Consider the following 57,671-nt stretch of genomic DNA (forward strand, 5'->3'; position numbering starts at 1 on the left):
TAGCGAAAGTCGTTTATATTCAACCGCATCGCTCTTTCTCAAAGCAGCAGCTTCATTTAATGAGAGATCATTTGGAATATAACCATTCAATGGATCATGTGCCGAAGTTTGGTCGGTAAGCATATCAGGGATGATATTATCTTTCAATAGTTTTTCGAGCAAATCACCGGCATCGCTTACTAATCCCACCGAAAGCGGCTCCTTTTTGGCGATGGCTTCTTTTACCCAGGCGATAGCTTCATGATACGAATCCGTCATCCTGTCGATATATTTCGTATCAACCCGCTTTTGGATCCGTGACGCATCCACATCGGCACCTAAAAACACGGCGCCTGCCATGGTTGCCGCCAATGGCTGAGCACCACCCATTCCTCCTAAACCGGCGCTTACAATGAGTTTCCCGGCCAGGTCACCATTGAAACGTTGGTTGCCGCATTCTACAAAAGTTTCATATGTTCCTTGCAAAATGCCCTGCGTACCTATATAGATCCAGCTGCCGGCGGTCATCTGCCCGTACATCATCAGCCCTTTTTCGCGCAGTTCATTAAAATGCTCCCAATTGGCCCATGCAGGCACCAGGTTACTGTTGGCTATCAAAACCCTTGGCGCTTCGGGGTGGCTGCGGATAATCCCAACCGGCTTGCCCGACTGGATCAGCAGCGAGTGATATTCGTCAAGTTCCAGCAGCAATTCAATAATTTTACGAAGTACATCAGGATTGCGGGCGGCCTGGCCAATGCCGCCATAAACAACCAATTCATCAGGATTTTCGGCTACCTGGCCGTCAAGGTTGTTAAGCAGCATCCTGAGCGGGGCCTCGGTTTGCCAGCTTTTAGCATGAAGCTGCATCCCACGCGGCGCTTTATACACCGGGTGGTTAGCGTAGGTTTTAATAAATTCCGAACTCGTCATGACTTAAATCAATTTGGTGAGCAATAGCGGCTTCGCCTGCGGTTTTCAGCAGGGAGCCATCTGTAATCAGTTTATGGAGGCTGTTAATATCATCGGCAAAAACACGGTCGTCCTGTATAAAAGCTACATGCTGCCTTACCAATTGATGGCAGGCTTCAATAACAGGGGTCGATTTTAACGGCCTGCGGAAATCCATGGCCTGGGCGGCATAAAGCAGCTCAATAGCCTGAATGTATTCAATGTTATCTATTACCTGATGCAGCTTACGCCCGCTGATGGAACCCATGGATACATGATCTTCCTGTCCTAAGGAGGTAGGCACGCTATCGGCACTGGCGGGGAAACACAAGGTTTTATTTTCGGTAACGAGGGCAGCAGTAGTATACTGTGGGATCATTAAGCCCGAATTAAGCCCGGCATCATGCGTAAGCAGTTTGGGCAAACCGTAACGGCCTTCGCTCATCAGGTAGCAACGCCTGTCGGCAATGTTACCAATTTCGGCCGCTGCTGTGGTTGCATAATCAAGCGGCAAAGCAAGGGGCTGCCCATGGAAATTGCCCCCGCTAATCGTATCATCGGCGTTAAAAATAACCGGGTTATCGGTAACCGAATTGAGCTCTATTTCGGTAAGTTCTTTCAAATGCAGCCATGCATTACGTGATGCACCGTGCACCTGCGGCATACAGCGCAACGAATATGGGTCCTGCACCCTGTCACAATTAATATGCGATGAATTGATCTCCGATCCGTCAAGTAAAGTAAACAGGCGGTGAGCTACCATCCTCGTCCCTTTAAAGGGACGAATATTATGCAGCCGCTCATCAAAAGGGCGGATAGAACCCATTAATCCCTCTAATGACATAGCACCAATCAGATCCGCACGGTTCAGGGCGTCATCCAGTCGCTGCACAGCTTTAACTGCAAAAGCCAGGATAAACTGCGTGCCGTTGATCAGGGCGAGGCCTTCTTTGGGGCCAAGTGATAAAGGTTGTAAACCATGCTTATTTAATAACTTCGAAGCAGGTTGTCGCTCTCCATTTTCAAACACCTCTCCCAAACCAATTAATGGTAAAAACAGGTGAGACAAAGGAGCCAGGTCGCCAGAAGCACCGACAGAGCCTTTTTCCGGAACCACCGGGATGATATCATTGTCAATATGCCAGATAATCCGCTCGAGCGTAGTAAGCGCAATGCCTGAATAGCCCTGCGCCAAAGCCTGCACTTTGGTAATCATCATGAGTTTGGCAATTTCCTGCGGGATAGGCGTGCCCACACCTACGCTATGACTTTTAAGGATATTGCTTTGCAGCAAACTGGTATCCTCCTCCGAGATCCGGGTATCGCACAGTGGGCCAAAACCGGTATTGATCCCATAAACCGGATGGTGGCTATGCACAATCTTTTCTACCTCACGCCATGAAGATTTAATCATGTCGGCGGCTTCTTTGTTAATGATACCCCTGGTTTTGCCTGCTGCTATGTCAAGACAAATACCTATTGTAAGATGGTCGGTGCCGTAATTAAATATATTAGTCATTGCCGGCTGGTTTTAAATTGGTATTCAGTTTTTCAACAATATTATCGGCCAACTTAGTTTGCCTGAAAGTATTTTCAAGCGCGCTTATGGCCGGCAGTAATTGTTTTGCAGTTTCGTCTTTAGCAACGAGTTCGGCCATCGATAGACTGATAGCATCCCACACCGGTACTACCTGCTTTAGTAGTTCACGACCGTCGGCAGTAAGTGTAACCAGCTGCCGTCTGCCATCGTCGGTACAGGTATCGGTGCTTACCAGTCCCCGCTTTTTCAAATTAGTGATCAGCTGACTGGCAGCCGGATGTGATATCTCTATTTGTTCGCTTAATTCTTTGATAGATAAAGCATCATTCTTTGATAGTAAATAAAACACGGGAAACCAGCTGGCATCAAAATCGATACCTGCAGTTTGATAAGCACGATTAATTTCGGCCAAAAAAGCTTCGCTCAACCGCCTCAAACGGCTACCCAAAACCAAATGACCGAGACTTTGATATAAATTCATGATGCAATTTATATAAGTGCTTATATAATTGCAAATTTATTTTGGAGTCGTTTAAATATTATGTTTTTGAATGTAGAGACGCATCACATGCGTCTACCCTTGCAAATCCCCGGAGTTACTACCTTACAAAGCACCTTGTCCTAAAGGAGACGCCTGTGATGTGTCTCTACATACCTCTCAAATAAAATTTAAACAGCCTCATAATAACCGAAAGAAAAAACGTCCATAACAAAAAAGCTCCCGGCGGTTATCCGGGAGCTTCATTTATTACTTAGTGATCAGGTTGTATAACTCATCGAGCTTAGGGGTAAGCACGATCTCTATTCGCCTGTTCTTTGCGCGGGCTTCATCAGTACCAGAGGCATCTATCGGCTGGAACTCGCTCTTACCTGTCGCAGTAAGCCTGTGCGGGTCAACACCTTCAGTTTCGGTGAGGTAGCGGGTTACCGAGGTAGCACGTAGAACGCTTAAATCCCAGTTATCCTTGATCTGGCCAAGGTTCTTTACCTTCTTATCATCTGTATGGCCTTCAACCGCCATATTGATATCTGCTTCCTTGTTAACTACTACGGCAAGCTGTTTCAATGCCGCCTTACCCTTCTCGTCAATAATAATACTGCCCGAAGGGAACAATAACTTATCAGCTAATGATACATAAACCTTGCCATTTCTGATATCTACCGTTAAACCGCTTTGTTGAAAGCCTAATAATGCTTTTTGCAATTTATCTTTCAATGCGTTGGTAGCCTCATCACGTTTCTTTAAAATATCTTCTACTTCCTTTAAACGAGCTTCACGTTTTTTCAAATCAGCGGCCAGTCTTGAGGTTTGGGCGGCCAATTCGTTAGCTTTTGATGATGTTGCATCCAGGTTGCTGTTTAATACACTGTTGTTTTTGCGCAGATCGGCAAGCTGGTTGTGCAGGCGGGCTGTATCTGCCTGCAGCTGTGCAAGCTCTCCTTCAAGGTTTGTTGTGCGGTTAGCTAAAGAGTCACGTTCAGCAACAAGGGTTTTGTATGCTTTTGGAGACATTACCTTGCACGAGTACATTGTGAAACATACAGCAGCGGCTAAAAATGCATATCTAATTTTCATAGTTATTAAGGGGTTTATATCGAATTAAGAAAGGGCGTTCTTCAAAAATACATTAAGCGGGTGGATCATAGCGCACACATCAGTAACCAGCTTTTCAGCACCAGCCGTTGTAAGTTCTCTATCTTCCAGCTTATGCCAGGCCACAAAGCTTTTAAGCTTCAGCAGGTCGATATTTTCATTGTCGGGTTCATATCCTTTGGGTACCGACTTAAGTTGCTCCTGCTTCCTGAAATCGCCGAACAGCTTAACAAACGCCTTATCATCGATGATCTTTTTCAGATCGGCAGCATTGTAATCAATTTCCTGGCGAATGGCTTTCAGATGCGGTGCTTCCGGCATCCAATATCCGCCGCCGATAAATGAATTACCTGGCTGGATATGCAGGTAATACTCAACACCGCCGCCTTTTAAGCCCGAGGTTGGCAAGCTTACCCCAAAGTTATTTTTATAAGGCGCTTTATTTTTACTGAAGCGTATATCGCGGTAAATACGCATCACACATTTTTTGGCATCGAGGTTCTCGTCCATCCCTGCTTCAATTTTACGAACACTGCCGAGCACTGTGGTTGTAAAATCAATTACATTTTCGCGGGCCTTATCGTAGCGCTCTTTATTGGCGGCAAACCATTCGCGGTTATTATTTTCGGCGAGATCTTTCAAAAACTCAATACTTTCCTGGTATATCATCGGTATCTAAATAGCTTTGGTAATGTATCTTGGGTGATAGCCAATACAACAAAAACACACGCGAATATCTGAAATTTACAGGAGCAAGTGCAAAGCAGCCAAAAATTATGGCACCAAGATATAACCATGGCGAATCCTGGTTATGAGTAATCAAATAAGTAAGCCACGCAATCCCGAGGGCCTCGCCAACATTCAGTGCGTAACTAACGTACATGGCGGCATAAAAATAACCCGGCTCTATCTCAAAAAAGAGGTTACAATGCGGGCAGTTAAGATTTATTTTATTGGAGAAACTGTAAGGGCTACCCTTAAACATATCGCCGCGCCTGCAGCGCGGACATTTACATTTAAGCATAGCCCATGACTTTGGTGTTTGAGACACGGTAGTATCTTATAAGGTTACAAAAGCGGCTATTAAATAACCGCAGCTGCTTATTAATTCAAATTAAGTTTTTCGCCGCGCATTTCAAGCTTTACATCCTTACGGCGGTATTTTTTATACCAGATGTAACCACCTAATGCTACAGCAAGATACGGCGCGCCCAATAAAAACAAGATGCCGTTATTTAAACCCCTCGTTTTTGAGCTGCCACTTTGGGCATTGGTTTCAACTGTGGCGGCACATTGCGCGCACTGAGCTTTTACGGGTTCACGAGCAATCAGCATAAGGCCAAGGGCCAGTACAAAAAGGATAACTTTAAAACCTTGTTTCATAAATACAAATTTAACCAATTATAAATTAAAAATGATAAAATGGGCGGATCATTAAATAAACCACCACACCGCTTGCGGTAACGTAAAGCCAGATCGGGAATGCCCAGCGCACCAGTTTGCGGTGCTTTTCAACCTGCATTTGCAGGCCACGGTAAAAGCTCAATAATATCAACGGCAAAACAGCGGCCGCGAGTATAATATGAGGAGTTAAAATGGCCAAATATATTGTCCGTAAAGAACCGGCAGATGCTCTTTCCGCTTCTGACAATTGTCCGTCGCCGTTAAGATCGCCGTAAATGATCTCGTTACGCATCAGGTAATGAAACAGGATATACGATACAAGGAATAACGACGATAAACAGAACGTAACAATGTTAAGTCGTTTATGTAGTGTTATATTTCCTTGTTTAATTTGATATAACGACAAAAGAAGCAATAAGGTACAAGTGCCGTTAAGTACAGCATTAAGCATCGGCAGGTAGGGTGTAAAAGCGGGAGCTACAGCCGGACCCGGTATCAGGTGCCTGTTTAACAAAACAACTACTGCAATTACAAATATGGTAACACCCGCAACAAAGCGGATTATAAATTTATCACTCATGGCAAATTAATATAACGGCTTATCAACTTTACGAAGCTCTTCGGCTATCAACACTTTTATCTCATCGTTAAGGCGGTTTACCTCTGGTGTTACCGCTGCTTTGTAATATCCACGAATCCGGTGTTCCTGATCAACCAGTACAAAATCATCGCTGTAAACAAAGTCGTTACCGGCTTTTGCAGCATTTACATAGAGGCCATTACGGGCAAAATTGTAAACAGATGAAGTATCACCACCGCACATCAGCCAGCGGTTTGATTCGGGCTTAAATGTTTGCAGGTATTTGTTTAATACTTCCTGAGTATCATGTTCCGGATCAACTGTGATGGTTAAAAAGTAAACCATCTTGTTTTTGTAATACGTACCCACCAGCCAGCTCATGTTTTTGTTGATGGTTTGACAAACCGTAGGGCAGTTAGCGTAAAAGAAATTAACTACAAAAATCTTTCCTTTCAGTGTGTTCAGTGTAACCGGCTTTCCTTCCTGATCGGTAAGTTTAAAATCAGGAATGGTGTGGTAAATGGTATCAGGAATGTACTTGCCGTGAAATTTATGACCTGTTTTGGCAACCACCTTTGGCCCAAAAACAGCGAGGGGCTTATACCTGTTTTTACCTTTAGCGGTAAGTAAATAATATAAAAATCCCGGTACCGCTAATATGAGTACCAGGATCAGGATCTTTTTTAATATAGAAGCCTTGTTCATTACCTCAGGTCAACCCAGTGGTGGCTTTCGTTTGTAAGTACCAGGATTAAACCGATTATAAATATTACCGGAATTGCTATTGACAATATGAGACCCATTTTCTCAAACTTCAAGTGCATGAAATATGCAACTATATAAAATGCTTTAAGCAAGGTTAAAACGATATATACAGGATTGGCATACTGTATCGGAAGAATTCCTTTAGGCACACATACAAGCGCGATAAAGAATTCGATACAGGTAATAACAGTTAAGATACCTGCAACCTGCCATATCCGCTTTCTGCTCATGGTTTCATGATCACCATCGTGATGAATTTCGTGCGATTCTGCTGACATATGATAAATATTTTTAAACTAAGTAAAAGAATGTAAATACGAATACCCAAACAAGGTCTACAAAGTGCCAGTACAAACCAACCTTTTCAACCATTAAATAACTGCCTCGTTTTTCGTATGTGCCCATTAACACGTTTACTGTAATAATAATGTTGATAATAACACCTGTAAATACGTGGAAACCGTGGAAACCTGTGATGGTAAAGAACAAGTTAGCAAACTCCTGCGAAGTCATATGTTGCACAGCTTCGGTGCCGCCGGTAAATAACTTTTTAAGTTCTTCGGCAGGCGGAACACTTCCCCACCAGAAACCTTCATGGTGTAAATGTCCCCATTCCAAAGCCTGGCAACCAAGGAACATGAAACCGCCTATCACTGTAGCTATCATCCAACCTACTACCTCTTTTTTAGCATTACGATGGCCCGCCTCTACAGCCAATACCATAGTAACAGAACTTGCAATGAGGATGAAGGTCATTAAACCCACAAACACCAATGGTGCACCGTGATCAACTAATCCGGGTACTGATTGAAAAACCTTATCCGCACCTGGCCATACGCTTGCGCTGAAACGCAATGAACCGTAAGCTATCAATAACGATGAAAAGGTAAATGCATCCGAAAGGAGGAAAAACCACATCATTATTTTTCCGTACTCCACGTTGAACGGGGATCTTCCTCCCGACCAGGGCGAAGTTTTTACTTCGTCAATTTGTGAAACTGTTGTACTCATCTGTACTAATCTATGGGTGTATTAATTATGATTCAAAAGTAAAAAAACATAGAGATAAATCCATATAATATCGAGAAAATGCCAGAAAATGGAAGTTAATTCCATCTTAAACATATTCTTTACCTGGGGGATATTACGGTATGTACCTATAAGTGTATTTATTAGCAATAACAGCGCCGCAAAAATGTGTACCAAATGCGCGCCAACAAAAACATAAACAAAGGAGCGTGAAGCATTAGGATCAACAAAATAGATCTGCATTTTGAAGGTTAACACATAGCAGGCATAGATCTGTAAGGCAAAAAAAGCCAGCCCTAAGCCCAATGTGATCCATAAATACAGCTTCTGTTTGTCAAACTGCAACGCCTTGGCAGCCTTTGACGCTAAAAACAACGAGCCGCTGCTTAACACTATAACAATAGTGCTATACAAAAACGACTGCGGCATGATCACATTTAAACCGTGCCCGCTGCCTCCCGAATAAACGATAAAGCCGCTGGTAAAAGCTGCAAAAAGCATAAATGATGTGAATATGAAGATCCACATATTAAACTTTTTGGCACCAAGGTTCAGCCTGTCGTTATCTTGTTCCATCCTTGCCATCATCTCACTTAACTATAAAATCTACTAAAAACATTATCTGAACTACCGGCAGGTAAAAAAACGAGCCGAACATTAATTTACGAGCCTCGGGTATTTGCCGGGTACGTAACAGCATAAATGACTGATATAAAAATATTAAGCTGCATATCAGCGATACACCGCCTACCCAGTAACCACCATAACCGTAAAAGATTGGCAATAAACTTACGGGTACTAAAACGATGGCAAATATAAACGTAATTACCGCACTTGTTAAATCTCTTTTACCTGACGGCAACAAGCGAAAACCTGCGAGCTTGTAATCATCATCCAAAACCCAGGCAATAGCCCAGAAATGAACAAACTGCCAGATAAACTGGATAGAGAATAAGATTAAAGCTATTTCGTCTATCCTACCGTGAACCTGCGCAGCTACATAGCCTATAAGCGGCGGCAATGCTCCGGGGATAGCGCCAACAAAAACTGCTGCAATACCCGATTTGCGTTTCAAAGGCGTATACGCAAATGCATACAATAAAATCGAAAATACAGATAGTAAGCCGGTTAACAGGTTTAAGCTGCCTAACAAGTAAGTGCCGGCCATGCCCATGCCTAAACCTAATACTAATGCCTGCCCCGTGGTCATTTTGCCTGAAGGGATTGGCCTGTCCATAGTACGCTTCATCAGCCTATCCAAATCTTTTTCGATGATTTCGTTAAAGGCATTGGCTGCCGATGTAACCAGGAAACCACCTATAATAAGCTTTACCCAATCAATCCAAACAATATGGCCATTTGCGCGACATCCGATTAAAAATGATATCGACGCCGAAAATACCACCAAGGTAGTAAGTCTTGTTTTGATCAATTTTGAAAAATCAGCCCATTTCATCTGCTTACCTCCCTACCCTTAACACCCTGAAATAAATTCAAAAGCAAATAAAACTGTGCCCCAAATATTAAACTCGCCAATACAATATGTGCAGCCTGGGCAACAGGCGGCAATGCGAGATATGATAACAAGATCCCGGTAACTATCTGCAACGTGATCATTAAAAATGTAAAACTCATCAGCTGCTGCTGAATAGAATGCCTGTTAAAGCCTTTACGGATCAAAGCAAACAAAGCAACGTTCAATATCAACACCAAAATGGCTATATCCCTGTGATGTTGAAATATCTCGCCGGCATTAGTGATCCAATCTTTACGGTAACCTCCCTGAAAATGATTGGCAACCGCATCTATTTTCTCACGTACCTCGGTTCCGAAAGCAATTTGCAGAATACTTACAAACAGTGCAGCAAGCGTTATAACGTAAACCAAAGGTGACGACCCTGAAGTACTTTTACCCGAAATCCGCGCTACATGATAAGTGTAAATACAAATAGCTAAGATAGCCAGCGCTAAAAGCATGTGTACGGTAACAATCCAGGCAATCAAATTGGTAGATACCACGATTGAGCCTAACCACGCCTGAAACCCCACAAGCACCAGATTAAAAATACTCAGGATGGCTATCCTCTTATCCGTTTTCCAGTAGCTGAATGAAAAAACAACCGAAAGCAAAAGAAAAAAGCCAGATAAAGCACCAATAAGGCGGTTGATATACTCAGTCCATGTTTTGCCTGCATTAAACTCCTCAGGCACAAGGATAGAACGATCTTCGCGGATTCGTTTTGCCAGATCACTGTAACCAAATACATCAAGTGTTTTTGCAAAACGCTGGTTCTTTTCAACCCGTTTGGCTACGTATTTCTGTTTATAATCTTTAGGCAGATCACTAATATCAGTAGGCGGAATATACCTTCCGAAGCATTTTGGCCAGTCTGGACATCCCATGCCTGAACCTGAGCTACGCACAACACCACCGGCAAGAATCAAAACAAAGAGCAGAACAATGGTTGTAATATTGATCTTTTGAAACCTATTTTTTCCGGCTGTGCTCATCTAAATAGTTCTAAAAATTTAGGGTACCTTGTTAAGTCGGAAGTTCTAAGTTTTAAGTTCAAAGCTGCTTAACTTAGGACTCAAAACTTCCGACTTAAGACTTAACCGGTACCCTAAAAGATCAGATAAGTATTAATTTATTTTACTTGTTCGTTTGCTTTCAGCGTACTTGTAAACTTATTAAGTTCTTCCAAACCTGCAGGATTATCTTCAAAATCGTGCGGAAGGTTTGAGCTCATAGTTTGCGAGTAAGGAACAGTTTGAGGGATATAATCCTCTTCTGCACCTGGTTTGCTGTAATCATATGGCCAACGATAAACGGTTGGAATTTCGCCCGGCCAGTTGCCGTGTAAGTGCTCAACAGGAGTAGTCCATTCAAGTGTATTTGACTCCCATGGGTTTTGAGTTGCTTTTTGTCCTTTGAAGATAGATACAAAGAAGTTATAAAGGAAACCAAATTGGGTAAGTGCGGCGATAATAGCAGCCCAGGTTACAAATGTATTGATGGTTAACCATTTTTGCATTGAAGCAAATTCGGTGAAGGCATAATACCTACGTGGCACACCGTCAAGACCCATAAAGTGCATTGGGAAGAATACCAGGTAAGCACAGATAAATGTCAACCAGAAGTGCAGGTAGCCTAATTTCTCGTCCATCATACGGCCGAACATTTTAGGGAACCAATGGTAAACACCCGCAAGCATACCAAATATAGCAGCCGAACCCATTACCAGGTGGAAGTGGGCAACCACAAAGTAAGTATCATGTAAGTTGATATCCAAAGTAGCGTTACCCAGGAAGATACCCGTTAAACCACCAGAGATGAAGAACGACACCATACCGATAGCGAACAACATAGCAGGCGTAAACCTGATGTTACCGCGCCAAAGTGTAGCTAACCAGTTGAATGTTTTTACTGCTGATGGAACCGCAATGATCAAAGTAGTGATCATGAACACACCACCCAGGAATGGATTCATACCTGTAACAAACATGTGGTGGCCCCATACGATAAACGATAATACCGTGATACCGATTAGAGAGTAAACCATCGCGTGGTAACCAAAGATTGGTTTACGTGAGTTTACCGACATTACCTCAGATGAGATACCCATCGCAGGCATAATAACGATATATACTTCCGGGTGACCAAGGAACCAGAACAAGTGCTGGAACAGGATCGGGCTACCACCTTCAAATGGTTGCTGTACGCCGTTTAATACGATATCAGATAAATAGAAGCTTGTACCAACACTGCGGTCAAATATCAACAATACTACACCAGCAACTAAAACCGGGAATGCAAGGATACCTAATATAGCAGTAAGGAATAAAGCCCAGATAGTTAATGGCATTTTCCAAAGGTCCATGCCTTTTGTACGCATGTTTAATACAGTACTTACGTAGTTGATACCACCCATTAATGATGATGCAACGAACAGTACCATACTGATCAGCCAAAGGGTCATACCCTCGCCTGAACCCGGCATTGCTTTTGGCAATGCAGATAATGGCGGATAGATTGTCCAGCCACCGCTGGCAGGGCCTTTTTGTACAAAGAAAGATGACAACATGATAACGCTGGCTAAAAAGAAGAACCAGTATGAAAGCATGTTCATGAAAGGCGAAGCCATATCACGTGCACCTACCTGCAATGGAATTAATAAGTTGGCAAAAGTACCGCTCAACCCGGCAGTTAGTACGAAGAATACCATGATAGTACCGTGTATGGTAACCAAAGCAAGGTAAAAATCGGGACTGATACGACCGTTAGGTGCAAAACGACCCAACAAAGTTGTTAACAGCGGGAATGTTTTATCAGGGTAAGCAAGCTGGATCCTAAACAGGATTGACAAAATCATTGCGATAACCGCCATCGTAATACCTGTAATCAGGAATTGCTTGGCAATCATCTTGTGGTCCATGCTAAATACATATTTAGACAGGAATGATTGGTCATGATGGTGTTCGTGACCGTGTTCGTCGTGGTGGGCTCCTGCGTGGTCGTGAACTGCTAATGTTGACATATCTCTATTTCTTATCTTTATTAATTATTTAACGCTAACCTATTTGTTGAAGCACCGCTTTGCTCGTTGTTTGCTGCCGCAAAATGAAGCTCTTTTCTTAAAGCATCATTGAGGTAAGGCTTTTGCCTTGACAGCCATGACTGATATTCGGCTTCAGAAACAACACGTACAACTTTTTGCATGTTGTAATGGCTCCCACCGCATATTTTGTTGCAGTAAAGGGTATATTCAAATTTAGGGTCGTCTAATTTGGTACGCATTTCTGCGGTAGTAATAGTCGGGGTAAATTTAAAGAAGGTTGGTAAACCAGGTACCGCGTTCAACTGAACCCTGAAGTGGGGCATATAAACGCTATGGATCACGTCCTGTGCAAGGATATTCAGCCTGATTGATTTGTTAACCGGCAGATACATAGTATCAACCTTCAAGTCATCAAAACTGCTTTTCTTTTTAAAGTTAACACCTAACAAGTTAGCGCCTGTAACCAAACGGAAATCTTTGGGGCCTAATACACCATCTTTACCAGGGTAACGCAATTCCCAGGCAAACTGGTGACCGGTTACATCGATATTGATATCATCTTTAAGATTTTCGCTGTTCATGATCTTCTGCCAGGTAAAAAAACCAAACACAACCAGGATAGTCAGAACGATGGCTGGTGCAATTGTCCAAACTTTCTCAATGGTATTATTGTGAGGCAGGAAGTGTGCACGACGTTTATCGGAATGACGGTATTGGAACAGGAATGTAAACAGCAGGATCTGGGTAACAAAAAATACTATCATTGTTAAAACAGTAGTGACTGTAAACATCTCATCTATTTTAACGCCATGAGCCGAAGCGGCTTCAGGTAATGTCATACTGCCCTGTTCGGTAAATGACCAGTAAGCACCGTATAAACCTACAAAAAGGAAAACAATACAAATTACAGCCATCACGGTATTCCACTTAATGCCTTTTTTGCCCTGCATCTTTAAAGTAAGATCGTAGATCTTGAGGATTTTACCAACAATGGCAACGCCTAAGCAGATCAGGAAAAATATAAGCACATAATACGCAATCCCGGTCCAGTCAACCTTAGGAGCCTCTTCCTGGCCCGGAGCAGCACCTGCCGCAGTTTGTGCCATCAGCAGGTTTGTGCCCAGGAGCATAAACGCAGCGAAGAACGATAGTAGTTTTTTAGAATTTATTAGTTTTCTGAATCCCATTTTAGTAAGCTGTTTGGTATTCTGTATATGGTGCAAATGTAATAATTATTATATGTGATGATGAAGGCTTTCCTGTAAGAACGGGTGTTTTTTAGGAACTAACGATTTGAACTTGGTTAAAGCTGTCATCGCAGTGAAGGTAAATAAACCTCCGAAACCTAAGAACACGCCTATCTCAATCGGGCCAATCTCAGTTAACCACGATGAAGTTGGGCCAACTGTACCAGGCATGATCATCATAAAGTAATCTAACCAGTGACCAACAATCAGGATAATACACATAATCTCAACAGTACGATAGATACGTTTAGAGTCACGTGACATCAACACTAATAAAGGAGTAAGGAAATTTACTACGATGTTGATCCAGAACCAAGGTTTAAACTCAGGCTCCCAGCGTTTAAAGAAGTAAACTGTTTCCTCAGGCATGTTAGCATAGTAAATCAACAAGAACTGAGCAAACCATACGTAAGTCCAGAAGATAGAGAAACCGAAGATAAACTTGGTTAAGCTATGCATATGATCTTCTGAAACCCATTCAAAGTAACCAATACGTTTTAACCTGATTAATGTAAGTGTAATAACAGATAAACCGCTAACCCACATTGCTGCGAAGTTATACCAACCAAACATAGTTGAGAACCATTCTGCTTCTAATGACATGATGGTATCGAAAGCGTATATTGGTGTAGTAAAACCAAAGATCACCAGGAATAAGCATGACATGTTAAAGCTCTTTTTGTAGTAGAACATGCCGCCCAAATCATCTTCCGCTTCTGAATATTTAGCCAATAAACGACCAAATATGCAATATGAACCAAGGAAGCAAATTAAACGGATTATAAATCCAACTTTATTCATGTAACCGGCTTTACCAGCTATAATGGCGTTGTAATTTTCGTTATGAGGATCAGTAACACCGGCAGCAGCCCAAATTTTGTACAGGTAAGGAGCTACAACCTGCTTACCTTCTTCGTTGGTTACTGTATGTGTTAATGAAAACCCTGCGATAACTACCACAATAAGAGTAATTGCTGCTATCGGCAAAACTTTACCAAAAGCTTGTGGAATCCTGATCATTGATGCAGACCAACCAGCTTGTGCTGCATATTGCACGGCGCAAAAGAAAATACCGCACATACAAACCGCTGCAAAGTAATAGGTCATTAGCAACAGGTTGGCAAAGGTACGCTCAGCATAGCCAAGCGCAAAGCCACCAAGTATGGCAACCAAACCAATCACGATGCATATTAAGCTCCATGTTTTGGCTTTGCCGACAAATTCGTATTGCCCGTCAAAATTATTATGAGTCTTCATTAATATCTTTTTCTTATAAGGTTTGTAAATGGTGAACATACATGATCACTTTCCAGCGTTCTTCGGGAGCAAGCTGAGAAGCGTATGAACCCATAGCATTTACACCGTAAGTAATGGTATGATAAATTTTACCGTCTGTAAGGTCTTTCATGTTACCACCGCGTGATGACTGGCCTTTTGAATATGATGGAGGGGCCGGATAACCGTGCTGTACCACTAAACCGTCACCCTGACCGTTAACACCATGGCAAGGTGAGCAAAAGTGCTCAAACAAAATCTTACCTTCGGCGTAATTAGCCTGAGTTTGTGCCAGTACAGATTTAACCTCAACACTGGCTAATTCATAACCTTCTTTGGTATTTGGATAATCAAATTTGGTAAAGCCAACCGGGATAGTTCCGGCAGGTGGTAACTGAGCGGTTTTACCATCTTTAAAATTATTATTTTTCTGATCCGGATCGTATGCCAAATGCTCGTACATATTAGGTGCATACTCCCAGCCGGTACTCCTTTTATCCTTGCACGATGTAAAAACTATCGAAGCAGCGATAATAGTAACAATTGTTCCTAATATTTTAATTTTATTCATAGCTAACATATTTTCTGTCGTTATGCTTAACTTCTGTAGCGCCCGCTTCTTTTAGTAAATTAGTTATATCATCGTGAGAAATGTTTCCTTTAGCATTGATCGCTATTACAAACTTATCATCAGTTGCACGTAGGTCCATTACCCTTGGCGCACGGCCCGGGAAAAGGTGACTTGCGAAGAAGAAAGTAAAGGTCATACCAAATGAGGTCCATAATACCGTCCACTCAAATGTAACCGGGATAAAATCCGGGATAGCAAAGAAGTTTTTACCACCGATATTGATAGGCCAATCATGAACAAGCATATAATAAACCATGCTGAACATAATGGTACCGCCCAAACAACCGAACATAAATGCTGCATAACCTAAACGCGAATCCTTAATGTTCAATTTAGCCTCAATACCGTGGATAGGCATAGGCGTATAAACGTCATAAATAGGTACGCTGTTCTTTTGCAGCTTATCAATCCCATGCATCATTTCATCGGGATCATCAAAAACGCCTAATATATATTTAGTGCTACTCATTAGTATTATGCTTTTAAGTATTCAGACTGTTCAACACTATCAAATTTCTCCAGCGAAGCGATGTAAAATTCTGCTTCGGCCGGTACAACATGGCCTTCGTCCATAAGTTTCTTCTTAGCCTGCTCGCTTGAGCTTTTCAACAGTAATTTCACCTCGGCCATAGCCACAGAAGGTAATACCCTGATGAACAACAGGAACATGGTAAAGAATACACCAATTGAACCGATGAACACGCTCACGTCAACCCAGGTTGGATAGAACATAGCCCAGCTTGATGGTATAAAGTCGCGGTGCAGTGAGGTAACGATAATTACGAAACGCTCAAACCACATACCGATGTTAACCACGATTGATAATACCCATGATAGCGGAATATTGGTACGGATCTTTTTGAACCAGAACAGCTGCGGGGTAATTACGTTACAGGTCATCATGCTCCAGTAAGCCCACCAGTACGGACCGGCGATACGGTTTGCGAAAGCATATTGCTCATACTCGTTTTGAGAGTAGAAAGCGATGAACAACTCTGTTAAGTAAGCCACACCTACTATCGAACCGGTTAACATGATGATCTTGTTCATTGATTCGATGTGGAACATGGTGATGTAGTTTTCCAGACCTAAAACCTTACGTGCAATAAGCAACAGGGTTTGTACCATGGCAAAACCCGAGAAGATCGCCCCCGCAACGAAGTATGGAGGGAAGATGGTAGTGTGCCATCCCGGTTCCAATGAAGTTGCAAAGTCCATTGATACGATGGTGTGTACCGAAAGTACCAGTGGGGTTGAAACACCTGCCAGGATCAACGATACTGTTTCAAAACGCTGCCAGGTTTTTACTGACCCTGTCCAGCCGAATGAAAGTACCGAATAGATACGGCGGCGTAAGCCTTGAGCACGGTCACGGATGGTAGCGATATCAGGCAATAAACCTGTGTACCAAAATACCAATGAAACCGAGAAGTATGTTGAGATCGCAAATACGTCCCAGATAAGCGGTGAGTTCCAGTTTACCCATAACGAGCCGTATTGGTTTGGCAACGGTAATGAATAAACAGCCATCCACGGGCGGCCCATGTGAGCGGCGATATAGGTAGCCGCACAAATTACCGCGAAGATTGTCATCGCTTCGGCCGAGCGGTTGATAGAGTTACGCCAGTTTTGACGGAACAGTAACAATACCGCCGAGATAAGCGTACCGGCGTGACCGATACCTACCCACCATACGAAACCGGTAATGTCCCAGGCCCATCCTACTGTTTTGTTCAGGCCCCATTCGCCCAAACCGAACCAGAAGGTCCAGCTGATTGCGAAAACCCAAAGCGAGGCGCCAAGCGAGGCTACACTAAAGCCGATCCACCAGGCTTTACCCGGCATATTTTCTACAGGGCGTAATACATCATTCGTAATTTTTGCATACGTGATGTCCTTACCCGTAATTAACGGTTCCCTTATTATTGATTCACTATGAGATGCCATATATCTTAATCTCTGTATATAAAAATTTATGCCTGAGCTTCAGTTTCTATTATATTTCTAACTTTTGTCTGGTAACCAATACCTGGCTGTACGTTAAGTTCTTCAAGCACGTAGTAAGTTCTTTCGCTTGCAAGTGCTTTTGAAACTTCAGAGTTAGGATCATTCCTGTTACCGAATACGATAGCGTTGGCAGAACATGTTTGCTGACAAGCCATTTTGATTTCGCCATCTTTAAGCGGGCGTTTTTCAATTTTAGCTTTCAGTTTACCAGCCTGGATACGTTGGATACACATTGAGCATTTTTCCATAACACCACGGAAACGTGTAACCACATCCGGGTTAAGTACTAATTGTGTATGCTCACCTTGCAGGTAGTTATCAAAACGTGCATCGTTCCAGTAGTTGAACCAGTTAAAGCGACGTACTTTGAACGGACAGTTGTTAGCGCAATAACGTGTACCTACGCAACGGTTGTAAGCCATGTGGTTTAAACCTTCAGACGAGTGAACGGTAGCTAATACCGGGCACACAGTTTCGCAAGGTGCGTGGTCACAGTGCTGACAAAGCATTGGCTGGTGAACAACCGATACATTGTCAAAGTTCTCAAGCTTATCAATTTCCTTTTCTTTGGTAACTGCTTCTTCGCTGTTGCCATGGTCATTGTAGCTATAGTAGCGGTCGATACGAATCCAGTGCATTTCACGACGACGTGAAACCTCATCTTTACCTACAACCGGGATGTTATTTTCTGCAGAACATGCAACCACACAAGCACCGCAACCGGTACAAGCGTTAAGGTCGATAGCCATTACCCAGTCATAAACAGGGCGATCATGGTTATCCCAAAGCGATTCGGCGTTGTAATCTTTACGACCGTGCTCATTACCGCTTCCTGCAGCAGGGTTCTTTTTGTATTCAACAAAAGTAGCCTCGCGGATCACGCTCCTGCCCTCGTACGAGTGGTGGGTTTGTGTTTGTGCAAGCGGCGATTTGTAACCAGCCGATTTAAATGACGCTACAGCAGCAGTTTGGAAAGTACCATTACTTAAGCTAAAGAATGGGAAAGCATTTTTACCAACGTTGTTACCTACCGGACCAGCATTTGTACGGCCATAGCCTACAGCAACAGATAAAGTTCCCTGAGTTTGACCAGGCTGGGCTAATACCGGTAACTCAACTGAATAACCGTTAGCTTCAATTTTGATCACATCACCTTCTTCCAGTTTCAATTTCTTCATATCAGAAATTGACATGGCAGCAAAGTTATCCCAGGTAACTTTTGAAACCGGATCAGGAAGTTCCTGCAACCATGGGTTGTTGGCACGTTTACCATCACCTATAGCCTGGCTTACATAAAGCTGTAATTCAAATTTGTCACCATCAGCGGCAACAGCTTTGCTTTGGGTTAATATTTTTTGGGTTACACCGGCAAGGTCAAGGCTAAAGCTGTAAGCGCCTGCGGTTACTGGAGCAGCTATAATCATACCTGTTTGCAACAGGGTTTCCCATCCTTTTTGACCAGACAAGCCTCCTTTTGCCAACAAACCCGAATCCCAGGTTTTGCGCACGTAAGTGTAGTAATCTTTTATAGGGTTTTCCATCCAAACCAGTAAACTGTGCTCTGCCTGACGGGTGTTGTAAACCGGGTTAATTGTTGGCTGAACTACTGTGTAGTAACCTTCAACAGCGTTAGCATCGCCCCATGTCTCTAAATAATGGTGGTTTGGAGCGTTAACGGTAGCTAATAAAGCTGTCTCGTCGTCATGATCAGCAAATGATACTGTTAAACGAACGTTTTTCAACGCTGCTTTAAACTCATCATTTTTGTAGTAATCATAAGCAGGGTTAGCATTCAAAAATAATACTGCACCAACATCACCACGTTTTACTTCGCTTACAAATTCAACAAATGCAGCATCGTTACCAGCGTATTGTTTTGATGGGTTATCCAAATCAATAGTAGTACCGTAGCTACCTAACAATGAGTTGATAGCGTTTACCAATACTTGTGTAGCAACATCGTTTGAACCTGAAACAACCAACGCTTTTCCTTTAGCGGCTACTAATTCTTTAGCGGCTAACTGGATAGCGGTATCAACCTTTTTGTTGCCGGTTGCTTTTGAACCAGGTAAAGTAGTACCAGAGATTGCATTGTAAAGATTTATTAATGCAACGCCAATTTCAGATGGTTTGGTAGTGATACGGGCATCGGCGTTAGTACCGGTCATGCTCATACCAGTTTCAAACTGAATGTGACGAGACATTTTTTTGTTGGCCAGCGATTTGCTGTTACGGTTTGAAACGTACTGGCGGGTAAATTCTTCGCCAGAGATCCATGTACCTAAGAAATCAGCACCAAAGCTTACAATTACATCGGCTTTATCAAAATTGTAGTGAGGCAATACTGCTTTACCAAAACTGTTTTGATTAGCCTGAATGATACCGGTGTAGGAAACCGCATCATAATTGATATGTTTTGTAGTAGGGTATTTAGCGATGAACTCGGCAATAACTGCTAAGGTTGAAGGGCTGTATACAGTTGAAGTAACCAAACGGATACCTTTGCCTGATGCAGCAACAGCTGCAAGCTCTTTCATTACATAAGCATCAACCTCTGCCCAACCTGCTTCGACACCTTTTAACTTAGGGTCTTTTAAACGGTTAACATCATACAGGTCAAGTACTGAAGCCTGGGCCTGAGCGCTTAAACCACCTTTTGAAAACACGTCGTTAGGGTTACCTTCTACTTTGATAGGGCGACCTTCTCGGGTTTTAACCAAAATAGCCTGACCTTCGTAGCTTGAAGAGTAATAGTTAGCCACACCCGGGGTAACCTCTTCAGGTTTGATCAGGTACGGAATTGATTTATGCACCGGCACTTTCTGACAAGCTGCCAATGTAACCGCACCAACACCAAAGCCAAGCGCTTTTAAAAAGTCGCGGCGGGGAGTTTTAGCTGATAAACCAGATCCGCTAAGCACTTCCTCGATAGGAATTGGCTCTGCAAATTCGTTCTTATTTTTCTCAACAAATTCTGGTGTTCTGTTTAGTTCTTCTAAACCTTTCCAGTATTTTTTATTGCTGTCCATTTAAGCTGTATAAACTGTAATGCTAAATTCTTTTTATTAATAGTGACACTTACCGCACTCGATACCACCCAATACGGCGGCTGTAACTTTCTCACCTTTCTTGATCTTATCGTGTGCAGCCAGGATGCTGTCATAGTAAGCATTGCCTTTACCGTTAACTTCGGTACGTTTGTGGCATTGGATACACCATTTCATGGTAAGCGGAGAGTATTGGTAAACCTCTTTCATTTCCTGTACCGGGCCGTGGCACTGCTGACATTTAATACCGCCAACTTTTACGTGTTGTGAGTGATTAAAGTAAGCCAGGTCGGGCAGGTTGTGGATACGTACCCACTGAATTGGTTTAGCCGCGGTGCTGTCATACTTCTGTGTTTTTGGATCGTAACCCAAAGCGTCATAAATCTTGTGAATCTCTTCCGATTCGGTTTTAACAACCTTGTGGCAGTTCATACACACGTTTAATGAAGGGATAGAAGCATTTTTTGACTTGTATGCACCTGAGTGACAGTACTGGCAATCAATTTTCATGATACCGGCGTGTAACTCGTGCGAATATTTAATAGGTTGCACCGGCTGGTAACCCTGGTGAACGTTGGTGTTCCATAAAGTAACCCAACCCCAGCTGCACATTGCAACAGTACCGGCAACCAATATAAAGAATACCAGTTTTTTGTTTTTAAGGATCTTAGTGATAAATTCCTTTTTAGCATCAACCGCTACAGCACCTTCCGGAGTAACAACCTCGTCCTCAATAATAAGATCTTTGTTTTTAAGCAAAATGCGCTCTAAAGAACCTACTACCCTGTTTAATACCAGGATAACAATGAAGGCGATAACGATTATACCGATCAAACCGTAAACAACCATATCGCTCGGACCGCTTTCAACTTTTGTGCCCGGAGCAGCAGCACCTGCAGCCGGCGCAACTTTCATATCTTTCCATGTAGTACGTACATAGGTTAAGATATTGCCTACATCGGCATCGCTAAGGTCAGCGAATACGGTCATGCCCGACTGGTTATACTCATTATAAATTTTGAGTGCCTTAGGGTTTTTAGCAGCAATCAGCGCCTGGTTATTCTGAATCCACTGGATAAGATATTTATCGTCGGTTTCTTGAGTAAGCTGCGGGCCTAATGCCGGACCAATTAAACGGGTGTCGATTTTGTGACAGGTAGTACATTTTGATTTGAAAATGGCCTCGCCTTTAGCAGCGTCAGTTTGCGCGTACGCAGTTGATAAACTCCAAAAAGCAAACCCGGCAATCAGTAAAACCGACCTTGAGAATTGTTTAAGAATCAATGAGAAACTTCTCATACAGTGTATTTATGCTAAATAATTTTTATATTAATGATTGAAACTGTTGTAAGATGTATGTTTCATCGGATAATTACAGGCACAAAAGTATAATTTTATACACTATCGGTGACACATAAATGACACCAACCTATAATTTATAATCGTTCTAAATAGACAAAAAACTGCGTTTAAACGCTGCTAAATGCATATTAATGTCATTTGACATTTTTGGGGAATAATTATTATCCAACTTTAATTATAAAATTTTATCTATTGTTTTAATAACCAGGCAAAAATAAGCGGCGCAACAATGGTTGCGTCACTTTCTACTATAAACTTCGGTGTATGAATATCGAGCTTGCCCCAGGTAATTTTCTCGTTTGGCACAGCGCCCGAATACGAACCGTATGAAGTGGTCGAGTCAGAAATCTGGCAGAAGTAGCTCCAGAATGGTACGTCATGCATTTCCATATCCTGGTAAAGCATCGGCACAACACATATCGGGAAGTCGCCGGCTATACCACCGCCTATCTGGAAAAAGCCGATGCCTTTGCCAGATGAATTTTTAGTATACCAGTCGGCCAGCCATGCCATGTATTCGATACCGCTTTTCATAGTTGAAGCTTTAAGCTCACCTTTAATTACGTATGAAGCAAAGATGTTGCCCATGGTTGAGTCTTCCCAGCCTGGTACTACGATAGGCAGGTTCTTTTCGGCAGCAGCCAGCATCCATGAGTTTTTAGGATCAATTTCATAGTATTGCTCCAGCTCGCCACTCAATAATATTTTGTACATGTACTCATGCGGAAAATAGCGCTCACCGCTGTCATCAGCATCTTTCCAGATTTTGTGGATATGTTTTTGCAAACGGCGGAAAGCTTCTTCTTCCGGGATGCAGGTATCAGTAACACGGTTATAGTGATTTTCGAGCAGGTCCCACTCTTCCTGGGGGCTCAGGTCACGGTAGTTAGGCACCCTTTTGTAGTGTGAGTGTGCCACAAGGTTCATGATATCCTCTTCAAGGTTAGCGCCGGTACATGATATAATAGCAATTTTATCCTGGCGGATCATTTCGGCCAGTGAAATACCCAGCTCGGCTGTACTCATGGCACCGGCCAAGGTTACCATCATTTTACCGCCTTCTTCAAGGTGTGTTTCATAGCCTTTAGCTGCATCCATTAATGCCGCGGCGTTAAAGTGCAGATAATTTCTTTCAATAAACTGCGAAATAGGTCCTCTTGTAGTGCTCATAATATTTCAATAAAATTTCAGCCGCAAAAGTAGACATTTTAGTTAAATTGAATTTTAAATGAACCTTTATCTTTTTATAACCATTTCATACCTAAAATTAGCATCCTGTCCCCTACCCCCTCAGCGTATTGTCATCCTAATTTTAAAAATGCCCGTTCGCCGAACCTTATAAAACAAAATGGGTTATATTAGCCACGACAAACATCCATGAAAAAACTTGTTACCTTAATACTGGTCTGCGCTTTTTCAACCAGTGCCTTTTCACAAATCTCCCGCATTGTAAAGCGAATGTATTTTGATAAAGATACCACCCGCAAAAGTAGTTTTGTTATTTTGCCTGTATTAAGCTCTGCCCCGGAAACCGGCCTTGAAGTTGGCGGCGCCGGTTTACTATCTTTTTATACCGATACGTCCAAGTTTAATACGCGCGTGTCTAACGTTTTTGGTTATGCTTCTATAACTACCAAAGGCCAAAGCCATTTAAGCCTTACCACCAGTTATTGGACTCCCGGAAACAATTTCCATCTTACCGCAGGCATCAGCTACATTAATTTCCCTTTTGACTTTTACGGTATTGGCAACAATACTTTAAAGGCTAACTCTGATAGGCTTGGTCAAAAACGTTTCAAGGTAAATTTTACTGCCGAAAAAAAGATCTCCAATAACCTGTACGCCGGCATAATCGGTGGTGCCTGGGATTACAAATTCAGAGACGATGATAAAACAGGCATATTTTACACCGATCCGCGCGTGGAAAACCGCGGCGGCGGACCAAGTGTCTATTTAGGTCCTACCATTGTATTCGATAACCGGAACAATAATACTTATACCACCAAAGGACTCATCGTAAACACTTATTTCCAGGCTATACATGGTATGTTTGGTAATAACGATTACAAAGGAGGCTTCTTCAACATCGAATATTCCCAGTTTTTTTTATTGGCGCCTAAATGGGTGCTTGGCCTTGATGTACAGGAGCAAAGCCTTACCGGCAGTACTTCCCCATTTTATTTATTGCCCGACCTGGGAAGCGATGAGTTGATGCGGGGATATTACAATGGCCGTTTCCGCGATCGTAACATGCTTGCCGGCCAGGCCGAACTACGTTACCGTCTAAGCGACCGCATTGGATTTGCCGGTTTTGTTGGCGGAGGCGAAGTTTTTAAAAGCAGCTTTAGCACATCCGAACTGAAACCCAACTATGGCGGCGGCATCCGTTACTTTTTCGATGTGGAAAAAGGGCTTGCCGTACGTGTTGATTATGGTGTCGGTCAGAAGATTCCTAACGAGAAAAGATTAACCGGTTTTTATATTGCATTGGGACAGTCGTTTTGATCTTTAAGTTCATAGTTGATGGTTCATAGCAAATTATCGTAAATGGATTGAGTAGTTTAATACAACCACACTTCGGCCATGAACTATGATCTATTAACCATGAACTAACCAACGGTTAATACCTCACCTTAAAATCTTCTTTACTCATTCCTGGCTTAAAAAATATCAGGCCGATATAAAAGAGATCAATAGTTACCCTAACCTGCTGGTTTAGTTTAAGCTGCTCCCATGATTGCCTGGTGGATGCATTGCGATAGATGTTTGTAAATATGATAACGCTGTCATCATGGATAGACGGAATAATCTTTTCAAGATAACTGACAGGCCTTTGTTTTAAGGCATCTGCCAGTATCATGTCAACCTGGCGAATGCCTGATGTTGTTGATGAAACACTTTGAACCTCGGGGTTAGATTGTTTAATAACAAATTCGGCAATGTAATCCTCCGCATCAGCTAACAATATCGTTTGGGGCTTAAAGTAAACACAAAACCTATAAAGCAGACGGTAAAATTTTAACGGCAGTGTATTTATCACACCCTTGTCAGAATGTTGTTTTTGGGCGATTTTTTTAATATCGCGGTACACTTTTTGGCCTCGATAATCGTAGATAACCGTATCAATCAGCTTGTAAACAAATGGAGAGTGTATGCCGTGCCTGTTGTTAGCCCTAAAACGGTGCCGCAGGTAATTAAGCCCATACCTTATATTATACATTGCTGTAAAAATAGAAAAGGTTTAGTATTTTAGCATTACAGCGTATGATAAATCCAACTGAAGTAAATTCATTGATCCGCCTGCTGGATGATCCGGACAGCGAGATCTTTGAGCATGTGTATAACAAATTGTTTTCATATGGAGCAGAGGCTATTACTTATCTCGAGTCGGCCTTTGAACAGGCTTTTGACCCTATTCAACAAGAACGCATTGCCAACCTGGTACATGAAATTCAGTTCAGTAATCTTAAAAATGATTTAAAACTCTGGAACCAAAGCGGCGCATTCGACTTGTTACAGGGCATCCTCATCATTAACCGATACCAATATCCCGACCTCGATGAGCAAAAGGTAATTAACCAGATAGAAGCTATTAAACGAGATATCTGGATCCAGATGATGAACGAGGCCAGCCCGAAAGAGCAGATCAAGCTCATTAACCATGTGTTTTACAATATCTACGGTTTCAGCGGCAATACAGCCAATCACCTCGATCCGCAAAACAGCTATCTGAGCCAGGTATTGGAAACTAAAAAAGGCAACCAGATCTCATTGGCGATTATCTACTCTATCATTGCACAAAAGCTGGATATCCCTGTTTACGGCGTAAATCTTCCCCAGCATTTTATCCTCGCCTATCTTGACGAGAGTATGCAAAGCGAGTTTGAAAGCGGGATCCTGTTTTATATCAACGCCTTTAATAAAGGCTTCCTGTTTGGCAGGCGCGATGTAGATATGTTCCTGAAACAACTTAACCTCAAATTTGACAAACAGTTTTACGAGCCATGCTCTAATACAGATATTATTAAGCGTGTGCTTCGCAACCTCATCAGTGCCTACGAAAATCTGGGTTCGGCCGAAAAGGTTAGGGAGTTGAATGAGCTGCTAAATATCATGGAAGCCCCCCCCGCCCCCTAAAGGGGGTGCTTTTGATTTGCAGGATTTCATCTTTTCACCTGCTATTTGTTCCCCCTTTAGGGGGTTAGGGGGCCCTTCATCACACCGATACTGTGTTTCATCCCATTTATTTATTCAGTAGTATTGTGCATTATACCTTGCGGGCATAATTCAAAATACGATGAACGATCTCCTGAAAAAAAACCTTAGCCTTGGAAAAATTGAATTTTGGGCCGCAAGCACCATTTACGCTTTTGCTGTTATGCTGCTATTGGCTAAAGTAGCCAACAGTGCCGACAACGAAATATGGACCCCATACAGGTATATGTTTAATAACTATCACCTGCATTACTCCTACTCTAAATATTATTTCTTCCCACAGGTGTTCAGGTATACCGGCTATTACGGAGCTTTTTTACTCTGGAACTTTGTGATTATACCCGCACTTGCCGGGAAAAAACAGGTGGTGTGGAATATCATTTTAGGGTTAGCATTGCTTATCATCCTCTGGGGATTGTTTGGCATTACCGATACCTGGTTAAAAGGATACCTGTTTTACCACAGATCAGCCGATTATGTATACAACATCGTTTTCAAAACAAATGTATTGTATGCGCTATGGGTAATGATGATGCTTACTTTTTACAGCATGATCAAATATTCGGCAAGCTTCCTGTTGGGAAATGTCGACAAGATCCAGGCAAAATACCGGGTGCTTACTCATGATTGCATCATTGCTATCGTTGTTTTGATGATCATTGTGTTTTTAATGGCACTTGTTGACGGCCCAATAGAGTTGATCACCACTTGCGTAATTATAGGTCCAACAGCCATTGGTATTTATGCCTTATCATTTTATAGCTTAATACCTCAAACACTTGCCAAAAACCGCGGCATTTTTAATTACCTGCTTAAAGTTGCCGGTATTATGATAATTATCGGAATTCCGATAGGTTTTATAACCGCACTTATTTTTGACCAAAAGGATCCTGTATTCATTATTTTTGGTTTTAATTGCGGGATACAAATCCTGATTACGGCCCCTTTTGCCTGGATAGTTTACAAACGCAAACTGGCGGGTAATCAGGAGATCACCTACCTAAAAACTGCCCTGGGCCGCTCTACTGCCGATCTGGATTTTCTTCGCTCACAAATTAACCCGCATTTCCTGTTTAACGCATTAAATACACTTTACGGAACAGCTTTACAGGAAGATGCCGAACGTACCGCCGAAGGTGTGCAACGCCTGGGCGATATGATGCGTTTTATGCTACAAGAAAACATGCAGGAAAAAATACTGCTGGTACGCGAGATCGATTATCTTAATAACTATATCGCCCTGCAAAAATTGCGCACTCAAACCTCGCCGGACATCAGCATCGTGCTGCAAATTGAAGAGCATGTTAATGCCCTGCAGATAGCCCCAATGTTACTGATCCCTTTTATTGAGAACGCATTTAAACACGGCATCAGCCTGCGCGAGCCGTCACACATCAACATCAGCCTGCAAACCAAAGAAAACACACTTTACTTTGATGTGCATAACAGTATCCATCCTAAAGTGGTTAACGACACCGAAAGATACAACAATGGCATCGGCCTCGAGAACGTTAAACAGCGACTGGCACTTTTATACCCTAACAAACACGAATTGGTGATCCGCGAAAGTGCGAAAGATTTTTTCATACATTTAACCATACAATTGCAATAAGCTTTGATTACTGCCATAGCCATTGATGACGAACCTATAGCACTTGATGTGATCCGCTCGCATGCTGCAAAAGTGCCTTTTGTTGACCTCAAAGCCGAATTTACCGATGCTTTTAAAGCAATGGACTATCTGCAGCGCGAACCTGTGGACCTATTGTTTCTGGATATTAAGATGCCCGATATTTCGGGCATCGATCTGTTAACATGTCTCAATAAAAAACCGCTGGTAATATTTACCACCGCCTACACCGAACACGCTGTTACCAGCTTTGAACTGGACGCGGTAGACTATTTATTGAAACCCTTTGCGCTTACCCGGTTCATAAAAGCCTGCAACAAAGCTTATGAACTTTACAGTTTTAGGAACACTGCCGAGGTTAAGGATTACATATTCCTGAAAACCGGCTATGAGCAGGTGCGCGTTAACTTCGATGACATTTATCATTTAGAAGCCACAGGTAATTATGTAAATTTTATATTAAAGGATAGCAAAGTGCTTACCCGCATGACCATCACTGAAGTTGAGGCGCTACTGCCAGCTGAGAAGTTTATCAGGATCCATCGGTCGTTTATTGTCGCTGTAAATAAAATTGATAAGATAGAACGCCATCAGGTAACAGTAAATGGATTTTTGCTGCCTGTAGGCGGTGCTTATGTGCCGAATTTGGGAATGATTAAATAATCCTTTACAGATCGTTTATACGCTGGCATAATCATTATCTTTAGCTTATGCAGCAACGCGAACTTATCATCAGCAATTATGTAAAGGCCTATAACAACTTTGATGTTGAAGACATGCTTAAAAACCTCGCACCATCCGTTAAATTTCAAAACATATCAAACGGTGATGTGGATATGGAGCTTGATGGTATAGCAGCATTCAGGAGCCAGACCGAACAGGCAACCGAGCTTTTTGAACGCCGCGAGCAAATTATCCGGTCATTTAAACACACCGGCAACAAAACCGAAATAGCTATTGACTATAACGCAATTTTAGCTGCCGACCTGCCAAATGGATTAAAGAAAGGTGATGAGTTAAATCTGAAAGGGCATTCAATTTTCACTTTTGACGGAGATAAAATTGTTGGGATAATGGATATTAGTTGACAAAACTCATGCTAAGTTTGAAAGTCCGGCGGACATGAAGATGTGACTACAAAAGAAGCCTGTCAGTTTGAGCCTGTCGAAGACTTGAGCGCAGAGGCTCTACCCACTATGCTTCGACGGGCTACCCATGACAAGATAAAAAATGTGGTTTTTCGCAGCAGATCAGCTTCGGGTGAAAACGAGCAGAACGATGCTGGGCGGTGCGGCTGCAGGGGCATGGCAAGTTTTTGCAGAAGCGGAGGCATTGCGTGCGAATCGGGGCAAAATAGTTGCAGCCCGTGGTTCTGTTCGTTTTGCAGGGTGAAGGCCGCACCGATGGCTATGGGGCCAGGTTGTGCGCAAAGAAGCCTCTCTGCTGCAAGCCTTTTTGGTTACTTTTGTGGCGACAAAAGTAACTGGCCCCGCGCGGCCAAGAGCGCGACGATGTAAGTCAAATACTAATGAAGCCCGTTAGCAGCCTGTCGGGGGTTGCTTCATTCCTTATAGCAATGACGTGACGCAGATGTCATTTTACCTTCAGAGGCCACCGGATTTAAATCACTCAGGATGACACCCATTTTTAAACATCAACGTTTTACTCTACCACCAACTTCTTTAACGTAATTCCAATAGTAGCTGTTTTCCTTTTAGCCGACGCCCCGTAGCTGAATGCTATCTTATACATTTTTTTTGATTTGATCCAGTTGACGAACTTAGGATCACATACCGGGTTCAGTTTGTAAACGTATTGTTGGGGTTGAGGCTTAACTTCAGATACTGCTATGTAGATAGAACTGGGCGTTTTACAATCTGCCGGAGCATCAACATCTCCCTGCTGATCGGCTACAAGGTACACCGCAATATTCAGCGTTTTATGATCGGTATACACATAGCGCTTTTGCAGATTGTTTAAAACGTAAGTAAGGTCCTGATTAGATACGCTTTTATATTTGATTGATTGGGCGATAACATCAAAGCAGGCACCGGCAACAAACACCCCTGCTAACAGTATTCTTTTCAACATAAAATCATCATTAAGGTCGAACTTCAAGCTTTCAAAAAAAGACTGTTTACCTCAACAATAAAATTAGCCTACTGTTTTACAGAAGAAGAAATTAGTTGTCCCGGATCACTTCCCGCTCAAAAAGCCATTCTCCTCCAGCCACGCGGCACCCCATTCGAACCATTTGCCTTTATTTTTAGAGTTATACATTCCAAAGCCATGGCCACCTTCCTGGAACAGGTGCAGCTCTGCCTTTACTTTATTTTTTAAAAGTGCATCGTAAAACAACAGGCTGTTTTGCACAGGCACTACGTTATCATCCTCAGCATGCACTAAAAATGTTGGCGGGGTATTGGCAGTAACCTGTTTTTCGTTCGAATACAGATCCAACTGCTCTGTCGATGGGCTCTTACCTATCAGGTTTTCCCTTGAACCAACATGGGCATATTCACCAAAAGAAATTACAGGATAGATCAGCATCATAAAATCAGGGCGTACGCTGATGTTTTCTTTATCTTCAATAACCGGTTTATCAAAATGCGTACCTTCTGTTGAAACCAGGTGCCCGCCTGCCGAAAAACCGATAATTCCTATCTTTGAAGGGTTAATATTCCAATCGGCAGCATTTTTGCGTACGGTATATATGGCCATTTGTGCATCCTGTAACGGACCGATAGATTTATCTGTCATAATATCATCGCTTGGCAAGCGGTATTTTAGCAAAAACGCAGTAACACCAATATTGGCAAAAGCCTGTGCTACGGCCTTTCCTTCATGATCCGATGCAAGTCCGGCATATGCACCGCCGGGGCAAACAACTATCGCGGCACCGTTGGCTTTCCCTTTTTCGGGAAGATACGGCGTTAGCGTTGGTTCTGTAACCATGGTGATCCAGCTTCCGTTATTAGTTTTTTCTGTATAGGTAGCAGGCGCCTTTTTAGAATTTGGCACTCCTTTGGGATAAAGCGGCATCGGTTTTTCCTGTGCAAAGGAAGCAAATGTTATAGCTGTCAAAACTAAGGCAGATAAAATGGATCTCATATTTATTAAATGTAAAATTGGATGTGTCCAAAATACAATTAATCTCCCGAAAACAAAAACGGAGCATCAGAAATGATACTCCGTTTTTTAAACTATCCGTCATCCTGAACTTGTTTCAGAGGCCCACTTGCCTGGCCTACGCCATACAGACGGTATACCGGTATGTGGGGTGCCGAAATAAATTCGGCATGACCTTACTTTTTTATTTTTAACTTTTTGGCCCGCCAAATTCCATCAGGTAGGCTTTCAGGAAATCGTTCAGATCACCATCGAGCACTGCCGCAGCGTTGGAAGTTTCGTGATCGGTACGGAGGTCTTTTACCAGTTTATAGGGGTGTAAAACATAGTTACGGATCTGTGAGCCCCACTCTATCTTCTTTTTGTTGCCCTCAATAGCATTGGTCAGCTCCATACGTTTGCGCATCTCAATTTCGTATAACTGTGATTTCAGCAAGCGGATGGCGTTATCTTTATTTTGCAATTGCGAACGCGATTCCTGGTTTTTGATGATGATGCCCGATGGCTTGTGGTATAAACGTACGGCCGTTTCTACCTTATTCACGTTCTGACCGCCGGCACCGCCCGAGCGAAAGGTTTCAAATTCAATATCGGCAGGGTTTACCTCAATTTCAATAGTATCATCAACCAGGGGATAAACATATACCGAAGCAAACGAAGTATGGCGTTTGGCGTTAGCATCAAAAGGCGATACGCGCACCAGGCGGTGTACCCCATTTTCACCTTTCAGATAGCCATAAGCAAACTCGCCTTCCAACTGCAGGGTAACAGTTTTTACGCCGGCCACATCGCCTTCCTGGTAATCCTGCTCGGTTACTTTATAGCCGTTCTTTTCGCCCCACATAATATACATACGCATGAGCATGCCAGCCCAGTCGCAGCTTTCGGTGCCACCGGCACCCGCCGTAATCTGAAGAACGGCATTCAACTGATCTTCTTCGGCCGAGAGCATGTTTTTAAACTCAAGCTCTTCAACGGCTTTTATAGCTGCATTATATTGCTCCTGCATTTCAGCCTCGGTGGCGTCGCCGCCCTGGTAAAATTCAAAAAGCACGCCGGCGTCATCAACAACCGATACTACCTTCTGAAAAGCATCCGTCCATACTTTTTTTACTTTGATGGATGCCAGCACCTTTTCGGCCTCTTTGGGGTGATCCCAAAAATGTGGACCAACGGTTATTTCCTGTTCCTCTTTTAATAGTTCCAGCTTCTTATCAATGTCAAAGATGCCTCCTCAGGGAAGTTACTCTATCCCTTAAATCCTGAACTTGTTCTTTAGTCATGCGGCAAATATATATAATTTGAAAAATTGCCATAAATAAAAAGGCCTGCAAATTGTTTAACAATCGGCAGGCCCGTTCATTAGGCAGATGTAATAGTATGTTAGGCAACCATCAGGTTGTTCACAAGCGGGTTCAGATCGGTACGGTTACCGTTTAGTTTAGTTAACATAGTACCCAAAGCAAATTCTTTGGCCTCACCACTTTTAGTTTCCTTAACCAGCTCATTCATTACGGCCGGGATCAAAGCTTTTGCAGTAGCCAAAGCATGTTCCGGATCGATACTGTAAAAAGTATTAAGCTTATTTGCAAAGCGGTTGGTTATGCTCGATACTAATGAATTGTTGTAACTACCCGAGAACTGGAAGTACTTTATAAGTTCCTTCACCTTGCCGCTTTCAAGCTGGCCTTTTAAAACTTCAATGATTGAACTTGAAGCTTCATTGATCACCGCTTCATGATATTTAGCAGGGATCACCGGGTTGTTGATAACAGCCGTCCCGGCATTATCTTTTACAAGCAAAAACAGTTTTTCGAACATAGTAATACGTGTTTTTAAAGTAAATTTACAAATTGATGATAAATACTTGATTTGATTACCATCGATACAAATATATTAAATAAAAATTTTAAACTTCAAAATATATTTGTAATTCTTTTGTAATTCTCATAATTTTCAAGTGTAAAATCAACACTATGCCAGCCGTGTTTAAACAACACTAAGACAGGCTAATAATTTATTTAATGACTATCTAACAATTAACTTTTTACTTTTGTTGAAAAATAACACAATTATGCTGCCAACTACTGATTTTACAACAACCCAGGCTTACAAATATCTTACAGACCATTACATTGATATTGTATCAAAAAACCTGAAGGAAATGTTTGATGCTGACGACCAGCGTTTTAATAAGTTCTCTATCCAGTTTGAGGATATCCTGCTTGATTATTCAAAGAACCGTATCGATGATGAAACCATTGCTTTATTGATACAGCTGGCCAAAGAATGTTCATTAAAAGAGGCGATAGACGCCATGTATTCCGGCGAAAAAATTAACGTTACAGAAGGCCGTCCGGTATTACACATCGCATTACGTAACCGCAGCAACACTCCTATTTATGTTGATGGTAAAGATGTTATGCCCGATGTAAATAAAGTGCTTGACCAAATGAAAGCCTTCAGTGAAGCCATCATTTTAGGCGAGTGGAAAGGCTATACCGGCAAAGCTATTACCGATGTAGTTAATATCGGTATCGGCGGCTCAGACCTTGGCCCGGTAATGGTTACTGAAGCTTTAAAAGCATACAAAAATCATTTGAACCTCCACTTTGTAAGTAACGTAGACGGCACACATATAGTTGAAACCCTGAAAGCAGTTAATCCTGAAACTACGCTGTTCCTGGTGGCTTCAAAAACTTTCACTACCCAGGAAACTATGGGCAACGCCCACAGCGCCCGCGACTGGTTCCTGGCCAGCGGTGCTACTGAAGCTGATGTGGCTAAACACTTCGCCGCTCTTTCAACCAATGCAGCAGCCGTTGAAAAATTTGGCATCGATACCAAAAACATGTTTGAATTTTGGGATTGGGTAGGTGGCCGTTACTCTTTATGGAGCGCTATCGGTTTGTCAATTGCCCTGAGCATTGGTTTTGAAAACTTTGCCGATTTGCTTGCCGGTGCCCACGCTACCGATAACCATTTCAAAACTGCCGAATTTGACCAAAATATACCAGTTATTATGGGTTTGATTGGCATCTGGTACAACAACTTCTTTGAAGCAGAAACCAACGTTATTTTACCTTACGATCAGTACCTGCACCGTTTCTCTGCCTATTTCCAACAAGGCGATATGGAAAGTAATGGCAAACATGTTGACCGTAATGGTAAAGATGTTGACTACTCAACCGGCCCGATCATTTGGGGCGAACCTGGTACAAACGGTCAGCACGCCTTTTACCAATTGATTCACCAGGGTACCAAATTGATCCCTGCCGATTTCATTGCTCCTGCACAATCACACAATCCACTGGGAGAGCACCACAACATGCTGCTTTCAAACTTCTTTGCTCAAACTGAAGCCTTAATGAACGGCAAAACAGAAGAAGTAGTTATTGAAGAATTAAAAGCTGCCGGAAAATCTGACGAGGAAATAGCTAAAATAGCTCCGTTCAAGGTATTTGAAGGCAACCGTCCAACAAACTCGTTCCTGATTAAAAAGATCACACCATACACTTTAGGCGCGCTGATTGCCATGTATGAGCACAAGATCTTTACCCAGGGCATCATCTGGAACATTTACAGCTTTGACCAATGGGGTGTTGAGCTTGGTAAACAACTTGCCGGCAAAATCCTTCCTGAACTGAAAGATAATGCCGAGATCAGCAGCCATGATTCATCAACTAATGGCCTAATCAATCAATATAAAGCCTGGAGGTAATCTCCCCAGCCTCCCAAAGGGGGAAGTTTATAATCACTGCCGCGGGCTTGCAGCCCGTGGTTAAGCATGACTTCAGCTTTCAGCTGATGGAATGTAAGCTGAAAGCTGAAGTCATGCCAACCACGAGTTATGCTACCGCTAAACTCGCGGCAGTATACTACTGTAATGCAAAATGCCCGAAAAATCCGGGCATTTCGTGTTTATAAAAATATTCTTTCAAGCTATAGTTCCCCCTTCAGGGGGTTAGGGGCGAGGCTTAGGGAACCGGCACAAACTTAACCTGGTACAAATGCGGCCATTTTTTTCCCGCAACAAACAGGCGCTTACCTTTTTCATCCCAGGCTATGCCGTTTAACACATTGTTATTCCAGTCCCTGTCCTGCGGACGGCTTGCCACCGGGTAAATCTCTTTCAAATCAATTATCTGCTCCACCGCACCGGTTTTAGGATTGATCACCAATATGTTATCGGTTTGATAAACATTAGCATATATCTTGCCGTTGATGTATTCCAGTTCGTTTATTGAATCTATCTGTTGTTTATCGTCACACACATCAATGTGGCCTATCTGATGGTAATCATTTTTATCCAGGAACCAGATCCGGTTGGTGCTATCGTCCATATAAAGTTTGGTTCCGTCAAAACACATTCCCCAGCCTTCCGGGCCAACATTATTGGTAAAATTGTTAAGTAGCTTCAATGTATTTTTATCATATACAAAGCCTACTTTTTCTTTCCAGGTAAGCTGCACTACTTTATCACCAATAACCGAGAGGCCTTCACCAAAATATTGCTCGTCAAGCTTGGTTTGATTCAAAATTTTTCCGGTATTCAAATCAACCTTGCGGATGGATGAGTGTTTATAGTCTCCGGTACTTTCGTATAAAACACCATCAACATACTGTAGGCCTTCGGTATATGCAGCGGTATCATGAGGGAAAACTTTTTCAACTTTATAAGTGTACCTGGCAGGGGCTTTTGCTGCTAATAACAGGACATTGGTTGATACCTCATTGCTTTTACTGCCCTCGTAAACTTTAGCCGTGATTATCCTGATGCCCAGGCCAATGGTATCCGTTTTAAGACTGATACCTGCAGTATCCTTACTGGATGCGAACTTTACGGAATCGAGCAGGTACACTACCGAATCAACTTTACTACCTGTGGGATAGCCTACTTTAATGTCGATCTTGTCGCCGGCTTTGTAGTTTGCGCCGGCGTCGGGTGTTATGGTATAGTCTGTAGCCGAGCTATCAGGTTTGTGTTTACAGCCGTAGTACCCCAAAGCCGTTAAGGCAAAGGCGGCAAAAAATAGTTTTACTTTGTTATTCATAAGTGTTATGTGGCCGAAGGCCAAAACGCATCTTCTATATGGTTTAGTATATAATTTCCACTGCGGTCAAACAATATGGCGATGATATCAAACCGCACTTCGCCCTGGTGGTTCATGAGGTAAATGTATTCATCGGCAGCTTCGGCCAATAATTTCTGCTTACGATTGTCAACAAAATCTTCCGGTTCACCGAAACCATTGCCCGTGCGGGTTTTTACTTCGGTAAATATAATAACCTTGTCTTTATAAGCAATAATATCTATCTCAGCTTTTCCGTAAGTCCAGTTTTCATCGAGGATCTCGTAGCCTGCATTTTCGAGATGGGCTTTGGCTAACGCTTCGCCGGTACGACCAAGTTCGAGGTGTTGGGCCATTATTTTATGATTACGGAGCCCAAAAAGTCAGATATTGATTTTTCTACCTTTTTCATACGCATGTACTGGTTAAGCAGTATTTCCTGGTCGGCCTCAGTATCGGCTTTTTGAAGCTGGGTGCGCAGGTCTTCCAGCATCTTGCCAACCTTGTGCTTTTTAAGGTGAAATATAGCACCGAGAATAGTTGCTTTCATATTAACCTGCTCATCGTACACCGTGATCCTATGCATTTCGTACCAGTTTTCACTAAGCGAATATTTACTGGCTAACATGTTAATAGTTAAATCAACTATAGCTTTGTCCTTATGGTGAATAAAATAAGCCTCATCCGGCAGTACACCGTTTTCTACTTCGCGACGGTAAATTTCGGTAATCTGCTTACAAACCGGATGATCAAAAGTAACATCACTCAACTCGGCTATAATGAAAGGGCCTATATAGGTATTGGCAATCCCGTCCCAGTCAATCATACGGCTTCCATAATGCAGCAATAAACGCACAATTTCTTTTTCCTGTGATTGATCAGAATAAAGTAAATCCGTTGATATTATTTCATCCCGATGCTCCTCAATATCGGAATTATCAGATTCAAAATCAGGATTAGGTAAAACAGGTCGATTTTGCTCAAATGCTTTGTTATGTTTAGCAAGAACCAGTTTATTCACAGCATTTAAAAATCCCGCTTCACCTATTTTTAAGTTTTCTGCTACCTGCTTAATATAGTCCTTTCTAAATTCTGGCTCTAAGTTGTTTGATAATATTTCCGCTAAATCATCTGCTACTTTAATTTTTTTAACAGGATCAATAAGATCCCCCTTGTCTACAGTGGTAAGATAAAATTCTACTAAGCTTTTAGCTTTGTTCTCAATATAATATTTAAACCCAGCTGACCCCTGATTTCTTACATAAGAATCAGGATCGTGTCCATCTGGAAAAGATACGATCTTAACATTAAATCTTTCCTTATACAACAGGCTTAAACCACGAATAGCAGCCTTTATTCCAGCCGAATCACCATCATACAAAATTGTTATATTCTTTGTCTGTCGGCCTATTAGTTTAATTTGCTCTGTTGTAAGAGAAGTTCCCGACGACGCGACAACATTTTCAATTCCTGCTTGAAAAACCGAAAGTACGTCAGCATATCCTTCAACTAAATAACAATTATCTTGTTCGCGAATAGATTTTTTTGCGAAGTAAAAGCCATAAAGGACGTCTGATTTATGGTAAATTTCCGATTCAGGAGAATTTACATATTTAGGAACATTCTTATCTTTTTTTAGGGTACGGCCGCCAAAAGCAATTATTCTTCCCGTAGAACTGTGTATGGGAAACATTACGCGTCCCCTATATCTGTCATACATAGAGCCGTTCTCTCGTCTCACAGACAAACCACTTTCTTCCAAAAATTGTGGCTGATAACCCATGTTTATGGCGGTCTCTGTAAATGCTTCCCATTGATCTGGCGAGTAACCCAGCTCGAATTTTTTTATAATTTCAGTTGAAAACCCACGTTCCTTAAAATAACTTAAACCAATACTACGCCCCTCCTCTGTCTCAAGCAAGGTTTCATGGAAAAACTTAGCAGCGAAAGCACTAACAATAAGAAGGCTTTCCCGGCGTAGCTCCTCTTCACGGTTTTCGGGAGCTTCAACAGTTTCTTCAACCTCGATGCCGTACTTTTTAGCGAGCCATTTCAAGGCCTCGGGATAACTGAACTTTTCCAGCTCCATTAAAAACGTAACAGCTGAACCACCTTTTCCTGTTGAGAAATCTTTAAAAATACCTTTTGCCGGGGATACTGTGAACGACGGGGTACGCTCGTTCGCGAAAGGCGAAAGGCCTACGTAGTTAGCCCCGCGTTTTTTTAACTGTACAAATTCCCCTATCACCTCCACAATGTCGGTGGCTTCCATAATACGGTCGATAGTGGATTTTTGGATCATGTGTTAAAATGCAAATGTAGGGAAGATAGATCGTTGCCCGTAATTCGAAAACGTTAAAATACGGTTTTGTTTGATAACGAGCGGTTTAAAATTCAATCTCCTTGAGAGGCAAGTTCACTGTTTAATACTTCAAGTAAAATCCTGAAATATATGCCCCTTTCATCACCGCGATGAAGGGGGTTAACAGGGTTAACAGAAATTCAACAATACTGACATACAAATCTTAAAATCAACTACTTAACAAAACAAGGGGTTAACATTAAGTATTGCTAAATTATTGAAAAGCTGATAAAACTATACGATAGTACTTCGATCGTTGCAACTTAAGCGGACCGATGATATTAAAATTATGATATGGTATAGGTTCATTTGTACTGCACTTAAACCCTTTCAAAACAAGGTATCAGCTTTTTGATTTCGGGGTTTCAAAAATGTCACCGCTATCCCGGCCAATACAATTATGCTGCCAACAATCTCATTAAAACCTAAACGTTCATGAAGTAAAAACGCGGCAAGCAGCCCGGCAAAAACCGTTTGGCTTAATAAAGCAATGGAAACCCTGGTTGGTTCCAGATAACGTAGCGAGTAATTGATGGTTAGCCAGCCTGCTAACTGGCAAATAAGCCCCATACCTATAAAGCAAAGCCATGCCTTTAATGAAAGATGAACAATATCGTTATGCATAGATCCATTGATTATCAGCAAAAAAATACTGGCGCTCAGCATACTGTAAAACATAAAACTAAACACATCAATACCGGCCATAATATTTTTGGTGATCATGATATAGGTAGCATAAAAAAAACTGGCAAGTATAGCCAGCAGTATGCCGGCATTAAGCTCCATGTGCAAAATGTGTTCATAACCTACCAAAACAACCATACCTGCGATGGCAATGAGCGTGCCTATCCAGAATAGCCGACCTGATCCTTTTCTTAAAAACAGGAAGCTCATCAGGCCCACCCAAACCGGGGCCAGGTTGGCAATAAGGGTTGATACAGTGGCGCTGATCTTTAACAGCGAAATATTCCATACTGCAATATCAAGGGCGAAAACCATGCCCGCAGCTATGGAAATAAGCAATTGCTTTTTATCTATTTTTAGTTTTTGCCTAAATACACAAAATGGAGCAAGACAAATCCAGGCTATAAACACCCGGTAAAATGCCGATCCTATAGGTGATACCCCGGCAAGCTTTACAAATATCGGCGAAAAGGAAATACATAAAATACCAATAACAAGGCTCACTTTAGGATTCATAGGCGATAAAACAAAATGAGCGGCAAACTTACTGAAACCACGTATAATATGCCTTACTTTTAAATATCTTTATATTTCCTGTACAATTTATTAACCTGTCATCAGTAAGCAATGAAATATCCCTGTTTGATATTAGCCATAGCCGTGGCCCTGCTTTTTTCAGCCTGCAAAAAAAAGGACTGTTGTAATTTTCCGGTCATACCCGATTTTATGCTTGCGCAAAAAAACAACATCAAATGGGAGGCTAATCCTTCCGGTTCGAATATAATGGGTGATACCATTACCATATCAGCAAAAAGCACCATTGGAGGTGAAGAAGAGCAGGTAGGTTTTAAAATTGTGTTTGATGGTGTTGGGTATTATACCCTCAAAGCAAACGAAAACTATTACCACATTACAAAAAACGGCTCCCCGTTAGCCGGATACAAACCTGACCCTACCCATCTTAGTTCGGTAACTATAATTTCGTACAACCAGGCCGATAAAATACTGCAGGGATTGTTCGAATTACGTTTTCTGAAAGTAATTGATAGCCAAACCGAAAGTCATCCGGACAAGGTTACTTTTAGCGAGGGCAAGTTTAAAGCTAAGCTCAAATATTAACTTTTATATTAATTGTAACTAAGCTTAATTATCATTCGTATTAGTTGTAAATTTGTTTTATGAAAAAAGCTCTATTATTAACCGCCTCAGTATCACTTCTGTTATTTGCTGGCTGCCAAAAAAATGGCGTAGCCCCAAAACAAGACAGTGTTAGTGCAAAAAAAAGCATTACCAACCAGTCATTGAATAAAAGCAAAGACACTATTATGGTAGGCGGCGCGACGACAAACACGTTACTCCGTGACACAATCATGGTTACAAACAAGTAAGCGTCAAAAAGAAATAGCCGGGATACTTCATGTTCCCGGCTACATTTTTAGTCGCTGGTTTCCTTTCCCCCCTTTTCTCCTGATATATCTTTCCGTGTTAACATGCTAATGTTTTTTAGCTCATGTTTCAAAGTGCGCTTTCATAATTAATTGTATTTTTGCGACTCTAAAAATTATACATGATATGAGTCAGCGAACTAAGATCAAAGCATTGCTGCAAAGCCAGCAAACCGAAATTGATGTAACAGTTAAAGGATGGGTGCGTGCATTCCGTTCAAATCGTTTTATTGCTTTGAATGATGGCTCAACCAATAATAACATCCAGGTAGTTGTTGATTTTGAAAATACCGACCCGGCATTACTTAAACGCATCACCGTTGGTGCAGCACTTAGTGTTCAGGGTAAATTGATAGCATCTTTAGGTAAAGGCCAAATAGTTGAGGTTGTTGCAACTGAGATTGAGATTTTAGGCGATAGCGATCCTGAAAAATATCCTATCCAGCCTAAAAAGCATAGCCTTGAGTTTTTGAGGGAAAACGCCCACCTGCGTTTCCGTACCAGTACGTTTGGCGCTATTTTCAGGGTGCGTAACAGCCTGGCATTCGCGGTGCACCAGTTTTTCCAGGAACGTGGTTTTGTTTACCTGCATACCCCTGTAATTACGGCTTCAGATGCTGAAGGCGCGGGCGAAACTTTTCACGTTACCAACTTCGATTTGGATAACATCCCAAAAACAGATACCGGCGAGATTGACTTTAAACAAGACTTTTTTGGTCGTGCTACTAACTTAACGGTATCCGGTCAGCTGGAAGGTGAACTTGGTGCTATGGCCCTGAGTGATATTTATACATTCGGCCCAACTTTCCGTGCCGAAAATTCAAACACCACACGCCACCTGGCCGAGTTTTGGATGATTGAGCCGGAAGTAGCGTTTAACGATCTGGTTGACAACATGGACCTCGCCGAGGACATGCTGAAATATGTGATCAAATACGCTTTGGATAAAAATGCCGATGACATCGAATTTTTAACCCAACGCCTAACTGAAGAGGAAAAAACCAAACCGCAAAATGAGCGCTCAGAAATGACGCTGCTCGAAAAACTGCAGTTTTGCTTAAATAACGATTTCGAGCGCCTAACTTATACCGAAGCGATCGACATCCTGAAAGAATCTACCCCGAACAAAAAGAAAAAATTTGTTTATCCTGTTGAAGGCTGGGGTACTGACCTGCAGAGCGAGCATGAGCGTTACCTGGTCGAAAAACACTTTAAAAAGCCGGTGATCCTGACCGATTATCCAAAGGAGATCAAAGCGTTTTACATGCGTCAGAACGACGATGGCAAAACTGTGCGCGCCATGGACATCCTGTTCCCGGGCATTGGCGAAATTGTAGGTGGTTCACAACGTGAAGAACGTTTAGACAAACTTGAGCAGCGCATGAACGAAATGGGCATCCCTACCGAAGAACTTTGGTGGTATTTGGATACCCGCCGTTTCGGTTCTTGTCCGCATGCCGGCTTTGGTTTGGGTTTTGAGCGGTTGGTGATGTTTGTTACCGGCATGGGCAACATCCGCGATGTAATCCCCTTCCCAAGGTTTCCTAAAAACGCGGAGTTTTAACCGCTGATTGTTTTTTGATTTTGATGATTACGCTGATGTAATTGTTTAAATTTATGTCATTGCGAGCGATAGCGCGGCAATCTCGTAGCAAATGCGTTGCGAATATGCCTGGCTACGAGATTGCTTCGTCGTTCCTTCTCGCAATGACATTTTTTATTTACCATATGCCTTCACAGATCTTACTCGCTACCCATATTAATGCGCCTGTTGAAAAAGTGTTTGACATTGCCCGTAACATTGATGTACATGTAGAGTCAACAAAACATACTGGCGAACGGGCTATTGCCGGGCGTACAACCGGCTTGATTGAACTCGGCGAAACTGTTACCTGGCGGGCAAAGCATTTCGGCATATGGCAAAACCTTACCTCAAAGATCACTGAAATGGAATATCCAAATTACTTTACCGATATCCAGGTTGAGGGTGCTTTCAAAAACTTTACGCATGAGCATTATTTTTATCCTATCCTTAACCAAACCATGATGCGGGATATTTTCACGTTCGAATCGCCGGGCGGAATATTGGGAGAAGCGGTAAACTTTCTGTTCCTCTCAAACTACATGACACAATTGTTGGTAAAGAGGAATAAAGTGATTAAACAGGTGGCTGAAGGTAGTTCAAACTCATGACCGAGGGTTAAAATCCCTATATTGAGCTTTCATTTATTAGGTTATTTAACATCTTACCGAAACTATGGTTTTCAACGCTGATATTCTTATGCACCCGGGATTGGGCAATTCAGGTTCACAACACTGGCAAAGTATTTGGGAAAAGCAGTTCAATTTTACCCGTATTGAACAACAGGATTGGGAAACCCCGGTTTGCAGCGATTGGATAAAAACTATAAATGATTATGTAAACCGCTATGATCCGGAAAACGTAATCTTAGTTGGTCATAGCCTGGCTTGTGCTGCCATAGCCTCGTGGGCAAAACAATATAACATTGCAATAAAGGGTGCATTACTGGTTGCACCGAGCGATACCGAAGCGGATAGCTATCCAACCGGCACAAGTGGCTTTACGCCGATGCCATTAGGCAGACTGCCATTCAAATCAATAACGGTGGTTAGTAACAATGATTTCTACGTAGGCCCGGAACGAGCCCTGTTATTTGCAAAAAGCTGGGGAAGTGAGATAGTTAATATAGGTGATGCAGGCCATATCAATGTATCAGCAGGTTATGGCGAATGGGGTAAAGGGCTCGATCTGTTAAAAAAACTGGACGAGGGATATTAAGCCGACGACGGCAGATCAGGCAATGCCGTTTACTGAAAAACTTATCACTTGTTTAGTTTTAAGATTTATCCTTACCTGAAAATAGCAGTTGCCACCGTCCATAACATTGACCAAATGCTTCTTCCAGTTTGTAGGATAGTGTATTGCGCATAAACAATTTAGATACACTTCTTTTTCTCCCTTTCCATTTATCATGGCTAATACTTGTTTATAGTATTTATCGGGGTTATATATCGCACCATATTCTTTCCTTTTATTATGATCTTCAACAGCCCTGATTAAAATGTTGTCTATTTCTACAAAATCTGCGTCAGCCAATTGTGTAGTACGATACTCTTTTCCAAACCATGAATCAATGAATTGCTGATTTACAGGCAAGACTGCGTATTTCGACATATCAACAACGTGAAGGTGCTGATACTTAAACAATGAGTTTGGTTTGCTAAGCGGGTTAACCGATTGCAGCAAAATGAATATGGATAAGATCGCAATGCGCATAGTTAGAGACTAATAAATACCAAGTTAAAGTTAATAAGTTCAGCTGAAAGCCAAAGCTATGTTTAACCACAAGCGGGAAAACCCGCGGCAGTTGCTTGTAATTTGCACATTTGAAATTTGCACATCTGCCCATCTAAAATCCCGTCAAATCAGTGTAAACATCAACCGGTAAAACATTATATCCTCCCGAGTTGTCGTATCTTTATATAGATGAAAAACCGGAAAGGATTCTTGATCGGTGAAATCAAAAAAATCGGAGTAATCAAAATATATGGAGTACAATCAATTAACGCCCGAAGAAGAAAGGGTAATATTATACAAAGGTACCGAAAGGCCGTTCACCGGCTCGTTACTGAACAATAAGGCGCAAGGTTTATACGTTTGCAAACGCTGTGATGCGCCGCTGTATCGATCGGAAGATAAGTTTGAGTCGTTTTGCGGCTGGCCGAGTTTTGACGATGAGATTGAAGGAGCTGTTCGCCGCGAAGTAGACGCTGATGGCCGCAGGGTAGAGATCCTGTGTGCAAATTGCGGCGCTCACCTGGGCCACGTGTTTGAGGGCGAGTACATGACCGCTAAAAACACCCGCCATTGTGTAAATTCAGTATCGATGAAATTTGTTCCGGTTGAGGACGCAAAATAATTCGTAACACTTTCAGGAATACGCCCGTTGGTTCATGATTAACGGGCGTAATTGTTTTCCACATACCGACCTGCAGAGACCTTTTAATTTCGCATTTAAATATTGATACCTGCTGCAAGCAAAAGCATTTCATTATTGGCAATAATTGTCGGTGTTAAGTCAAGTAATTTATAATGTTAAATTATCGTAATCCGCAAGTATAAAGGCCTCCAATTTTCAATCAAATTTTTAATCGGCTGTTTTCAAGTCCATTAATTTTTCATCAATATAACAAGTGCCAATAAAGTGTGGATAACTCGGGGGTTTGTGAAAAACTATCATTCACAACTACACAACTCAAACATTAACTTTGCTCAGCAAGGTAATAAAAAAAGGCATTCAGCCGGCAGCCAGAAGCATTCGTTAACTTCTAATTAAATAACTGACTGTCAGAAAGTTACACAATACAGTTGCTAAGGAATAAATCCGAAGGCATCAAAATTTAAAGCTTTATTGAAAAGTAGGGCTTGCTTTCGTGTCTGAATACCTGATTGAAGAAAGAAACTAATAAAGTAGACACCAATGAGTTTGGAAAACGAATTATTACTACGGGAAAACAAGGACCGGTTTGTTATCCTTCCCATCAAGTATCCCGCAATTTGGGAGATGTATAAAAAAGCGGAAGCCAGCTTCTGGACCGCCGAGGAAATCGACCTGTCGGACGATATCAAACATTGGGAAAGTCTTAATTCGGGCGAGAAACATTTTATCTCGCATGTACTCGCTTTTTTTGCCGCAAGCGATGGTATCGTGAACGAGAACCTGGCGGTAAACTTCATGAGCGAAGTACAATTGCCCGAAGCACGCTGCTTTTACGGTTTCCAGATCATGATGGAAAACATCCACTCTGAAACCTATGCCCTGCTGATAGACACCTACGTAAAAGATCCCGCCGAGAAAGATCGCCTTTTCCATGCTATTGAAACCGTACCATGTGTTGGTAAGAAAGCTGAGTGGGCATTGAAATGGATCAACAACGGCAACTTTGCCGAGCGTTTGGTTGCATTCGCGGCGGTTGAAGGGATCTTCTTTTCAGGAAGCTTTTGCTCCATATTTTGGCTTAAAAAACGCGGCCTGATGCCGGGTTTAACTTTCAGCAATGAGCTGATCTCGCGCGATGAAGGTTCACACTGCGAATTTGCATGCTTATTATATGGCATGCTTGAAAACAAACTACCGCAGGAACAGGTTACCAAGATCATTACCGATGCGGTGGAGATAGAAAAAGAATTTATAACCGAGGCGTTACCGGTTAACCTGATAGGAATGAATGCCAAGCTAATGAGCCAGTACATTGAGTTTGTGGCCGACAGGTGGCTAAGCGAACTGGGTTACGATAAATTCTATAACGCAACCAATCCGTTCGATTTCATGGAAATGATCTCGTTACAGGGCAAAACCAACTTTTTTGAAAAGCGTGTAGGCGATTATCAAAAAAGTGGTGTACTGAATGCGTCGGCCGAAAGCAAAAGCTTTTCGCTTGATGATGATTTCTAATTGAAGAGGTTAGAGATTGGTGATTAGAGGTTAGGTAGTCTCAGGCCAATCAATCCCAAAATCAAGAAAAATCAAGGTTCAGAAAATAATCAAATCACAATAATATTAACTAAAAAAGCTTCGCTTTTAACGGGGCAAAAGGAGGGGCAAAATGTTCGTAGTAAAAAGAGACGGAAGAAGAGAATCCGTAAAATTTGACAAGATCACCGCACGTATTGAAAAACTGTGCTATGGGTTTCAATTAGTTGACCCCATTGATGTGGCTAAAAAGGTAATTGAAGGTTTATTTGATGGCGTAACCACCTCCGAGCTGGATAACCTGGCTGCCGAAACCGCCGCTTCATTAACCACCAAGCACCCTGATTATGCTTTGCTGGCTTCGCGTATCGCGGTATCAAACCTGCACAAAAACACCATTAAGTCGTTTTCAGAAACCATGCGCCTCCTGCATGAGTATGTTGACAAGAAAACAGGTAAAGATGCCTCGCTTATCGCTGACGACGTTTATGAAGTGATTAAAGAAAACGCGGAACTGCTTGACAGCACCATCATTTATGACCGCGACTTTGGCTTTGATTATTTCGGTTTCAAAACCCTGGAGAAATCATACCTGCTAAAAATCGACGGTAAAATTGCCGAGCGCCCTCAACACCTGTTTATGCGTGTATCGGTAGGGATCCACAAAGATGATATTGAAAGCGCCATCAAAACCTACCATTTAATGAGCGAGCGTTGGTTTACACATGCTACGCCAACTTTGTTTAATGCAGGTACACCAAAACCTCAAATGTCATCATGTTTCCTGTTAACCATGAAAGATGACAGCATTGAGGGTATCTATGATACGTTAAAACAAACTGCCAAAATTTCACAAAGTGCAGGTGGTATTGGTTTAAGCATCCACAATGTAAGGGCTACAGGCTCGTACATTAGCGGTACTAACGGTACCAGCAATGGTATTATCCCAATGCTGCGTGTATTTAATGATACCGCACGTTACGTAGATCAGGGCGGTGGTAAACGTAAAGGCGCTTTCGCTGTGTACTTAGAGCCATGGCATGCTGATATTTTTGAATTTTTGGACCTGCGTAAAAACCACGGTAAAGAAGAAATGCGTGCCCGCGATTTGTTCTATGCCCTTTGGGTATCTGACCTGTTCATGCAACGCGTTGAAGCCAATGAGGATTGGAGCTTATTTTGCCCGCACGAAGCACCGGGCTTAGCCGATTGCTGGGGCAAAGAATTTGAAGAGCTGTACGTTAAATACGAAAAAGAAGGCCGTCAGCGTCGTACAGTAAAAGCACAGGAACTTTGGTTTGCAGTGCTTGATGCACAGGTTGAAACCGGTACGCCATACTTATTATATAAAGATGCTGCCAACGGTAAATCAAACCAGCAAAACCTGGGTACCATTAAAAGCTCAAACCTTTGCACCGAGATCATCGAGTATACCGATGCGAACGAAGTGGCTGTTTGTAACCTGGCGTCATTGGCACTGCCTCGTTATATCAACAACGGCGCTTTTGATCATGATAAACTGTACGAAGTAACTTACCAGGCAACTATCAATCTTAACAGGATCATTGATGGTAATTATTACCCGGTTAAAGAAGCTGAATACTCAAACCTGCGTCACCGTCCTATTGGTTTAGGTGTACAGGGCTTGGCTGATACTTTCATTCAACTGCGTATGCCGTTTGAAAGTGATGAAGCTAAAAAACTAAACATCGAGATCTTCGAAACCATCTACTTTGCAGCAATGACAGCTTCAAAAGATATGGCTATAAAAGATGGCGCTTATGAAACATTCAAAGGCTCACCATTGTCACAAGGTAAATTCCAGTTCGATCTGTGGGGTGTAAAACCAGAAAGCGGCAGGTGGGATTGGGAAAACCTGCGTTTAGATGTAATGAACCACGGCGTACGCAACTCATTATTAGTTGCACCGATGCCAACTGCTTCAACATCACAGATTTTAGGTAACAACGAATGCTTTGAACCCTATACTTCAAACATTTACACCCGCCGTGTATTGAGCGGTGAGTTCATTGTAGTGAACAAATACCTGCTGCGTGATTTGGTTAACCTTGGCTTGTGGAGCACCAGCATGAAAGATAAGATCATCAGCGCAAACGGTTCAATCCAGGAAATTCCTGAGATCCCTGCTGATATCAAAGCATTGTACAAAACTGTTTGGGAGATCAAAATGCGCAGCATTATTGATATGGCTGCCGACAGGGGCGCGTACATTTGCCAGTCGCAATCATTGAACCTGTTCATCAACTCACCAAATGCTTCGAAGTTAACTTCAATGCACTTCTACGCATGGAAAAAAGGCTTGAAAACAGGTATGTACTACCTGCGTACACAAGCAGCATCGCAAGCTGTTAAATTTACAGTTGAAAACCAGGGCGGTAAAAACATGGATCCGGTTATCCCGGCCGTTGTTGACGCCGTGGCTGACGAAATTCCTGCAGGCCCAACCTGCTCAATGGAAGAAGGCTGCGTGACTTGCTCGGCGTAAGTTTTTTTAGTCGATAGACGATAGTCCATGGACCATAGCCAAAAAGCTATAGTTCATGGACTTTTTATTTTAATGACATTCATATTTTACAAGCTATCCCGCGGTTAGGTAACTTAGTAAACTTTTTCCATGGACTATGGACTATTAACCATCGACCAAACAAAATGCCCAAACACGAAATCATCCGTTGCGAACGCTGCCAAACAGCTTTTGAATGTAAAGCCAATTCATTCAGCAAGTGCCAGTGCAGTACTGTGCAGCTCACTATTAACGAGGTGCAATATGTGAGCGAGCTATATGACGGGTGTTTGTGTGCTAATTGTTTGCTTATCATTCAGCAAGAGTATCGGGAAAGTATGGGGTTGGTTTGATGATTATAAACCAGCATTGTTGACAACAAATAGTTCTCTTCTCTCCAAATTAATCTCTCCCGATTAATCCTTTTCCATTTCCATTAGTCATACATGTGTACATCTTCAATATAGATGATGATTAAAGATTTTACACCATGAAAAGGAAATTTGTTGCTTTGGCACTATTAATATCAGCAGTAGTATCCGTAACCTCAGGTTGCGTTGTTCGTGAAGATTATGGTCACCATCACAGGTACCGCAACGGCTATAACAACGGGTATAATAATGGTTACCATGACGGTGACGATCACGGTCATTATCACGACCGCGGTTATTAAGAATTGTTAATTTAAGTTTTCTATAAGTAGTTTAGTGAGTGATGAAAGAGGGCGCCGGTTTTACCGGCGCTCTTTTTATGCCCATCTGATTTATTCGGCACAGAATTTTATCATGGTTTTAAATGAAAAACAGATAAAAATCAGAATTTAAAACAGTCAAAATAAATATTATCAAAATTTAATTCTGTAAAATTTGATTTTACCAAATCATTTTTTGTAGATTTGGTTCAACATTATAAACCTATCAAAAATGATCAGCATTAAAACTACAACGGGCTATATATGCAGGTTCGCATTTATAGCTGCAGTTGCTTTAACCGGCCCGGGCGTTGCACCGGTTATCGCAAAAGTTGCAAAGTCACCAACAATAATTATTGCCGATACCCATCTCAAAGCTTTTGAAGGCATTTATCAGCAAAAGGATAACGAGTATAGAGTATATAAAATAACAGCAGATGGTGATAAACTAATTGCCCAACAACTTGGCGGAGATCAAAAGCTAACTTTAACCCGTAAATCAGATCTTGAATTTGAATTTTTAGATGATGACGGCGATGAAAAGATCCCTGTTGTATTTTCAAAGAATGAAGCCGGAGAAATAAACCAGATCACCTTAGGTGGCAGGCAAATATGGGCAAAGATAAACAGCTATACCCCACCTAAAGAGGTACAACTGACACCCGACCAAATAAAAGTTTTGGCGGGCAAATATCAGTCGGATGAGAGGGCTGATCTTTTTCTGACTATAACCGCGATACCCGACGGATTAACGCTCAAACAATCATGGGATGGCAAAGAAATCAATTTTAAACCATTGTCTGAAGTGTTATTTTTAAATCAAGCCTTTGGCTTTCCCTTAAAATTCACTAAAGACGCGAGCGGTAATCCAACCAAAGTGTTGGCTTTTAACCGCGATACCTGGAATAAGGTAAAAGAATGAGCTCCTGATTAAATCGATATATAAAGCATTACGGGCCGGCCCGCTGTCACCTAAACCTGGTTACATCGGTAACCGGCCTTTTTTAATTTTAAACTCAACTAATGACAAACTAATTAATTATTACGAAGCCCCTTAAAGTTTAATTATCATTAAAAACACTCGTATCCATAATAGTTTAAATAATTTATATAGTTTTATAAGGCCAATCCCTTATTATTTAATAGATGAACTTATTTAAACTTTTTAAATACAAGATATTCAACAACAAAATTTCTTCTTATTTAGTTAATTTCATAGCGTTTATCACGGCGGTATTCAGCGTCTTTGATAAAATGATCAACATCTTTTCAAATGCAATTTATAGGGAGATTAGTATAAGTATATTTATTCTTATCGTCGTATATTATTTCTATACTACTTTCAAGGAAGTTTGTGTAAAAAAAGAACAAGGCTTTCTCAACACAGATATCTACACACCATTAGAAATTAAAACAGCGAGAATTGGTAAGTATCTAATTCTTTTACTTTTATTAATTCCCGCTTTTCTTATTAAAAATAGAGTTTACGAATATCAAACTCGTAAAATATCCATTGATCAAATATGTCGTGAAAATTTGAAAAAAACAGGACTACTTATAACAAATTTCGCTCAGCCCAAAGAAGATGATGGCTTTTCCAGCACATTATACGGCAAATTAAACTCAGATTTACAAAATATAGATACGATACAATTGAAATTATTGGGAAAATACATCTTAGAAGCGAACCCTAATTATTTAGATACGATTAAGACTACATTTCAGGAAAATTGTAGCAATTCTGGCTTAATTGTTTATGGCAACAGAAAAGACAAACAATTTAATTGCAGGATATACTCCTTAAACTTTTTAAAATTCACATCTAAAGGCTTCAATAGAACAAAAGATAGCACGATAATCTATATTCAAAATCCTAATATCATAAATTTTACGGTTGAAGAAGAAGCTAACGTTATATCAGAATTTATACACGGGCTGCTATTTTATCATGCCGGAGCATACGACTCAGCAAATAAAGCTATGTATGGAGCTTTAAAATTAAATACCAATCCGAAGAATAAACAGTTTATTTCGATATGCCATCTTTTTATCGGTAACAGCTTCGTATGCCAAGGACAGATTTCGGGAGCGCTAAACTCTTACAAAAATGGGATATCAATTGACGCATCAAATCCATATCTCCACTACAATCTTGCTGCTATATATAATAGCTCAAAAAATTATGCAGAAGCGTTCAAAGAGTATGAAATTGCGGCAAAATTAAATCGAAAGTTAAAAAACCCACTACAAAAAATCATTTCTCAAGACACCTTGCCGATACAAACAGCCATTAAAAAGATTGTTATTAAAGATCAATTAAAAAACCGTGATACCATACGACAGCTCTATACTGCTGAAACCATCACAAGAGACGTTAGTGACCAACATTGGTTTATCATATCAAAAAATCAAAAATATGGCATAATAAACAATAAGGGAGACACTATATCAAGATGTAAATTCGACGAAATAGATTATATGTATTTCAAAAACGCACATTGCTTTATAGGGCAGGTTGGAAAAAAATACGGTGCCTTTATGCTGCGCTCCGCCCATCCTAAAGGAGAACGATGGCATGAATTACCAGTTGAATATTCAATATTTACAATTCAGGCGGCGCTCGAGTACTGTTTGGATCATCATTATAAAGCACAAGCAGATCATTGATATAACTTCCCTCCTTCCCCTCAAAAAAACTTTCACACAACTACTTGAAAATCAAAAATAATGTTCGTACTTTTGCAGTCCCGAAATGCGGGATAAAATTATTAGACAAAAAAGCAAGAAATGCCTACTATTCAGCAATTAGTTAGAAAAGGTAGAGTAGCTCTGGTTGACAAGAGTAAGTCACCAGCGTTGGACAGCTGTCCACAGCGAAGAGGCGTATGCACACGCGTGTATACCACTACCCCTAAAAAACCAAACTCAGCAATGCGTAAAGTTGCCCGTGTGCGCTTAACCAACGGAAAAGAAGTAAATGCTTACATCCCTGGTGAAGGTCACAACTTACAGGAGCACTCTATCGTTTTGATCCGTGGTGGTCGTGTTAAAGACTTACCAGGTGTACGTTACCACATCATCCGTGGTGCACTGGATACATCAGGTGTAGCTGGCCGTAACCAACGTCGTTCAAAATATGGTACCAAACGTCCTAAACCAGGTCAGGTAGCAGCAGCGCCAACAAAAGGTAAAAAGAAATAATTAAGGAGGATAGAAAGCAATGAGAAAGTCAAAACCAAAAAAGAGAATTATCCTTCCTGATCCAAAGTTCAATGATACTTTGGTAACAAGGTTTGTAAACAACATGATGTATGATGGTAAAAAATCAACCGCATACTCTATTTTTTACAACGCTGTTGAAATTGTTGAGAAAAAAACAAGCGAAAACGGCTTAGAAACCTGGAAAAAAGCTTTAAACAATGTAATGCCTGCTGTTGAAGTAAAAAGCCGCCGTGTAGGTGGTGCTAACTTCCAGGTACCTACAGAGGTTCGTCCTGAGCGTAAAGTAGCTTTAGGTATGAAATGGTTAATCAGCTATGCCCGTCGTCGTGGTGAAAAAACCATGATGGAGAAATTAGCAGGCGAAATCATCTCTGCTGCAAAAGGCGAAGGTGCCGCTGTTAAGAAGAAAGAAGATACGCACAAAATGGCTGAGGCTAACAAAGCGTTCTCACACTTCAGATTCTAATTAGTGAATGACTGAATTAGTGAATTATTGATTTGGTAACATTTTACTAATCAATAATTCATTATTTCGGCAATTCATCCCATAAAAAACAAATAAAAGGATTGAATTAATAATTGAAGATACAATAGGACCTGATCCGCATGTTTTTATTCAATCGCTAATTCACTAATTCAATAAATCAATAATTGACATGTCAAGAGATCTAAAATATACAAGAAACATTGGTATTGCCGCTCACATTGATGCTGGTAAAACTACCACTACCGAGCGTATCCTTTACTATGCTGGTGTAAGCCACAAAATTGGTGAGGTACACGAAGGTGCCGCTACCATGGACTGGATGGCCCAGGAGCAGGAACGTGGTATCACCATCACTTCGGCTGCAACAACCGTAAACTGGAAATATCGCAACCACAACTATCACATGAACATTATTGATACCCCAGGTCACGTGGACTTTACCGTGGAGGTAAACCGTTCATTACGTGTACTTGATGGTTTGGTGTTCTTATTCAGCGCGGTTGATGGTGTTGAGCCTCAGTCAGAAACTAACTGGCGTTTGGCTAATAACTACAACGTTCCGCGTATTGGTTTCGTTAACAAAATGGACCGCTCTGGTGCCGATTTCCTTAATGTGGTAAAACAGGTTAAAGAAATGTTGGGCAGCGTTGCTATCCCATTGCAGTTACCTATCGGTGCTGAAGACCAGTTTAAAGGTGTGGTTGATTTGATCAACTTCCGTGGTATTGTTTGGAATGAACATGATAAAGGCATGACCTTTACCGAAGTTCCAATCCCTGCCGATATGCTTGACGAAGCTACTGAGTGGAGAGAGAAATTATTGGAAGCAGTTGCTGAGTTTGATGACTCTTTAATGGAGAAATTCTTTGAAGATCCTACAACCATCACTGAGCGCGAAGTATTAGACGCTTTACGTCAGGCTACTTTGGCCGGTAAAATCGTTCCGATGACTTGCGGTTCATCTTTCAAAAACAAAGGTGTACAAACCATGCTCGACTATGTAATGGAGTTAATGCCTTCACCTCTTGATTCAAAAGGTGTTGTTGGTACTAATCCTGACACCGGTGCCGAAATTTTGGTTAAACCAGATGTAAAAGAACCATTTGCAGCATTAGCATTTAAAATTGCTACCGACCCGTTTGTAGGCCGTTTATGCTTCATCCGTGTTTACTCTGGTAACCTTGATGCTGGTTCATACGTGTACAACATGCGTTCAGAAAGCAAAGAGCGTATCAGCCGTATCTTCCAGATGCATGCTAACAAGCAAAACCCTATCCCTAACGTGGGTGCAGGTGATATTGCTGCGGTAGTAGGCTTTAAAGATATCAAAACAGGTGATACCCTTTGCGACGAGAAACATCAGTTGGTTCTTGAGTCGATGGTATTCCCTGAGCCGGTTATCGGTTTGGCAATTGAGCCTAAAACTCAGGCCGATGTTGATAAACTAGGTATCGCTTTAGGTAAACTGGCAGAAGAGGATCCAACTTTCCGGGTACAAACAGATCAAGATACTGGTCAAACAGTTATCTCTGGTATGGGTGAGTTACACCTGGATATTTTGATGGATCGTTTAAAACGCGAGTTTAAAGTGGAAGTTAACCAGGGTGCTCCTCAGGTAGCTTACAAAGAAGCTATCACCGGTACTATCCAACACCGCGAAACTTACAAGAAACAAACTGGTGGTCGTGGTAAATTCGCGGACATCCAGGTTGTTATCTCTCCAGCCGACGATAACAAAGAAGGCTTACAGTTTGTTAACGAAATTGTTGGTGGTTCAATCCCTCGTGAGTTTATCCCATCTGTTGAGAAAGGTTTCAAAGCCGCTATGGACAATGGTGTACTTGCAGGTTACCCGCTTACAAGCTTAAAAGTTCGTTTGATTGATGGTTCATTCCACGCAGTCGATTCGGACGCGTTATCATTCGAGATCGCTGCACGTTCTGCTTACCGCGAAGCATTGCCAAAATGTAAACCGGTATTGCTTGAGCCAATCATGAAAATCGAGATTCTAACCCCTGAAGAAAACATGGGTGATGTTATCGGTGACATGAACCGTCGTCGTGGCCAGCTGCAAGGTATGGACACTCGTAACGGCTCACAGGTTATCAAAGCTATGGTACCACTTTCTGAAATGTTTGGTTACGTAACTCAATTACGTACTATCACTTCGGGCCGTGCAACTTCAACTATGGAGTTTGACCACTACGCTGATGCACCTCGTAACGTACAGGACGAAGTTGTTGCCAAATCAAAAGGCCGCAAACAAGTTGCTATCGACTAAACTTGATATGATTACACCGATTGGTTTGTGATTTCACAGATTCATCGGTGTAATTAATAAATAACCCAATGATCGTACCTAATAAATAGCTCTTAGGTTGGTCAATTAAAAATCGGTGAAATCGCCAGTAAATCGGTGAAATCCCAAAAAGTAAAATAACAATGAGCCAAAGAATCAGGATCAAATTGAAATCTTACGATTACAACCTGGTAGACAAATCTGCCGAGAAAATCGTAAAAACAGTAAAGCCAACAGGCGCTGTAGTTAGCGGACCACTTCCGTTACCAACCGAAAAGAAAATTTTCACCGTATTACGTTCACCACACGTAAACAAAAAAGCACGTGAGCAATTCCAACTTTGCTCATACAAGCGCTTATTAGACATTTACAGCTCTAACTCAAAAACTGTAGATGCCCTGATGAAGCTTGAATTGCCAAGCGGTGTTGAGGTTGAGATCAAAGTTTGATAGACGACCGGCCCACTGAAAGGTGTGCGATCAAAAAATAAAAAAGACCATCTGCTTAAGCGGATGGTCTTTTTTGGTTTATAAATTTTACATTTAGTTATGCGAAGTTTCCTTTTTTTATTGGCAATTATGCTATTAAGTTTTAGCTGTTCAACACAGCGTAAAATACACAAAATGGCAGAAACTTTTGGTAAATGTAAAGCAAAGTGGCAATACTTCAAATTAACCCAACCTATAAAAGGAGTAGTTATATTACATACAAAGGGATATTGCGGATATTTTCATATACATGCCAACACCATAATCATTGTTAATAAAACCGATACAATCCGCATAGACGGTCCGTGTTATACTGAAAATACTGTCCCTTCCGATTCTGTACTTGTGAGTCCCTATGAAACCGATGGAGTAACAGGAGCAATTGGCGATCTCAAATACGATTGTACAATCAAGAAAACATGTTATGGGATAATTGCTAAAATCAAATAATAAAGCGATGAAAGCTAACACAACAAATATAATAGGTAAAGAAAATAAAGCCCGGGCATTGTCTCCTGATGCCAAACAGCTTGACTATAAATCAGATGAGATTTTACCATTGTGGGTTTTGGAAAGGATTGCTAAAAGTCAGACAGACATTGCCGAAGGGCGAACTGTTAGTTTCCTGGAATTTAAAAAACGATTATCTATCACATAAACTTTCTGATTTTTGAAATTACCTCGGTTCAGAAAAATTCCGAAATTGAACGTCTCAAATTCAAAATAAATATTACCCGCCCTGTCCTATTTAGCCATTTCCACTTGATATAGAGGTGTAATTCATATATTTATTAACCTTTAAAATTTAAAAAGATGGACGAATTCGTTTTAATTTTCAGGCACGAGGATGGCACCAAAGTGGCTTCTCCCGAACAGATCCAAATCTGGATGAAACAAACTATGGACTGGATTGGCGGCATAGCTGCTCAAAACAAATTTGTGAGTGGCACCGGCTTGCCTTTTGCCGACGCCAAAATTGTAAGGCACGGCGGCGTAGTTACCAATGGCCCTTTCGGCGAGATCAAAGAAACGATAGGCGGTTTCATCACTGTAAAAGCCGAATCGGTTGAAGAAGCTGTGGAATTTGCCAAAGGCTGTCCTGTTTTGCAGGGCGATGGTAATACCGTTGAAGTGCGGAAGGTTGCCAAGAATGATGGGGTGCATTAAAATAATTTTATAAATCATGTCATTGCGAGGAGCAGCCCGGGCAAAAGAGTATCCAGCGCGACGTTGCAATCCCGTCGTTATGCCTGCGAGATATACAAAGCGGCAAAGCACAGCTACGAGATTGCCGCGCTATCGCTCGCAATGACATTTTTCCATTTGCACCGTGCAAAACCCCAAAATCATTCCCCATCTATTCCGCACCGAGTATCGCAAAATAATATCGGTGCTGTGCCGCCGCTTTGGATTCGATCAGATGGCAACTGCCGAGGACATCGCCAGCGATACCTTCCTTACCGCAGCCCAGGCCTGGAGTTATAAAGGCATCCCGCCTAACCCAACCGCCTGGCTTTATAGCGTAGCCAAAAACAAGGCGAAAAATCATTTGCAACGTAATAGCATTTTTGAAAACAAAGTATCCCCGGAAATCCAAACCTTGAAGACCTATGACCCTGAAATCGATCTTTCGCTCCAAAACATCACCGACAGCCAGTTGCAAATGATGTTTGCAATCTGTCACCCTGCCATCCCTCCCGAGGCACAGATCGGGCTTTCGTTACGCATCCTTTGCGGTTTCGGAATTGATGAAGTGGCTGAAGCTTTCCTAACCAATAAAGAAACCATTAACAAACGCCTGTTCAGGGCTAAGGAAAAGATCCGCAATGAAAAAATAGGAATCGAAATGCCTGGTCCGGCTGAAATTGATAACCGGCTCGAAAACGTGCTCACTACTATTTATCTGTTGTTTAGCGAGGGTTATTATTCTGTTAGTGATAACCAGGTTTTGCGTAAAG

The 57,671-nt window shown here is 41.8% G+C and carries 59 protein-coding genes (2 of these 59 only partly in view); 26 read left to right on the forward strand and 33 right to left on the reverse strand.

Annotated features, from left to right (window positions below; all coding sequences use genetic code 11):
• The 23 genes from hutU to IEX80_RS24705 form a co-directional block, all read right to left on the reverse strand.
• On the reverse strand, positions 1–912 hold the 5' portion of the coding sequence (gene hutU / locus IEX80_RS24595) for a urocanate hydratase (protein WP_188834465.1). 762 nt of this gene lie to the left of the window's left edge; only the first 912 of its 1,674 coding nucleotides appear in the window; the start codon lies at positions 910–912; the stop codon falls past the left edge of the window.
• Entirely contained in the window at positions 890–2,449 is a 1,560-nt protein-coding gene (gene hutH, locus IEX80_RS24600) for a histidine ammonia-lyase (RefSeq protein ID WP_188834466.1), read from the reverse strand. The genes hutU and hutH overlap by 23 nt, the downstream gene beginning before the upstream one ends.
• Positions 2,442–2,951, reverse strand: coding sequence for a MarR family winged helix-turn-helix transcriptional regulator (locus IEX80_RS24605; RefSeq protein ID WP_188834467.1), 510 nt, complete (start codon positions 2,949–2,951; stop codon positions 2,442–2,444). The genes hutH and IEX80_RS24605 overlap by 8 nt, the downstream gene beginning before the upstream one ends.
• 267 nt (positions 2,952–3,218) lie before the next feature.
• Complete coding sequence (locus tag IEX80_RS24610; RefSeq protein WP_229701752.1) at positions 3,219–4,046, reverse strand: OmpA family protein; 828 nt, start codon at positions 4,044–4,046, stop codon at positions 3,219–3,221.
• Between the two features lie 24 nt (positions 4,047–4,070).
• Entirely contained in the window at positions 4,071–4,733 is a 663-nt protein-coding gene (locus tag IEX80_RS24615; RefSeq protein WP_188834468.1) for a DUF2461 domain-containing protein, read from the reverse strand.
• The gene (locus tag IEX80_RS24620; protein ID WP_188834469.1) at positions 4,711–5,115 is read right to left on the reverse strand and encodes a DUF983 domain-containing protein; all 405 of its coding nucleotides are present in this window, start codon (positions 5,113–5,115) and stop codon (positions 4,711–4,713) included. The genes IEX80_RS24615 and IEX80_RS24620 overlap by 23 nt, the downstream gene beginning before the upstream one ends.
• 53 nt (positions 5,116–5,168) lie before the next feature.
• The gene (locus tag IEX80_RS24625) at positions 5,169–5,447 is read right to left on the reverse strand and encodes a CAMCR motif-containing small membrane protein (protein ID WP_188834470.1); all 279 of its coding nucleotides are present in this window, start codon (positions 5,445–5,447) and stop codon (positions 5,169–5,171) included.
• A gap of 25 nt (positions 5,448–5,472) precedes the next feature.
• On the reverse strand, positions 5,473–6,048 hold the full coding sequence (locus IEX80_RS24630) for a DUF420 domain-containing protein (RefSeq protein ID WP_188834471.1): 576 nt from the start codon (positions 6,046–6,048) through the stop codon (positions 5,473–5,475).
• 6 nt (positions 6,049–6,054) lie between these two features.
• Entirely contained in the window at positions 6,055–6,753 is a 699-nt protein-coding gene (locus IEX80_RS24635) for an SCO family protein (RefSeq protein WP_188834472.1), read from the reverse strand.
• Positions 6,753–7,091: a cytochrome C oxidase subunit IV family protein gene (locus tag IEX80_RS24640; RefSeq protein ID WP_090530131.1), complete on the reverse strand. Its 339-nt coding sequence runs from the start codon at positions 7,089–7,091 to the stop codon at positions 6,753–6,755. The genes IEX80_RS24635 and IEX80_RS24640 overlap by 1 nt, the downstream gene beginning before the upstream one ends.
• Before the next feature lie 13 nt (positions 7,092–7,104).
• On the reverse strand, positions 7,105–7,824 hold the full coding sequence (locus tag IEX80_RS24645) for a cytochrome c oxidase subunit 3 (RefSeq protein ID WP_090530134.1): 720 nt from the start codon (positions 7,822–7,824) through the stop codon (positions 7,105–7,107).
• Between the two features lie 21 nt (positions 7,825–7,845).
• Positions 7,846–8,418: a cytochrome c oxidase subunit 3 gene (locus IEX80_RS24650; RefSeq protein ID WP_229701753.1), complete on the reverse strand. Its 573-nt coding sequence runs from the start codon at positions 8,416–8,418 to the stop codon at positions 7,846–7,848.
• A gap of 13 nt (positions 8,419–8,431) precedes the next feature.
• Positions 8,432–9,298 carry a heme o synthase gene (cyoE, locus tag IEX80_RS24655; protein WP_188834473.1) on the reverse strand — a complete coding sequence of 289 codons (867 nt, stop codon included), beginning with the start codon at positions 9,296–9,298 and terminating at the stop codon, positions 8,432–8,434.
• On the reverse strand, positions 9,295–10,353 hold the full coding sequence (locus IEX80_RS24660; RefSeq protein WP_188834474.1) for a COX15/CtaA family protein: 1,059 nt from the start codon (positions 10,351–10,353) through the stop codon (positions 9,295–9,297). Before IEX80_RS24660 ends, cyoE begins: the two co-directional genes overlap by 4 nt.
• Positions 10,354–10,490: 137 nt before the next feature.
• Positions 10,491–12,380: a cytochrome c oxidase subunit I gene (locus IEX80_RS24665; RefSeq protein WP_175490027.1), complete on the reverse strand. Its 1,890-nt coding sequence runs from the start codon at positions 12,378–12,380 to the stop codon at positions 10,491–10,493.
• Between the two features lie 20 nt (positions 12,381–12,400).
• Positions 12,401–13,588: a cytochrome c oxidase subunit II gene (locus IEX80_RS24670; protein ID WP_090530148.1), complete on the reverse strand. Its 1,188-nt coding sequence runs from the start codon at positions 13,586–13,588 to the stop codon at positions 12,401–12,403.
• A gap of 48 nt (positions 13,589–13,636) precedes the next feature.
• Complete coding sequence (locus tag IEX80_RS24675; protein WP_090530151.1) at positions 13,637–14,905, reverse strand: quinol:cytochrome C oxidoreductase; 1,269 nt, start codon at positions 14,903–14,905, stop codon at positions 13,637–13,639.
• A gap of 13 nt (positions 14,906–14,918) precedes the next feature.
• Positions 14,919–15,503: a c-type cytochrome gene (locus tag IEX80_RS24680; RefSeq protein WP_090530154.1), complete on the reverse strand. Its 585-nt coding sequence runs from the start codon at positions 15,501–15,503 to the stop codon at positions 14,919–14,921.
• Positions 15,487–16,023, reverse strand: coding sequence for a DUF3341 domain-containing protein (locus IEX80_RS24685; RefSeq protein WP_090530157.1), 537 nt, complete (start codon positions 16,021–16,023; stop codon positions 15,487–15,489). The genes IEX80_RS24680 and IEX80_RS24685 overlap by 17 nt, the downstream gene beginning before the upstream one ends.
• Before the next feature lie 5 nt (positions 16,024–16,028).
• A complete protein-coding gene (gene nrfD, locus IEX80_RS24690; protein ID WP_188834475.1) occupies positions 16,029–17,501 on the reverse strand; it encodes an NrfD/PsrC family molybdoenzyme membrane anchor subunit in 1,473 nt (490 codons plus the stop codon).
• 26 nt (positions 17,502–17,527) lie between these two features.
• Positions 17,528–20,590: a TAT-variant-translocated molybdopterin oxidoreductase gene (locus IEX80_RS24695; RefSeq protein ID WP_188834476.1), complete on the reverse strand. Its 3,063-nt coding sequence runs from the start codon at positions 20,588–20,590 to the stop codon at positions 17,528–17,530.
• A 36-nt stretch (positions 20,591–20,626) separates the two neighbouring features.
• Positions 20,627–21,907, reverse strand: coding sequence for a c-type cytochrome (locus tag IEX80_RS24700; protein ID WP_188834477.1), 1,281 nt, complete (start codon positions 21,905–21,907; stop codon positions 20,627–20,629).
• A 252-nt stretch (positions 21,908–22,159) separates the two neighbouring features.
• A complete protein-coding gene (locus tag IEX80_RS24705; RefSeq protein ID WP_090530168.1) occupies positions 22,160–23,140 on the reverse strand; it encodes a deoxyhypusine synthase family protein in 981 nt (326 codons plus the stop codon).
• 207 nt (positions 23,141–23,347) lie between these two features.
• Between IEX80_RS24705 and IEX80_RS24710 the strand changes: the two genes are divergently transcribed.
• The gene (locus tag IEX80_RS24710) at positions 23,348–24,475 is read left to right on the forward strand and encodes a BamA/TamA family outer membrane protein (RefSeq protein ID WP_188834478.1); all 1,128 of its coding nucleotides are present in this window, start codon (positions 23,348–23,350) and stop codon (positions 24,473–24,475) included.
• A gap of 115 nt (positions 24,476–24,590) precedes the next feature.
• Here IEX80_RS24710 and IEX80_RS24715 read toward each other — a convergent pair whose 3' ends face one another.
• Complete coding sequence (locus tag IEX80_RS24715) at positions 24,591–25,190, reverse strand: hypothetical protein (protein WP_176625229.1); 600 nt, start codon at positions 25,188–25,190, stop codon at positions 24,591–24,593.
• Between the two features lie 44 nt (positions 25,191–25,234).
• On the opposite strand from IEX80_RS24715, the gene IEX80_RS24720 reads away from it, so the two are divergent.
• The 4 genes from IEX80_RS24720 to IEX80_RS24735 all read left to right on the forward strand — a co-directional run bounded on the left by IEX80_RS24720 (position 25,235) and on the right by IEX80_RS24735 (position 28,903).
• Complete coding sequence (locus IEX80_RS24720; RefSeq protein WP_112654002.1) at positions 25,235–26,107, forward strand: transglutaminase family protein; 873 nt, start codon at positions 25,235–25,237, stop codon at positions 26,105–26,107.
• 160 nt (positions 26,108–26,267) lie between these two features.
• Positions 26,268–27,797, forward strand: coding sequence for a sensor histidine kinase (locus tag IEX80_RS24725; protein ID WP_229701754.1), 1,530 nt, complete (start codon positions 26,268–26,270; stop codon positions 27,795–27,797).
• Between the two features lie 3 nt (positions 27,798–27,800).
• Positions 27,801–28,478 (forward strand): LytR/AlgR family response regulator transcription factor, encoded by a 678-nt coding sequence (locus IEX80_RS24730; protein WP_218117177.1) that lies wholly within the window; start codon positions 27,801–27,803, stop codon positions 28,476–28,478.
• A gap of 47 nt (positions 28,479–28,525) precedes the next feature.
• Positions 28,526–28,903, forward strand: a complete 378-nt coding sequence (locus IEX80_RS24735; RefSeq protein ID WP_188834479.1) for a nuclear transport factor 2 family protein — start codon at positions 28,526–28,528, stop codon at positions 28,901–28,903.
• 574 nt (positions 28,904–29,477) lie between these two features.
• Here the strand turns inward: IEX80_RS24735 and IEX80_RS24740 are convergent.
• From IEX80_RS24740 to IEX80_RS24755, 4 genes are all read right to left on the reverse strand, one after another.
• Positions 29,478–29,906 carry a hypothetical protein gene (locus tag IEX80_RS24740; protein WP_188834480.1) on the reverse strand — a complete coding sequence of 143 codons (429 nt, stop codon included), beginning with the start codon at positions 29,904–29,906 and terminating at the stop codon, positions 29,478–29,480.
• Positions 29,907–30,011: 105 nt separating this feature from the next.
• Positions 30,012–30,926, reverse strand: a complete 915-nt coding sequence (locus IEX80_RS24745) for an alpha/beta hydrolase (RefSeq protein WP_188834481.1) — start codon at positions 30,924–30,926, stop codon at positions 30,012–30,014.
• A gap of 208 nt (positions 30,927–31,134) precedes the next feature.
• A protein-coding gene (gene prfB / locus IEX80_RS24750; RefSeq protein WP_188834482.1) for a peptide chain release factor 2 occupies positions 31,135–32,227 on the reverse strand; the annotation gives its coding sequence in 2 pieces (ribosomal slippage) (positions 31,135–32,166 and positions 32,168–32,227; 1,092 coding nt in all).
• Between the two features lie 100 nt (positions 32,228–32,327).
• A complete protein-coding gene (locus IEX80_RS24755; protein WP_176625235.1) occupies positions 32,328–32,765 on the reverse strand; it encodes a hypothetical protein in 438 nt (145 codons plus the stop codon).
• Between the two features lie 253 nt (positions 32,766–33,018).
• Between IEX80_RS24755 and pgi the strand changes: the two genes are divergently transcribed.
• A complete protein-coding gene (gene pgi / locus IEX80_RS24760; RefSeq protein ID WP_229701755.1) occupies positions 33,019–34,665 on the forward strand; it encodes a glucose-6-phosphate isomerase in 1,647 nt (548 codons plus the stop codon).
• 256 nt (positions 34,666–34,921) lie between these two features.
• Here pgi and IEX80_RS24765 read toward each other — a convergent pair whose 3' ends face one another.
• From IEX80_RS24765 to IEX80_RS24780, 4 genes are all read right to left on the reverse strand, one after another.
• A complete protein-coding gene (locus tag IEX80_RS24765; RefSeq protein ID WP_188834483.1) occupies positions 34,922–35,998 on the reverse strand; it encodes a glutaminyl-peptide cyclotransferase in 1,077 nt (358 codons plus the stop codon).
• Positions 35,999–36,003: 5 nt separating this feature from the next.
• Positions 36,004–36,372 carry a YraN family protein gene (locus tag IEX80_RS24770; RefSeq protein WP_188834484.1) on the reverse strand — a complete coding sequence of 123 codons (369 nt, stop codon included), beginning with the start codon at positions 36,370–36,372 and terminating at the stop codon, positions 36,004–36,006.
• Positions 36,372–38,318, reverse strand: a complete 1,947-nt coding sequence (gene dnaG, locus IEX80_RS24775) for a DNA primase (protein WP_188834485.1) — start codon at positions 38,316–38,318, stop codon at positions 36,372–36,374. The genes IEX80_RS24770 and dnaG overlap by 1 nt, the downstream gene beginning before the upstream one ends.
• Before the next feature lie 390 nt (positions 38,319–38,708).
• Positions 38,709–39,578 carry a DMT family transporter gene (locus IEX80_RS24780; protein WP_188834486.1) on the reverse strand — a complete coding sequence of 290 codons (870 nt, stop codon included), beginning with the start codon at positions 39,576–39,578 and terminating at the stop codon, positions 38,709–38,711.
• A gap of 111 nt (positions 39,579–39,689) precedes the next feature.
• Between IEX80_RS24780 and IEX80_RS24785 the strand changes: the two genes are divergently transcribed.
• The 5 genes from IEX80_RS24785 (at position 39,690) to IEX80_RS24805 (ending at position 43,307) form a co-directional block, all read left to right on the forward strand.
• On the forward strand, positions 39,690–40,181 hold the full coding sequence (locus IEX80_RS24785) for a DUF6252 domain-containing protein (RefSeq protein WP_090530207.1): 492 nt from the start codon (positions 39,690–39,692) through the stop codon (positions 40,179–40,181).
• 59 nt (positions 40,182–40,240) lie between these two features.
• The gene (locus tag IEX80_RS24790) at positions 40,241–40,450 is read left to right on the forward strand and encodes a hypothetical protein (RefSeq protein ID WP_090530211.1); all 210 of its coding nucleotides are present in this window, start codon (positions 40,241–40,243) and stop codon (positions 40,448–40,450) included.
• Between the two features lie 184 nt (positions 40,451–40,634).
• Entirely contained in the window at positions 40,635–42,071 is a 1,437-nt protein-coding gene (gene asnS, locus IEX80_RS24795; RefSeq protein WP_188834487.1) for an asparagine--tRNA ligase, read from the forward strand.
• A 164-nt stretch (positions 42,072–42,235) separates the two neighbouring features.
• Complete coding sequence (locus IEX80_RS24800; RefSeq protein WP_188834488.1) at positions 42,236–42,700, forward strand: SRPBCC family protein; 465 nt, start codon at positions 42,236–42,238, stop codon at positions 42,698–42,700.
• Between the two features lie 64 nt (positions 42,701–42,764).
• Complete coding sequence (locus IEX80_RS24805) at positions 42,765–43,307, forward strand: RBBP9/YdeN family alpha/beta hydrolase (protein WP_229701756.1); 543 nt, start codon at positions 42,765–42,767, stop codon at positions 43,305–43,307.
• A gap of 15 nt (positions 43,308–43,322) precedes the next feature.
• On the opposite strand, the gene IEX80_RS24810 is transcribed toward IEX80_RS24805, so the two are convergent.
• Entirely contained in the window at positions 43,323–43,805 is a 483-nt protein-coding gene (locus IEX80_RS24810) for a hypothetical protein (protein WP_188834489.1), read from the reverse strand.
• 271 nt (positions 43,806–44,076) lie between these two features.
• On the opposite strand from IEX80_RS24810, the gene IEX80_RS24815 reads away from it, so the two are divergent.
• From IEX80_RS24815 to IEX80_RS24885, 15 genes are all read left to right on the forward strand, one after another.
• Complete coding sequence (locus IEX80_RS24815; protein WP_090531310.1) at positions 44,077–44,448, forward strand: methionine-R-sulfoxide reductase; 372 nt, start codon at positions 44,077–44,079, stop codon at positions 44,446–44,448.
• A 561-nt stretch (positions 44,449–45,009) separates the two neighbouring features.
• Positions 45,010–45,984 (forward strand): ribonucleoside-diphosphate reductase small subunit, encoded by a 975-nt coding sequence (locus IEX80_RS24820; protein WP_176625252.1) that lies wholly within the window; start codon positions 45,010–45,012, stop codon positions 45,982–45,984.
• 151 nt (positions 45,985–46,135) lie between these two features.
• Complete coding sequence (locus IEX80_RS24825; protein WP_090530228.1) at positions 46,136–48,508, forward strand: ribonucleoside-diphosphate reductase subunit alpha; 2,373 nt, start codon at positions 46,136–46,138, stop codon at positions 48,506–48,508.
• A gap of 164 nt (positions 48,509–48,672) precedes the next feature.
• Entirely contained in the window at positions 48,673–48,879 is a 207-nt protein-coding gene (locus IEX80_RS24830) for a cysteine-rich CWC family protein (protein WP_188834490.1), read from the forward strand.
• Between the two features lie 137 nt (positions 48,880–49,016).
• A complete protein-coding gene (locus IEX80_RS24835) occupies positions 49,017–49,199 on the forward strand; it encodes a hypothetical protein (protein WP_090530234.1) in 183 nt (60 codons plus the stop codon).
• 250 nt (positions 49,200–49,449) lie between these two features.
• On the forward strand, positions 49,450–50,139 hold the full coding sequence (locus IEX80_RS24840) for a hypothetical protein (protein WP_188834491.1): 690 nt from the start codon (positions 49,450–49,452) through the stop codon (positions 50,137–50,139).
• 224 nt (positions 50,140–50,363) lie between these two features.
• On the forward strand, positions 50,364–51,884 hold the full coding sequence (locus IEX80_RS24845) for a tetratricopeptide repeat protein (protein WP_188834492.1): 1,521 nt from the start codon (positions 50,364–50,366) through the stop codon (positions 51,882–51,884).
• Positions 51,885–52,004: 120 nt separating this feature from the next.
• The gene (gene rpsL, locus IEX80_RS24850; RefSeq protein WP_073405808.1) at positions 52,005–52,418 is read left to right on the forward strand and encodes a 30S ribosomal protein S12; all 414 of its coding nucleotides are present in this window, start codon (positions 52,005–52,007) and stop codon (positions 52,416–52,418) included.
• 19 nt (positions 52,419–52,437) lie between these two features.
• Positions 52,438–52,905, forward strand: coding sequence for a 30S ribosomal protein S7 (gene rpsG, locus IEX80_RS24855; protein WP_129571493.1), 468 nt, complete (start codon positions 52,438–52,440; stop codon positions 52,903–52,905).
• 190 nt (positions 52,906–53,095) lie between these two features.
• The gene (gene fusA, locus IEX80_RS24860; protein WP_090530243.1) at positions 53,096–55,207 is read left to right on the forward strand and encodes an elongation factor G; all 2,112 of its coding nucleotides are present in this window, start codon (positions 53,096–53,098) and stop codon (positions 55,205–55,207) included.
• Positions 55,208–55,368: 161 nt separating this feature from the next.
• Positions 55,369–55,674 (forward strand): 30S ribosomal protein S10, encoded by a 306-nt coding sequence (rpsJ, locus tag IEX80_RS24865; RefSeq protein WP_022830652.1) that lies wholly within the window; start codon positions 55,369–55,371, stop codon positions 55,672–55,674.
• Between the two features lie 174 nt (positions 55,675–55,848).
• Positions 55,849–56,163, forward strand: a complete 315-nt coding sequence (locus tag IEX80_RS24870) for a hypothetical protein (RefSeq protein ID WP_188834493.1) — start codon at positions 55,849–55,851, stop codon at positions 56,161–56,163.
• Positions 56,164–56,170: 7 nt separating this feature from the next.
• Positions 56,171–56,371: a hypothetical protein gene (locus IEX80_RS24875; protein WP_112653200.1), complete on the forward strand. Its 201-nt coding sequence runs from the start codon at positions 56,171–56,173 to the stop codon at positions 56,369–56,371.
• A 155-nt stretch (positions 56,372–56,526) separates the two neighbouring features.
• Positions 56,527–56,880 (forward strand): YciI family protein, encoded by a 354-nt coding sequence (locus IEX80_RS24880; protein ID WP_188834494.1) that lies wholly within the window; start codon positions 56,527–56,529, stop codon positions 56,878–56,880.
• A gap of 163 nt (positions 56,881–57,043) precedes the next feature.
• A protein-coding gene (locus IEX80_RS24885; RefSeq protein WP_188834495.1) for an RNA polymerase sigma factor crosses the window boundary here: on the forward strand, positions 57,044–57,671 show its 5' portion. 599 nt of this gene lie beyond the right edge of the window; 628 of the gene's 1,227 nt are visible here — the first part of the coding sequence; its start codon is at positions 57,044–57,046; the stop codon falls past the right edge of the window.

The sequence above is a fragment of the Mucilaginibacter rubeus genome, from assembly GCF_014643835.1.
Taxonomy (GTDB): Bacteria; Bacteroidota; Bacteroidia; order Sphingobacteriales; family Sphingobacteriaceae; genus Mucilaginibacter; species Mucilaginibacter rubeus.

What these genes read in the sequence shown, in the direction of transcription:
- hutH (WP_188834466.1), bottom strand. Translation starts at nt 2,449, where the DNA reads ATGACTAATATATTTAATTACGGCACCGACCATCTTACAATAGGTATT.
- IEX80_RS24605 (WP_188834467.1), bottom strand. Translation starts at nt 2,951, where the DNA reads ATGAATTTATATCAAAGTCTCGGTCATTTGGTTTTGGGTAGCCGTTTG.
- IEX80_RS24610 (WP_229701752.1), bottom strand. Translation starts at nt 4,046, where the DNA reads ATGAAAATTAGATATGCATTTTTAGCCGCTGCTGTATGTTTCACAATG.
- IEX80_RS24615 (WP_188834468.1), bottom strand. Translation starts at nt 4,733, where the DNA reads ATGATATACCAGGAAAGTATTGAGTTTTTGAAAGATCTCGCCGAAAAT.
- IEX80_RS24625 (WP_188834470.1), bottom strand. Translation starts at nt 5,447, where the DNA reads ATGAAACAAGGTTTTAAAGTTATCCTTTTTGTACTGGCCCTTGGCCTT.
- IEX80_RS24630 (WP_188834471.1), bottom strand. Translation starts at nt 6,048, where the DNA reads ATGAGTGATAAATTTATAATCCGCTTTGTTGCGGGTGTTACCATATTT.
- IEX80_RS24635 (WP_188834472.1), bottom strand. Translation starts at nt 6,753, where the DNA reads ATGAACAAGGCTTCTATATTAAAAAAGATCCTGATCCTGGTACTCATA.
- IEX80_RS24640 (WP_090530131.1), bottom strand. Translation starts at nt 7,091, where the DNA reads ATGTCAGCAGAATCGCACGAAATTCATCACGATGGTGATCATGAAACC.
- IEX80_RS24645 (WP_090530134.1), bottom strand. Translation starts at nt 7,824, where the DNA reads ATGAGTACAACAGTTTCACAAATTGACGAAGTAAAAACTTCGCCCTGG.
- IEX80_RS24650 (WP_229701753.1), bottom strand. Translation starts at nt 8,418, where the DNA reads ATGGAACAAGATAACGACAGGCTGAACCTTGGTGCCAAAAAGTTTAAT.
- cyoE (WP_188834473.1), bottom strand. Translation starts at nt 9,298, where the DNA reads ATGAAATGGGCTGATTTTTCAAAATTGATCAAAACAAGACTTACTACC.
- IEX80_RS24660 (WP_188834474.1), bottom strand. Translation starts at nt 10,353, where the DNA reads ATGAGCACAGCCGGAAAAAATAGGTTTCAAAAGATCAATATTACAACC.
- IEX80_RS24665 (WP_175490027.1), bottom strand. Translation starts at nt 12,380, where the DNA reads ATGTCAACATTAGCAGTTCACGACCACGCAGGAGCCCACCACGACGAA.
- IEX80_RS24670 (WP_090530148.1), bottom strand. Translation starts at nt 13,588, where the DNA reads ATGGGATTCAGAAAACTAATAAATTCTAAAAAACTACTATCGTTCTTC.
- IEX80_RS24675 (WP_090530151.1), bottom strand. Translation starts at nt 14,905, where the DNA reads ATGAAGACTCATAATAATTTTGACGGGCAATACGAATTTGTCGGCAAA.
- IEX80_RS24680 (WP_090530154.1), bottom strand. Translation starts at nt 15,503, where the DNA reads ATGTTAGCTATGAATAAAATTAAAATATTAGGAACAATTGTTACTATT.
- IEX80_RS24685 (WP_090530157.1), bottom strand. Translation starts at nt 16,023, where the DNA reads ATGAGTAGCACTAAATATATATTAGGCGTTTTTGATGATCCCGATGAA.
- nrfD (WP_188834475.1), bottom strand. Translation starts at nt 17,501, where the DNA reads ATGGCATCTCATAGTGAATCAATAATAAGGGAACCGTTAATTACGGGT.
- IEX80_RS24695 (WP_188834476.1), bottom strand. Translation starts at nt 20,590, where the DNA reads ATGGACAGCAATAAAAAATACTGGAAAGGTTTAGAAGAACTAAACAGA.
- IEX80_RS24700 (WP_188834477.1), bottom strand. Translation starts at nt 21,907, where the DNA reads ATGAGAAGTTTCTCATTGATTCTTAAACAATTCTCAAGGTCGGTTTTA.
- IEX80_RS24705 (WP_090530168.1), bottom strand. Translation starts at nt 23,140, where the DNA reads ATGAGCACTACAAGAGGACCTATTTCGCAGTTTATTGAAAGAAATTAT.
- IEX80_RS24710 (WP_188834478.1), top strand. Translation starts at nt 23,348, where the DNA reads ATGAAAAAACTTGTTACCTTAATACTGGTCTGCGCTTTTTCAACCAGT.
- IEX80_RS24715 (WP_176625229.1), bottom strand. Translation starts at nt 25,190, where the DNA reads ATGTATAATATAAGGTATGGGCTTAATTACCTGCGGCACCGTTTTAGG.
- IEX80_RS24720 (WP_112654002.1), top strand. Translation starts at nt 25,235, where the DNA reads ATGATAAATCCAACTGAAGTAAATTCATTGATCCGCCTGCTGGATGAT.
- IEX80_RS24725 (WP_229701754.1), top strand. Translation starts at nt 26,268, where the DNA reads ATGAACGATCTCCTGAAAAAAAACCTTAGCCTTGGAAAAATTGAATTT.
- IEX80_RS24735 (WP_188834479.1), top strand. Translation starts at nt 28,526, where the DNA reads ATGCAGCAACGCGAACTTATCATCAGCAATTATGTAAAGGCCTATAAC.
- IEX80_RS24740 (WP_188834480.1), bottom strand. Translation starts at nt 29,906, where the DNA reads ATGTTGAAAAGAATACTGTTAGCAGGGGTGTTTGTTGCCGGTGCCTGC.
- IEX80_RS24745 (WP_188834481.1), bottom strand. Translation starts at nt 30,926, where the DNA reads ATGAGATCCATTTTATCTGCCTTAGTTTTGACAGCTATAACATTTGCT.
- IEX80_RS24755 (WP_176625235.1), bottom strand. Translation starts at nt 32,765, where the DNA reads ATGTTCGAAAAACTGTTTTTGCTTGTAAAAGATAATGCCGGGACGGCT.
- pgi (WP_229701755.1), top strand. Translation starts at nt 33,019, where the DNA reads ATGCTGCCAACTACTGATTTTACAACAACCCAGGCTTACAAATATCTT.
- IEX80_RS24765 (WP_188834483.1), bottom strand. Translation starts at nt 35,998, where the DNA reads ATGAATAACAAAGTAAAACTATTTTTTGCCGCCTTTGCCTTAACGGCT.
- IEX80_RS24770 (WP_188834484.1), bottom strand. Translation starts at nt 36,372, where the DNA reads ATGGCCCAACACCTCGAACTTGGTCGTACCGGCGAAGCGTTAGCCAAA.
- dnaG (WP_188834485.1), bottom strand. Translation starts at nt 38,318, where the DNA reads ATGATCCAAAAATCCACTATCGACCGTATTATGGAAGCCACCGACATT.
- IEX80_RS24780 (WP_188834486.1), bottom strand. Translation starts at nt 39,578, where the DNA reads ATGAATCCTAAAGTGAGCCTTGTTATTGGTATTTTATGTATTTCCTTT.
- IEX80_RS24785 (WP_090530207.1), top strand. Translation starts at nt 39,690, where the DNA reads ATGAAATATCCCTGTTTGATATTAGCCATAGCCGTGGCCCTGCTTTTT.
- IEX80_RS24790 (WP_090530211.1), top strand. Translation starts at nt 40,241, where the DNA reads ATGAAAAAAGCTCTATTATTAACCGCCTCAGTATCACTTCTGTTATTT.
- asnS (WP_188834487.1), top strand. Translation starts at nt 40,635, where the DNA reads ATGAGTCAGCGAACTAAGATCAAAGCATTGCTGCAAAGCCAGCAAACC.
- IEX80_RS24800 (WP_188834488.1), top strand. Translation starts at nt 42,236, where the DNA reads ATGCCTTCACAGATCTTACTCGCTACCCATATTAATGCGCCTGTTGAA.
- IEX80_RS24805 (WP_229701756.1), top strand. Translation starts at nt 42,765, where the DNA reads ATGGTTTTCAACGCTGATATTCTTATGCACCCGGGATTGGGCAATTCA.
- IEX80_RS24810 (WP_188834489.1), bottom strand. Translation starts at nt 43,805, where the DNA reads ATGCGCATTGCGATCTTATCCATATTCATTTTGCTGCAATCGGTTAAC.
- IEX80_RS24815 (WP_090531310.1), top strand. Translation starts at nt 44,077, where the DNA reads ATGGAGTACAATCAATTAACGCCCGAAGAAGAAAGGGTAATATTATAC.
- IEX80_RS24820 (WP_176625252.1), top strand. Translation starts at nt 45,010, where the DNA reads ATGAGTTTGGAAAACGAATTATTACTACGGGAAAACAAGGACCGGTTT.
- IEX80_RS24825 (WP_090530228.1), top strand. Translation starts at nt 46,136, where the DNA reads ATGTTCGTAGTAAAAAGAGACGGAAGAAGAGAATCCGTAAAATTTGAC.
- IEX80_RS24830 (WP_188834490.1), top strand. Translation starts at nt 48,673, where the DNA reads ATGCCCAAACACGAAATCATCCGTTGCGAACGCTGCCAAACAGCTTTT.
- IEX80_RS24835 (WP_090530234.1), top strand. Translation starts at nt 49,017, where the DNA reads ATGAAAAGGAAATTTGTTGCTTTGGCACTATTAATATCAGCAGTAGTA.
- IEX80_RS24840 (WP_188834491.1), top strand. Translation starts at nt 49,450, where the DNA reads ATGATCAGCATTAAAACTACAACGGGCTATATATGCAGGTTCGCATTT.
- IEX80_RS24845 (WP_188834492.1), top strand. Translation starts at nt 50,364, where the DNA reads ATGAACTTATTTAAACTTTTTAAATACAAGATATTCAACAACAAAATT.
- rpsL (WP_073405808.1), top strand. Translation starts at nt 52,005, where the DNA reads ATGCCTACTATTCAGCAATTAGTTAGAAAAGGTAGAGTAGCTCTGGTT.
- rpsG (WP_129571493.1), top strand. Translation starts at nt 52,438, where the DNA reads ATGAGAAAGTCAAAACCAAAAAAGAGAATTATCCTTCCTGATCCAAAG.
- fusA (WP_090530243.1), top strand. Translation starts at nt 53,096, where the DNA reads ATGTCAAGAGATCTAAAATATACAAGAAACATTGGTATTGCCGCTCAC.
- rpsJ (WP_022830652.1), top strand. Translation starts at nt 55,369, where the DNA reads ATGAGCCAAAGAATCAGGATCAAATTGAAATCTTACGATTACAACCTG.
- IEX80_RS24870 (WP_188834493.1), top strand. Translation starts at nt 55,849, where the DNA reads ATGGCAGAAACTTTTGGTAAATGTAAAGCAAAGTGGCAATACTTCAAA.
- IEX80_RS24875 (WP_112653200.1), top strand. Translation starts at nt 56,171, where the DNA reads ATGAAAGCTAACACAACAAATATAATAGGTAAAGAAAATAAAGCCCGG.
- IEX80_RS24880 (WP_188834494.1), top strand. Translation starts at nt 56,527, where the DNA reads ATGGACGAATTCGTTTTAATTTTCAGGCACGAGGATGGCACCAAAGTG.